This window comes from Kluyvera genomosp. 3, assembly GCF_011765685.1.
GTDB lineage: Bacteria > Pseudomonadota > Gammaproteobacteria > Enterobacterales > Enterobacteriaceae > Kluyvera > Kluyvera georgiana_A.
The window spans coordinates 222,119-279,551 of sequence record NZ_CP050321.1; the positions used below are offsets into that span (position 1 = coordinate 222,119).

56 protein-coding genes (1 of these 56 only partly in view) are annotated in these 57,433 nt (G+C 53.1%); 34 read left to right on the forward strand and 22 right to left on the reverse strand.

Features of this window, described 5'->3' with window-relative positions:
* Nucleotides 1-854 (reverse strand): YicC/YloC family endoribonuclease (locus tag GY169_RS01080; protein WP_167574806.1); only part of this gene is annotated, 854 nt, incomplete at its 3' end.
* A 250-nt stretch (nt 855-1,104) separates the two neighbouring features.
* Here GY169_RS01080 and rph point away from each other — a divergent pair.
* Together rph and pyrE are read left to right on the forward strand one after the other, a co-directional pair.
* Complete coding sequence (rph, locus tag GY169_RS01085; protein WP_163449241.1) at nt 1,105-1,821, forward strand: ribonuclease PH; 717 nt, start codon at nt 1,105-1,107, stop codon at nt 1,819-1,821.
* Nucleotides 1,822-1,884: 63 nt separating this feature from the next.
* On the forward strand, nt 1,885-2,526 hold the full coding sequence (pyrE, locus tag GY169_RS01090) for an orotate phosphoribosyltransferase (RefSeq protein WP_163449242.1): 642 nt from the start codon (nt 1,885-1,887) through the stop codon (nt 2,524-2,526).
* Nucleotides 2,527-2,561: 35 nt separating this feature from the next.
* Here the strand turns inward: pyrE and slmA are convergent, their stop codons facing one another.
* The 3 genes from slmA to coaBC all read right to left on the reverse strand — a co-directional run bounded on the left by slmA (nt 2,562) and on the right by coaBC (nt 4,968).
* Nucleotides 2,562-3,158 (reverse strand): nucleoid occlusion factor SlmA, encoded by a 597-nt coding sequence (gene slmA, locus GY169_RS01095; protein WP_064540962.1) that lies wholly within the window; start codon nt 3,156-3,158, stop codon nt 2,562-2,564.
* Between the two features lie 153 nt (nt 3,159-3,311).
* Entirely contained in the window at nt 3,312-3,770 is a 459-nt protein-coding gene (dut, locus tag GY169_RS01100) for a dUTP diphosphatase (protein ID WP_035895829.1), read from the reverse strand.
* On the reverse strand, nt 3,748-4,968 hold the full coding sequence (gene coaBC, locus GY169_RS01105) for a bifunctional phosphopantothenoylcysteine decarboxylase/phosphopantothenate--cysteine ligase CoaBC (RefSeq protein WP_167577230.1): 1,221 nt from the start codon (nt 4,966-4,968) through the stop codon (nt 3,748-3,750). The genes dut and coaBC overlap by 23 nt, the downstream gene beginning before the upstream one ends.
* 174 nt (nt 4,969-5,142) lie before the next feature.
* Between coaBC and radC the strand changes: the two genes are divergently transcribed.
* The 4 genes from radC to mutM all read left to right on the forward strand — a co-directional run bounded on the left by radC (nt 5,143) and on the right by mutM (nt 7,360).
* Nucleotides 5,143-5,808 carry a RadC family protein gene (gene radC / locus GY169_RS01110; RefSeq protein ID WP_163449243.1) on the forward strand — a complete coding sequence of 222 codons (666 nt, stop codon included), beginning with the start codon at nt 5,143-5,145 and terminating at the stop codon, nt 5,806-5,808.
* A 219-nt stretch (nt 5,809-6,027) separates the two neighbouring features.
* Nucleotides 6,028-6,264 carry a 50S ribosomal protein L28 gene (gene rpmB, locus GY169_RS01115; RefSeq protein ID WP_106924954.1) on the forward strand — a complete coding sequence of 79 codons (237 nt, stop codon included), beginning with the start codon at nt 6,028-6,030 and terminating at the stop codon, nt 6,262-6,264.
* A gap of 20 nt (nt 6,265-6,284) precedes the next feature.
* Nucleotides 6,285-6,452, forward strand: coding sequence for a 50S ribosomal protein L33 (gene rpmG / locus GY169_RS01120; protein WP_003024094.1), 168 nt, complete (start codon nt 6,285-6,287; stop codon nt 6,450-6,452).
* Nucleotides 6,453-6,550: 98 nt separating this feature from the next.
* Nucleotides 6,551-7,360: a bifunctional DNA-formamidopyrimidine glycosylase/DNA-(apurinic or apyrimidinic site) lyase gene (gene mutM / locus GY169_RS01125; protein WP_167574807.1), complete on the forward strand. Its 810-nt coding sequence runs from the start codon at nt 6,551-6,553 to the stop codon at nt 7,358-7,360.
* Nucleotides 7,361-7,402: 42 nt separating this feature from the next.
* Here the strand turns inward: mutM and coaD are convergent, their stop codons facing one another.
* The 3 genes from coaD to GY169_RS01140 all read right to left on the reverse strand — a co-directional run bounded on the left by coaD (nt 7,403) and on the right by GY169_RS01140 (nt 10,322).
* A complete protein-coding gene (coaD, locus tag GY169_RS01130; protein WP_163449245.1) occupies nt 7,403-7,882 on the reverse strand; it encodes a pantetheine-phosphate adenylyltransferase in 480 nt (159 codons plus the stop codon).
* Between the two features lie 8 nt (nt 7,883-7,890).
* Nucleotides 7,891-9,168: a lipid IV(A) 3-deoxy-D-manno-octulosonic acid transferase gene (waaA, locus tag GY169_RS01135; RefSeq protein ID WP_163449246.1), complete on the reverse strand. Its 1,278-nt coding sequence runs from the start codon at nt 9,166-9,168 to the stop codon at nt 7,891-7,893.
* Between the two features lie 167 nt (nt 9,169-9,335).
* Nucleotides 9,336-10,322: a glycosyltransferase gene (locus GY169_RS01140; protein WP_163449247.1), complete on the reverse strand. Its 987-nt coding sequence runs from the start codon at nt 10,320-10,322 to the stop codon at nt 9,336-9,338.
* Nucleotides 10,323-10,458: 136 nt separating this feature from the next.
* Here GY169_RS01140 and GY169_RS01145 point away from each other — a divergent pair, with 136 nt between their 5' ends.
* The 7 genes from GY169_RS01145 to GY169_RS01175 all read left to right on the forward strand — a co-directional run bounded on the left by GY169_RS01145 (nt 10,459) and on the right by GY169_RS01175 (nt 18,038).
* Nucleotides 10,459-11,745, forward strand: coding sequence for an O-antigen ligase family protein (locus GY169_RS01145; RefSeq protein WP_167574808.1), 1,287 nt, complete (start codon nt 10,459-10,461; stop codon nt 11,743-11,745).
* Between the two features lie 182 nt (nt 11,746-11,927).
* The gene (gene rfaQ / locus GY169_RS01150) at nt 11,928-12,998 is read left to right on the forward strand and encodes a lipopolysaccharide core heptosyltransferase RfaQ (RefSeq protein WP_167577231.1); all 1,071 of its coding nucleotides are present in this window, start codon (nt 11,928-11,930) and stop codon (nt 12,996-12,998) included.
* Nucleotides 12,995-14,125, forward strand: coding sequence for a glycosyltransferase family 4 protein (locus GY169_RS01155; protein ID WP_167574809.1), 1,131 nt, complete (start codon nt 12,995-12,997; stop codon nt 14,123-14,125). The genes rfaQ and GY169_RS01155 overlap by 4 nt, the downstream gene beginning before the upstream one ends.
* Entirely contained in the window at nt 14,112-14,909 is a 798-nt protein-coding gene (gene rfaP, locus GY169_RS01160) for a lipopolysaccharide core heptose(I) kinase RfaP (RefSeq protein ID WP_167574810.1), read from the forward strand. The genes GY169_RS01155 and rfaP overlap by 14 nt, the downstream gene beginning before the upstream one ends.
* 17 nt (nt 14,910-14,926) lie before the next feature.
* Nucleotides 14,927-15,943 carry a lipopolysaccharide 3-alpha-galactosyltransferase gene (gene waaO / locus GY169_RS01165; protein WP_167574811.1) on the forward strand — a complete coding sequence of 339 codons (1,017 nt, stop codon included), beginning with the start codon at nt 14,927-14,929 and terminating at the stop codon, nt 15,941-15,943.
* Nucleotides 15,944-15,966: 23 nt separating this feature from the next.
* Complete coding sequence (locus tag GY169_RS01170; RefSeq protein ID WP_167574812.1) at nt 15,967-17,007, forward strand: glycosyltransferase family 9 protein; 1,041 nt, start codon at nt 15,967-15,969, stop codon at nt 17,005-17,007.
* Nucleotides 17,008-17,054: 47 nt separating this feature from the next.
* Nucleotides 17,055-18,038 carry a glycosyltransferase family 52 gene (locus tag GY169_RS01175; protein WP_167574813.1) on the forward strand — a complete coding sequence of 328 codons (984 nt, stop codon included), beginning with the start codon at nt 17,055-17,057 and terminating at the stop codon, nt 18,036-18,038.
* 26 nt (nt 18,039-18,064) lie between these two features.
* Here the strand turns inward: GY169_RS01175 and rfaC are convergent, their stop codons facing one another.
* Genes rfaC through rfaD form a run of 3 tightly spaced genes read right to left on the reverse strand, consistent with a single transcriptional unit; the run spans nt 18,065 to nt 21,019 of the window.
* Nucleotides 18,065-19,027, reverse strand: coding sequence for a lipopolysaccharide heptosyltransferase RfaC (gene rfaC, locus GY169_RS01180; RefSeq protein ID WP_167574814.1), 963 nt, complete (start codon nt 19,025-19,027; stop codon nt 18,065-18,067).
* Between the two features lie 3 nt (nt 19,028-19,030).
* The gene (gene rfaF / locus GY169_RS01185; protein WP_167574815.1) at nt 19,031-20,077 is read right to left on the reverse strand and encodes an ADP-heptose--LPS heptosyltransferase RfaF; all 1,047 of its coding nucleotides are present in this window, start codon (nt 20,075-20,077) and stop codon (nt 19,031-19,033) included.
* Nucleotides 20,078-20,086: 9 nt separating this feature from the next.
* On the reverse strand, nt 20,087-21,019 hold the full coding sequence (rfaD, locus tag GY169_RS01190; RefSeq protein ID WP_064541014.1) for an ADP-glyceromanno-heptose 6-epimerase: 933 nt from the start codon (nt 21,017-21,019) through the stop codon (nt 20,087-20,089).
* A 217-nt stretch (nt 21,020-21,236) separates the two neighbouring features.
* Between rfaD and kbl the strand changes: the two genes are divergently transcribed.
* From kbl to GY169_RS01205, 3 genes are all read left to right on the forward strand, one after another.
* Nucleotides 21,237-22,433, forward strand: a complete 1,197-nt coding sequence (kbl, locus tag GY169_RS01195; protein ID WP_163448428.1) for a glycine C-acetyltransferase — start codon at nt 21,237-21,239, stop codon at nt 22,431-22,433.
* 9 nt (nt 22,434-22,442) lie between these two features.
* Entirely contained in the window at nt 22,443-23,468 is a 1,026-nt protein-coding gene (gene tdh, locus GY169_RS01200; RefSeq protein ID WP_163448426.1) for an L-threonine 3-dehydrogenase, read from the forward strand.
* A 93-nt stretch (nt 23,469-23,561) separates the two neighbouring features.
* Nucleotides 23,562-24,512 (forward strand): glycosyltransferase, encoded by a 951-nt coding sequence (locus tag GY169_RS01205; protein WP_167574816.1) that lies wholly within the window; start codon nt 23,562-23,564, stop codon nt 24,510-24,512.
* On the opposite strand, the gene GY169_RS01210 is transcribed toward GY169_RS01205, so the two are convergent.
* From GY169_RS01210 to gpmM, 3 genes are read right to left on the reverse strand one after another with little or no spacing between them, the layout of a single operon-like run.
* Nucleotides 24,513-25,451, reverse strand: coding sequence for a divergent polysaccharide deacetylase family protein (locus GY169_RS01210; RefSeq protein WP_163448424.1), 939 nt, complete (start codon nt 25,449-25,451; stop codon nt 24,513-24,515). It abuts the gene before it with no gap.
* A 3-nt stretch (nt 25,452-25,454) separates the two neighbouring features.
* A complete protein-coding gene (gene envC, locus GY169_RS01215; protein WP_163448422.1) occupies nt 25,455-26,726 on the reverse strand; it encodes a murein hydrolase activator EnvC in 1,272 nt (423 codons plus the stop codon).
* A gap of 9 nt (nt 26,727-26,735) precedes the next feature.
* The gene (gene gpmM / locus GY169_RS01220; RefSeq protein ID WP_167574817.1) at nt 26,736-28,283 is read right to left on the reverse strand and encodes a 2,3-bisphosphoglycerate-independent phosphoglycerate mutase; all 1,548 of its coding nucleotides are present in this window, start codon (nt 28,281-28,283) and stop codon (nt 26,736-26,738) included.
* A 248-nt stretch (nt 28,284-28,531) separates the two neighbouring features.
* On the opposite strand from gpmM, the gene GY169_RS01225 reads away from it, so the two are divergent.
* The 5 genes from GY169_RS01225 (at nt 28,532) to cysE (ending at nt 31,719) form a co-directional block, all read left to right on the forward strand.
* On the forward strand, nt 28,532-28,963 hold the full coding sequence (locus GY169_RS01225) for a rhodanese-like domain-containing protein (RefSeq protein WP_163448418.1): 432 nt from the start codon (nt 28,532-28,534) through the stop codon (nt 28,961-28,963).
* Between the two features lie 39 nt (nt 28,964-29,002).
* Entirely contained in the window at nt 29,003-29,254 is a 252-nt protein-coding gene (gene grxC, locus GY169_RS01230) for a glutaredoxin 3 (RefSeq protein WP_163448417.1), read from the forward strand.
* A gap of 79 nt (nt 29,255-29,333) precedes the next feature.
* Entirely contained in the window at nt 29,334-29,801 is a 468-nt protein-coding gene (gene secB, locus GY169_RS01235; RefSeq protein WP_064541041.1) for a protein-export chaperone SecB, read from the forward strand.
* Entirely contained in the window at nt 29,801-30,820 is a 1,020-nt protein-coding gene (gene gpsA, locus GY169_RS01240; RefSeq protein ID WP_163448415.1) for an NAD(P)H-dependent glycerol-3-phosphate dehydrogenase, read from the forward strand. The genes secB and gpsA overlap by 1 nt, the downstream gene beginning before the upstream one ends.
* 77 nt (nt 30,821-30,897) lie before the next feature.
* Nucleotides 30,898-31,719, forward strand: a complete 822-nt coding sequence (cysE, locus tag GY169_RS01245; protein WP_035894708.1) for a serine O-acetyltransferase — start codon at nt 30,898-30,900, stop codon at nt 31,717-31,719.
* A 63-nt stretch (nt 31,720-31,782) separates the two neighbouring features.
* Here cysE and trmL read toward each other — a convergent pair whose 3' ends face one another.
* The 5 genes from trmL to GY169_RS01270 form a co-directional block, all read right to left on the reverse strand.
* On the reverse strand, nt 31,783-32,256 hold the full coding sequence (trmL, locus tag GY169_RS01250) for a tRNA (uridine(34)/cytosine(34)/5-carboxymethylaminomethyluridine(34)-2'-O)-methyltransferase TrmL (RefSeq protein ID WP_167574818.1): 474 nt from the start codon (nt 32,254-32,256) through the stop codon (nt 31,783-31,785).
* A gap of 174 nt (nt 32,257-32,430) precedes the next feature.
* Nucleotides 32,431-33,615, reverse strand: a complete 1,185-nt coding sequence (gene lldD, locus GY169_RS01255; RefSeq protein WP_167574819.1) for an FMN-dependent L-lactate dehydrogenase LldD — start codon at nt 33,613-33,615, stop codon at nt 32,431-32,433.
* A complete protein-coding gene (gene lldR, locus GY169_RS01260) occupies nt 33,612-34,388 on the reverse strand; it encodes a transcriptional regulator LldR (protein WP_064541052.1) in 777 nt (258 codons plus the stop codon). The genes lldD and lldR overlap by 4 nt, the downstream gene beginning before the upstream one ends.
* The gene (lldP, locus tag GY169_RS01265) at nt 34,385-36,040 is read right to left on the reverse strand and encodes an L-lactate permease (RefSeq protein WP_163448408.1); all 1,656 of its coding nucleotides are present in this window, start codon (nt 36,038-36,040) and stop codon (nt 34,385-34,387) included. Before lldP ends, lldR begins: the two co-directional genes overlap by 4 nt.
* A gap of 271 nt (nt 36,041-36,311) precedes the next feature.
* Nucleotides 36,312-36,674 (reverse strand): YibL family ribosome-associated protein, encoded by a 363-nt coding sequence (locus GY169_RS01270; protein ID WP_167574820.1) that lies wholly within the window; start codon nt 36,672-36,674, stop codon nt 36,312-36,314.
* A 273-nt stretch (nt 36,675-36,947) separates the two neighbouring features.
* Here GY169_RS01270 and GY169_RS01275 point away from each other — a divergent pair, with 273 nt between their 5' ends.
* From GY169_RS01275 to GY169_RS01285, 3 genes are all read left to right on the forward strand, one after another.
* Complete coding sequence (locus tag GY169_RS01275) at nt 36,948-37,157, forward strand: hypothetical protein (RefSeq protein ID WP_065357211.1); 210 nt, start codon at nt 36,948-36,950, stop codon at nt 37,155-37,157.
* Between the two features lie 217 nt (nt 37,158-37,374).
* Complete coding sequence (locus tag GY169_RS01280) at nt 37,375-37,743, forward strand: DUF3302 domain-containing protein (protein ID WP_167574821.1); 369 nt, start codon at nt 37,375-37,377, stop codon at nt 37,741-37,743.
* Nucleotides 37,744-37,745: 2 nt separating this feature from the next.
* On the forward strand, nt 37,746-38,882 hold the full coding sequence (locus tag GY169_RS01285) for an HlyD family secretion protein (protein ID WP_064541068.1): 1,137 nt from the start codon (nt 37,746-37,748) through the stop codon (nt 38,880-38,882).
* On the opposite strand, the gene GY169_RS01290 is transcribed toward GY169_RS01285, so the two are convergent.
* Entirely contained in the window at nt 38,879-40,096 is a 1,218-nt protein-coding gene (locus tag GY169_RS01290) for an anaerobic sulfatase maturase (RefSeq protein WP_167577232.1), read from the reverse strand. The two genes, GY169_RS01285 and GY169_RS01290, sit on opposite strands and share 4 nt — an antisense overlap.
* A 156-nt stretch (nt 40,097-40,252) precedes the next feature.
* Between GY169_RS01290 and GY169_RS01295 the strand changes: the two genes are divergently transcribed.
* From GY169_RS01295 to yiaY, 8 genes are all read left to right on the forward strand, one after another.
* The gene (locus GY169_RS01295) at nt 40,253-41,794 is read left to right on the forward strand and encodes a PTS transporter subunit EIIC (RefSeq protein WP_167574822.1); all 1,542 of its coding nucleotides are present in this window, start codon (nt 40,253-40,255) and stop codon (nt 41,792-41,794) included.
* Between the two features lie 13 nt (nt 41,795-41,807).
* Nucleotides 41,808-43,535, forward strand: a complete 1,728-nt coding sequence (locus tag GY169_RS01300; RefSeq protein WP_167574823.1) for a sulfatase — start codon at nt 41,808-41,810, stop codon at nt 43,533-43,535.
* Nucleotides 43,536-43,547: 12 nt separating this feature from the next.
* Nucleotides 43,548-44,411, forward strand: a complete 864-nt coding sequence (locus GY169_RS01305) for an aldose 1-epimerase family protein (protein WP_167574824.1) — start codon at nt 43,548-43,550, stop codon at nt 44,409-44,411.
* Between the two features lie 45 nt (nt 44,412-44,456).
* A complete protein-coding gene (locus tag GY169_RS01310; RefSeq protein WP_167574825.1) occupies nt 44,457-45,338 on the forward strand; it encodes a MurR/RpiR family transcriptional regulator in 882 nt (293 codons plus the stop codon).
* Nucleotides 45,339-45,431: 93 nt separating this feature from the next.
* A complete protein-coding gene (locus tag GY169_RS01315; RefSeq protein ID WP_167574826.1) occupies nt 45,432-46,040 on the forward strand; it encodes a glutathione S-transferase in 609 nt (202 codons plus the stop codon).
* 98 nt (nt 46,041-46,138) lie between these two features.
* A complete protein-coding gene (gene selA, locus GY169_RS01320; protein WP_167574827.1) occupies nt 46,139-47,530 on the forward strand; it encodes an L-seryl-tRNA(Sec) selenium transferase in 1,392 nt (463 codons plus the stop codon).
* Nucleotides 47,527-49,377, forward strand: a complete 1,851-nt coding sequence (gene selB / locus GY169_RS01325; protein ID WP_167574828.1) for a selenocysteine-specific translation elongation factor — start codon at nt 47,527-47,529, stop codon at nt 49,375-49,377. The genes selA and selB overlap by 4 nt, the downstream gene beginning before the upstream one ends.
* Before the next feature lie 184 nt (nt 49,378-49,561).
* Nucleotides 49,562-50,713, forward strand: coding sequence for an L-threonine dehydrogenase (gene yiaY / locus GY169_RS01330; RefSeq protein ID WP_163448396.1), 1,152 nt, complete (start codon nt 49,562-49,564; stop codon nt 50,711-50,713).
* A 131-nt stretch (nt 50,714-50,844) separates the two neighbouring features.
* On the opposite strand, the gene GY169_RS01335 is transcribed toward yiaY, so the two are convergent.
* Both GY169_RS01335 and GY169_RS01340 read right to left on the reverse strand, forming a co-directional pair.
* A complete protein-coding gene (locus GY169_RS01335) occupies nt 50,845-52,803 on the reverse strand; it encodes a glycoside hydrolase family 127 protein (protein WP_167574829.1) in 1,959 nt (652 codons plus the stop codon).
* 10 nt (nt 52,804-52,813) lie between these two features.
* On the reverse strand, nt 52,814-54,214 hold the full coding sequence (locus tag GY169_RS01340) for an MFS transporter (RefSeq protein ID WP_167574830.1): 1,401 nt from the start codon (nt 54,212-54,214) through the stop codon (nt 52,814-52,816).
* Between the two features lie 238 nt (nt 54,215-54,452).
* Between GY169_RS01340 and GY169_RS01345 the strand changes: the two genes are divergently transcribed.
* Together GY169_RS01345 and GY169_RS01350 are read left to right on the forward strand one after the other, a co-directional pair.
* Entirely contained in the window at nt 54,453-55,271 is an 819-nt protein-coding gene (locus tag GY169_RS01345; RefSeq protein WP_163448389.1) for a helix-turn-helix domain-containing protein, read from the forward strand.
* 121 nt (nt 55,272-55,392) lie between these two features.
* Nucleotides 55,393-55,854, forward strand: coding sequence for a 4Fe-4S binding protein (locus tag GY169_RS01350; RefSeq protein ID WP_163448387.1), 462 nt, complete (start codon nt 55,393-55,395; stop codon nt 55,852-55,854).
* Here the strand turns inward: GY169_RS01350 and GY169_RS01355 are convergent.
* Nucleotides 55,846-57,433, reverse strand: the 3' portion of a protein-coding gene (locus GY169_RS01355; protein WP_167574831.1) for a ShlB/FhaC/HecB family hemolysin secretion/activation protein. The gene runs 128 nt beyond the window's last position; only the last 1,588 of its 1,716 coding nucleotides appear in the window; its start codon lies beyond the right edge, outside the window; it ends in the stop codon at nt 55,846-55,848. The genes GY169_RS01350 and GY169_RS01355 overlap by 9 nt on opposite strands.

Genomic DNA, 57,433 nt, shown 5'->3' on the forward strand with positions numbered 1-57,433 from the left:
TTCTGGATCTGCTCGCGCATTTGCTCGATCAGCACTTTCAGCTCGATAGCTGAATTTGTGACATCGGCATTAATTGACTTCGAGGCCAGCGTATTCGACTCACGGTTGAATTCCTGCATCATGAAGTCCAGGCGACGGCCAACGGCCTCTTTTTTCTTCAGGATGTTATAGGTCTCTTTGACGTGGGCTTCCAGGCGATCCAGCTCTTCGGCCACGTCAATACGCTGGGCCATCAACACCAGTTCCTGCTCCAGGCGGTTGTTTTCCAACTGCACTTCCGCATCTTCCAGCTTCGCCACCAGGCGATCGCGCTGCCACTGCAGAATTTCCGGCATATGAGCACGTACTTTGGCCACTTCGCCGCTAACACCTTCCAGGCGTTGTTCAATCAGCGCTTTCAGCGCTTGGCCTTCGGTTTCGCGAGCGACGATGAAGTCGTCCAGCGTATCGTCCAGCGCATTCAGGATCTCAGCGGCGATAGCGTCCAAATCCTGCTCTTGTGCGGCCATAACGCCCGGCCAGCGCAGAATATCGACCGGGTTAATTTCCCCTTCGTCGCTCTGCATTTTGACCCAGTTGGCCGCGTTAACCAGCTGCTTTGCCAGGTTTTCATTAAGAATAAGTTCGCCTTGCGCACTGGCATCTGGCTCAAAACGCAGAGTGCACTCTACTTTCCCGCGCGTTAAGCGGGTACGCAGACGTTCACGAACAACGGGTTCGAGGCTGCGGAACTGCTCCGGCAGACGGAAATAGGTTTCGAGATAACGCTGGTTAACAGAGCGCAGTTCCCAGGCGGCGCTGCCCCAAGTGCCCTTAATTTCGCGGCGGGCATAGGCGGTCATGCTGCGGATCATAGACGTTCCTGTTTTTAAAGGAGAGATGGGGGGATTATAGCCCTCGGGGGCTTATGAGGATAGGAATAAGCACCGTTAATCCGTATAACACTTCATCCTTCAAGCTGTCTCTGCGTTGGCTGCCGTCGCTTACCCCAGTCACGTACTTATGTACGCTCCTGGGGATGCGCTCCTTTGCCGCCTTGATACAGCTCGAATGATTTTGTGTATAATGCGCAGCCACATTCGTTTCAAGCCGGAGATTTCTATCATGCGTCCAGCAGGTCGTAGTGCCAACCAGGTGCGTCCCGTCACCCTGACCCGTAATTATACAAAACACGCAGAAGGCTCCGTGCTGGTCGAATTTGGCGATACTAAAGTGCTGTGCACCGCCTCTATTGATGAAGGCGTGCCGCGTTTTCTGAAAGGTCAGGGCCAGGGCTGGATCACCGCCGAGTACGGCATGCTGCCGCGCGCTACCCATACCCGTAACGCGCGTGAAGCGGCGAAGGGCAAACAGGGCGGCCGCACCATGGAGATTCAGCGTCTGATTGCCCGCGCGCTGCGCGCTGCGGTCGATCTGAAAGCGCTCGGCGAGTTCACTATCACGCTGGACTGTGACGTTATCCAGGCTGATGGCGGCACGCGTACCGCGTCCATTACCGGTGCCTGCGTGGCGCTGGCTGATGCGCTGGGCAAACTGGTTGCTGCTGGCAAACTGAAAACCAACCCGATGAAAGGGATGGTTGCCGCGGTTTCCGTTGGTATTGTGAACGGTGAAGCGCTGTGTGACCTGGAATATGTTGAAGACTCCGCGGCGGAAACCGACATGAACGTGGTGATGACCGAAGATGGCCGCATCATTGAGGTCCAGGGGACGGCGGAAGGCGAACCGTTCACCCACGAAGAGTTACTCACCCTACTGGCGCTAGCCCGAGGGGGAATCGAATCCATTGTAGCGGCGCAGAAGGCGGCGTTAGAAAATTGATTTTTAAGGGCGACGTGGTCGCCTTTTTTTTGTCCGTAATAAAGTGAGATGAGGAGCGAATCCATGAAACCGTATCAGCGCCAGTTTATTGAGTTTGCGCTTAACAAGCAGGTACTTAAGTTTGGCGAGTTTACGCTGAAATCCGGGCGCAAAAGCCCCTATTTCTTCAACGCCGGCCTGTTTAATACCGGGCGCGATCTGGCACTGTTAGGCCGTTTTTATGCCGAAGCGCTGGTGGATTCCGGCATCGAGTTCGATCTGCTGTTTGGCCCTGCGTACAAAGGTATTCCAATTGCGACCACCACCGCGGTGGCGCTGGCGGAACATCACGACAAAGACTACCCGTACTGCTTCAACCGTAAAGAAGCCAAAGATCACGGCGAGGGCGGTAATCTGGTGGGCAGCGCGCTGACCGGGCGCGTGATGCTGGTGGATGACGTTATCACCGCGGGAACGGCGATTCGTGAATCGATGGAGATCATCCAGGCCAACGGCGCGCAGCTGGCTGGCGTGCTGATCTCTTTAGATCGTCAGGAGCGCGGTCGCGGTGAAATCTCGGCCATTCAGGAAGTGGAACGTGATTATGGCTGTGAAGTTATCTCGATCATTACCCTGAAAGAGTTGATCGCTTATCTGGAAGAAAAACCGGAGATGGCTGAGCATCTGGCCTCGGTTCGCGCGTATCGCGAAGCGTACGGCGTCTAAGAAAACAGCCCGGCGCAGGCCGGGCTGTTTGACGATTATTGCAGTTGAGCGACGATCAGCGGCCAGCGAGCGTCGAAATCGTCTGTCGGGCGATACTTGAATTCGCTGCGGACAAAGCGCGAGAGCATCCCTTCACAGAACGCCAGCAGCTGGCTTGCCAGTAACGTCTCATCGGTTTCGTAGCCTTCCCCTTCACGCATTTTGCGCTCGCGCAGCACCTGACGCAGTTGAGCCTCAATGCGCTCAAACAGCTGGTTAATGCGGCCCTGCAGACGGTCTTGCTCAAACATCAGCGCATGACCGGTGAGGATACGGGTCAGGCCCGGATTGCGCTCGCCAAAGCCCAGAATCAGCAGCACAATCAGACGCAAACGTGCGGTCGTATCTTTTTCGTCTTTCAGAATCAGGTTGATACGGGTAATCAGGCTATCTTCGATAAACTCGATAAGGCTATCGAACATGCGGGTCTTGCTTGGGAAATGCCGGTACAGCGCCGCTTCGGACACACCAACGGACGCGGCTAGCTTTGCCGTCGTGATCCGCTGGCTGCCATCGCTGGATTCAAGCATCAACGCCAGGGATTGAAGTATTTCCTCGCGACGATTCCTTTTCGCAGTTTGCTTTTCTGCCATGTTCTAAAATACCCCTGAAAATAAAACACTTGTCAGGCGAGCATCCACACGGTGACCGCAACCATAAATTGCAGTGATCTTTTTGCATTATGACGCCGTGAGATGCGTAAAAAACGGGCACATCACATCCTGCATGATGTGCCTGAGGGCGAGTTATTGACGCCCTGAGTGGCCGAAGCCACCTTCGCCACGATCGGTGGCTTCAAACGATTCGACCAGATTAAACTCGGCCTGTACGACAGGAACAAACACCATCTGCGCGACGCGTTCGCCCGGCTCGATAGTGAAGGTGGTTTGCCCGCGGTTCCAGATGGAGACCATCAGTTGACCCTGATAGTCAGAGTCGATAAGCCCCACCAGGTTACCCAGCACGATACCGTGCTTGTGGCCGAGGCCAGAGCGCGGCAGCATCACCGCCGCCAGAGACGGATCGGCAATGTGAATCGCCAGGCCGGTCGGCAGTAAGGTGGTTTCACCTGGCGCCAGTTCTACGGCGTCATCAAGACAGGCGCGCAGGTCAAGGCCTGCAGAGCCAGCGGTGGCATAGGTCGGCAGCGGGAACTGCTGGCCAATACGCGAGTCCAGAATCTTAACGTCGATTTTTTTCATCATAACGGGTAACGATCTCGTCCAATAATAGTTGGCCCAGGAGTGACTTACTGGCGAGCGGTAAAGTCTTCTCGCCGTCCTGCCAGAAAAGATGCAAGGCATTGTTATCGCTGTTAAAACCTTGATTTGATTGCGATACATCATTGGCACAAATCAGATCAAGGTTCTTGCGGCTACGCTTTTGCCGCGCATATTCTTCCACATTATTCGTTTCGGCGGCAAACCCTACGACGTAGGGACGATGCTCTTTCAGTGCGGCAACGCCAGCGACGATATCCGGGTTTTTCACCATTTTTATTGTGAATTCATCACCCTGGGTGTCCTGCTTCTTAATTTTTTCTTCAGCGATAACCGCGGCGCGATAGTCGGCAACTGCGGCGCAGCCGATAAAAATCTGCTGTTGTGCGATGCCGGCCTGAACCGCGGCGTTCATCTCTTCAGCGGTGGTGACATCAATGCGTTGCACAAAGGCGGGCGTTGGCAGCGACACCGGGCCGCTAACCAGCGTGACGTTTGCCCCACGACGCGCGGCGGCTTCGGCAATCGCAAAGCCCATTTTGCCTGAGCTGTGGTTGGTAATGTAACGCACCGGGTCCAGCGGTTCACGGGTCGGGCCTGCGGTAATCATGATGTGCAGATGTTGCAGATCGTTGACGGCGGAAAAGTGCGCTGCGGCCATGTCGACAATCACCAATGGATCAAGCATCCGACCCGGGCCAACGTCGCCACAGGCCTGGCTGCCGCTGTCCGGGCCCCAGATCAGCATATTGCGTGAGGCCAGTACTTCCAGATTGTGCTGCGTGGCGGCGGCACGATACATCTGTTGGTTCATGGCGGGGACAACGGCGACCGGCGATGGGGTTGCGAGGCAGATGGTCGACACCAGGTCGTTTGCCATCCCGGCGGCCACGCGGGCAATTAAGTCGGCGGTGGCCGGCGCAAGGATAACGAGGTCAGCCCATTTGCCCAGCTCAATGTGGCCCATCGCGGCTTCGGCTGCGGTATCGAGCAGGCTGTCGGAGACCGGATAACCGGATACGGCTTGCAGGCTCAGCGGGGTGATGAAGGCTTTCGCTGCGTCGGTCATCGCGACGCGCACGTCCGCGCCGCGCTCGCGCAGGCGACGCACCAGCTCCGGCGTTTTGTAGGCAGCGATACCGCCGCTGACGCCAAGAACAATTTTCTTACCGGCCAGGCTCATCATGATTTTTCCTGTTAGGGGGACACCAGAATTCGCGCATTTTATCACAATCCTGGCGGGGTCGTGTGCTTACGACAGAGACACTTTGCGAGCCGCTACGCAAGAGCGAAATCCACACCGTGCAGGAGGGCGTGTACTGTGGCATTTTGGCGACAGCCATAAGAGGAGGCCGTCATGGAGAGTACAGAAGCCCTCCTGCCGCGCGAGAAGATGCAGCGGTACGGAATTGAATCGCTCACGGATGTTGAGCTGCTGGCGCTATTTTTGCGCACCGGTACGCGGGAAAAAAACGTTCTACGTTACTCTCAGGACCTGCTGCGCCATTTCGGCTCGCTGTACGGCCTGCTTTCGGCTACCGAGAAAGCGATAACGCAGATCGACGGTATGGGCATTGCTAAATATGCCCAGCTAAAAGGGATTGCCGAACTGGCGCGCCGCTATTTTAGCCTGCGGGTGCTTTCCGAGGATTCTCTGCTAAGCCCAGAGATGACGCGTGAGTTTCTGCAAAGCCAGCTCGCCGACGAAGAGCGGGAAATCTTTGTGGTGATTTTTCTCGATAATCAACACCGGGTGCTCAAACATAGCCGCCTTTTTTCCGGCACCCTGAGTCACGTTGAAGTGCATCCGCGCGAAATTGTACGAGAAGCCATCAAAGTTAACGCCGCTGCGGTGATCCTGGCACATAATCATCCATCGGGTCATGCGGAGCCGAGTAAATCAGACAGACTTATTACTGAAAGGGTGGTAAAGTGTTGCCAATTCATGGATATACGGGTGCTTGATCATCTGGTTATTGGCCGCGGTGAGTACGTTTCTTTTGCCGAACGAGGCTGGATTTAGGGGTTTATTACGCGATCCACCGGGATCTTTGTCTGTTCGGGACTTGAGCATAACGCCGGGTCAGCGTATACTACGCCACCTTTGAGAATCTCGGGTTTGGCATTTGGGCCTGGCAATCGAGAGTTCACTTAGAACTATGCGATGACCGGGCTGTAAAGCCTGACGAGGCGCCGATACCCCATACGAAGCTCGAGCTAATTTGATTTTTGGAGAATAGACATGTCCCGAGTCTGCCAAGTTACTGGCAAGCGTCCGGTGACCGGTAACAACCGTTCCCACGCACTGAACGCGACTAAACGCCGTTTCCTGCCGAACCTGCACTCTCACCGTTTCTGGGTTGAGAGCGAGAAGCGTTTTGTCACCCTGCGCGTATCTGCTAAAGGTATGCGTGTAATCGATAAGAAAGGCATCGATTCAGTTCTGGCTGAACTGCGTGCCCGTGGCGAAAAGTACTAAGTACTTAGAGGAAATAAATCATGGCTAAAGGTATTCGTGAGAAAATCAAGCTGGTTTCTTCTGCTGGTACTGGTCACTTCTATACCACCACGAAGAACAAACGTACTAAGCCGGAAAAACTGGAACTGAAAAAGTTCGATCCAGTTGTCCGTCAGCACGTTCTGTACAAAGAAGCTAAAATCAAATAATTTTAGTTTCGATGTCACAAAAAACCTCGCCTCGGCGGGGTTTTTTGTTTTCTGCGCGTCCCCATAATAGAGACATCTGTATTCGAGCCGGAGACGTTATGCCTGAATTACCCGAAGTTGAGACCAGCCGCCGGGGCATTGAACCCCATCTGGTCGGAGCAACCATCCAGTACGCCGTGATTCGCAACGGACGCCTGCGCTGGCCCGTCTCTGATGAAATTTACCGCCTGAGCGATAAACCGGTTATCAGCGTTCAGCGCCGCGCTAAATACCTGCTGCTTGAACTACCTGACGGCTGGATCATCATCCATCTGGGGATGTCGGGAAGTTTACGCATTCTTGCGGAAGAACTGCCGGCGGAAAAACACGATCACGTCGATCTGGTGATGAGTAACGGTAAAGTGCTGCGCTACACCGACCCACGGCGCTTTGGCGCCTGGCTGTGGACGCCGGTGCTGGAAGGGCACAGCGTGCTCGCCCATCTCGGCCCGGAGCCGCTGAGCGCGGAATTTAGCGCGGAGTATCTGCAGGCAAAATGTGCGAAGAAGAAAACGGCGATTAAACCCTGGCTGATGGATAATAAGCTGGTGGTGGGCGTCGGTAATATCTACGCCAGTGAATCGCTGTTTTCCGCGCGGATCCATCCGGATCGGCTGGCATCATCGTTATCGGCAGAAGAGTGCGAACGACTGGTGGCGGCGATCAAAGCAGTACTGCAACGATCGATTGAGCAGGGTGGTACGACTCTAAAAGACTTCCTGCAAAGCGACGGCAAGCCGGGCTACTTTGCACAAGAGCTACAGGTATACGGGCGAAAAGGGGAGGCCTGTCGGATATGCGGGACGCCGATTATCGCCAGCAAACATGCGCAGCGGGCGACGTTTTACTGCCGGCAGTGCCAAAAGTAAGTTGATTGCCCGGCGACGAACCGCCGGGAAATGCACTGAAGCCTACTTCAGCTTCTCCATCAGCGCCTGATGTACATTCGCCGGCAGGAAATGGGTCACATCGCCATCGTGACGCGCCACCTCTTTCACCAGCGATGATGAAATAAACGACCACTCTTTCGACGGCATCAGAAAGACGCTTTCCAGCTCCGGCATCAGGTGGCGATTCATGTGCGCCAACTGCATTTCATACTCGAAATCCGCCACCGCGCGCAGGCCACGAATCAGAATATTGGCCTGCTGGGTGCGGGCAAAGTTAGCCATCAGATCGCTAAAACCCATCACTTCCACGTTACCAAGGTGTGCCGTTGCCTGCTGGGCCAGCGCTACGCGCTCGCTAAGGTCAAACATCGGTTTTTTGCTTGGGCTGGCCGCAATAGCGAGGATAACCTGATCGAACATGCAGGCCGCGCGGGTCACGATATCAAGGTGACCGTTGGTGATGGGATCGAAAGTGCCCGGATAAATCGCCCGTTTTTGCATAATCATCCTCAATGCGTTTTCGGTGGCAGGTACGGTTCCAGGAGTTGTAACAGGCGTTGTAGCGCGCCCTGGTTCTGGTACAAGACCTCAACGGCGTGACGACCGTAGAAACTACGATAATCGGCATCGCCTAACAGTGAGGATACCTCTTTTTCGAGACTGGCGGCATCGGTCACGGTGATAAGCCCACTCGCCTGTTCCAGACGGGCGCAGATATCCTTGAAGTTAAAGGTATGCGGGCCCATCAACACGGGAATGGCATGCGCTGCGGCTTCCAGCGGGTTATGGCCACCACGTTCAACCAACGAGCCGCCAACAAACGCCAGGTCGGCAATGCCATACAGCAGCATCAGCTCACCCATGGTGTCGCCAATGACCACCTGTGTTGTCGCGGAGGGGACTTCACCGGAGGAACGGGTGATAAAGCTCAAACCAGCCTGACGCGTGAGGTTGATGGCATCCGGGAAACGTTCCGGGTGACGCGGCACCAGTATCAGCAGTAAATCCGGGTAGTGCTGCAGCAGCGCCTTGTGGGCGGCAATAACAATACTCTCTTCGCCCTCATGGGTGCTGGTGGCTATCCATACCGGGCGGCGTGGCGCCCATTGGCGACGAAGCGTGACCGCTTTGGCTGCCAGCTGCGGCGTAACAGAAATATCGAACTTCAGGCTGCCGGTAATGGTCACCTGATTATTTTTAGCCCCTAAGGCGACAAAACGTTGACCGTCTTCTTCATTCTGCGCGGCAATCAACGTAATACGCTGGAGTAGCGTGCGAACAAATGAGCCCAGTTTGGCGTATCCGGCGGCTGAACGCTCAGACAAGCGTGCGTTGGCAATCACCAGCGGAATATGGCGACGATGCAATGCGGCAATCAGGTTTGGCCACAGCTCTGTTTCCATAATCAACACCAGTTTCGGGTCGATTTTATCGAGGAAGCGGTTAAGGGCATCGGGTAAATCATACGGCAGATAGACGTGCTGAACGTCTTTGCCAAACGCCGACTGCACGCGCTCGGACCCGGTTGGGGTCATCGTGGTGACAGTAATCGGCAAATCGGGGTAGCGGTGACGCAGTGCGCGAACTAACGGGATCGCCGCCAGCGTTTCGCCAACGGACACCGAGTGCAGCATAATCCCGCCGGGCTTCAGCGGCTGGCGATAAAAACCGTAACGTTCACCCCAGCGTTTTCGATAGGCTGGAGCCTTACGTCCGCGCACCCAAAGCCGTATCCAGATCAGGGGCTGGATAAGGTATAGCAATGTGGTGTAAAGCAACTCAAGCATGGGCGTTAGCTGGCTAATGGATGTGCTGGGGATTCTATGTATTTATCTATGATATTACCATTACTTTTGCAGTTCTGGTTTCGTTATCTGGCTTAGGGGCGATGCCATTTTTGCGTATCGATTGGTTAAATGCAAACGGCCAGTATTCAGAACGATGAGTTTTATGATCATACGATCCGCGAGAGGAATTTTTTTGAAATATACTTCATGTAATAGACAGCTGCACTGAGGTATTTTCCATTGTTTTTTAAGTGCGCACTTTTTCTCGCCAGCTGTTTATATGTAGATGGGCACAGTAATGGGCGATTTCTCCATGGGGAGTTATCTCTTGCCACTTTGAAGTAGTTAACATCCGTATAATACTGAGTCCAGTCATGCCAGGGTTTTGATACACCAACATAGTGAATGAAAATAGTTTCTGATGTTATTTCAAATTTTCTTTTTTTATTTCGTATTAGGCTATCAATGTTAAAGAAAGAATTAAAGCAATGCTCTATGATTTTAACATCATCATTGAATATGATATTTAATGCATCTTGATCTGGATGTGTGAATTTACCATTTTTAACAATGGATATTACTTTGTCTGTGAGGCTTTCACTCTGGTTTTTGTCTAGATTGAAATATAAAAAACCTGAGTTGAAATAGTGTTCTGGATGAATATTTTTTATATTTGATGTATCGACAAACTTATCGTGAACAGCAATAAGCTTTTTCCCGTCAAATGATTCATCTAGCAATGAGTGAATGCTTTTTTTACATATTATATCTGAATCAAGATAAATTATTGAATCCAGTTTATCCGCAAAGTAATCGATAGCAATAAGGCGGAAATAGATTGAATGGTTCCAGGACTTTGACGCAGTAGGTAAACTTTTTAATAAGTCATCATTTAATAAATAGAATGTAATTTTTGTATTGTACTGGCGAGCAAGTTCTTCGAAAAGACGATGATTCTCTATAGAAACGTTATTTGAGAATATATGAAAATGAAACTTCAAATCCTCATTATTCAATAACACAGAAGTAATAGATACGCCTGTTCCGTATAAAAAATCATTATCAGCGCCGTAGGTAATATTAACACATTGCTCGGTTCCGCTATCACCATCGATATGAGCATTTTTTACGTGCTGAATGATGTTTCTTTTCAATTTGAAACCCTTGTGCAATACAAAAATGTCATTGTTTTTTGCTTAAATAGGTAAGCCATATAAAAAAAGGTTGTTATTTATTATTGTAATGCTCTAAAATCATCTTTTATTATAATTTAAATGAATGTATTTGTCAATGCGTCTCCAAGATAATACAGAAGGCGGGTGTGCGAAAAGTATGATAATCAAGATTAATCCTGGGTGTGTGAATCGACTGTCATTAATGAACATGCTTCTATTCTTAATGGTATTTGGGTTATTTACGATTGACAATCGAGCAATATTGAATATTAGCACTGCATTTGCGTTGTTGCTATCAGTATATTTGTTCTGTAAAGAAAAGGTGAATCCCTTATCTTCTATAGGTGAATTCTTAAAAGAAAGAAAAAGCCTGTTATTTTTTTCACTATGGTGTTTATTTAGTATCGCTTTTTTTACATACGAAAATGAATATCTTGCAGCATTAGAATTATTATTTAAAGATTGGCGATATCCACTCGTTATGTGGTTAATGTTGATTGCCTTTAAAGAGCACTTGCATATGATCAAAAAAACATATGTGTTCAGTGCAATCCTGACATTGTCCTATATAGTTTTAGCAGTACCTATCATTCGCTTTTTAAAAAACAATCCTCAGGAACTCTATCTTCAATTACGTTACGGTTTTGCATTTTATGTCGTGATGTTGTTTCCATTTGTATTGACGAGTGCCGTAATACTAAAACAGCGATATCTGAAGATACCACTACTTGCGGTTGCGTTCCTGTCCTTTGTCTTTTTGTTGTATACCGGTAGTCGAGGAGGGATTGTTTCATTAATTATTGAAACAATTATTGTTATGCTCATCCTCTCTAAAGATATAAAGAAATTTATATTTTCAATGTTCGTGATTGCTGTAATCGCTGGTGTTGGATTAGCTGCTGCCTACAATATATTCCCTCAAGTAAAAGGGAAGATTGAACAAACAACGAAGCTTACTAATGTTACAAGTAGCCGAGATAAAATCTTGACGCAACGCTACCCTTTAGTAATGGATAGTGTGAAAAACAACCTATTTGGTATTGGGTACGGTAATTCAACCTATGATCAATATCTTTGGGATCACAACGCGCCAAGAGAAGATGGGGTTTTTAACAGCGAAACCAATAAATATAATCTTGATGAGCCATTGTTTATTACCGTTTTATATAATGTAGGTTTCGGTGGGTTGATTCTTTTCATTGCATCAATATTTGTCAACATACAAGCGCAGATAAGATCTATTAAGATTAACAAAGATGTATTTAGTGTATCTATTTTTGCGTCTTTTGTTGGGTATTTCCTGGTGTATTGCATGTTCGAGAAAATGTTTATGGAAATATACCTTATCTACACTTTGTTAGCGTTTTATCTTGCTAATAATAAGTCTGAATGTAAACGATAATAACCTTATTTATTGTTTTTTAAGGTAAATTTTGCATATCGAATGATGTGATGGTAAGTGATATACTCCGTGGGAGTAATTATGCAGAGTATGTGGCTCAGCATTCGGGTAGCTGTAAAGCCTGGGGCGGTAGCGTGCTTTTGGTTCACTTCTCACTGAGTTATCTTAACGAAGGGCTGCTTGTGGAAAAGCCATTTAGAAGAATTCTTGTTATCAAAATGCGTTTTCATGGAGACATGTTGCTGACCACCCCGGTGATTAGCACATTAAAGCATCATTATCCGGATGCTTTAATTGATGTTCTACTTTATGAGGATACGATCCCTATCCTCTCCGAGAATCCTGAAATCCACAGACTTTATGGCTTAAAAAACAAGAAAAGCACGTCGTGTGAGAAAATTAAAAATTTCGCATCAGTAATCAAAGCGTTACGAGCTAATCATTATGATCTCGTTATCAACATGGCCGATCAATGGATCGTTGCTCTGTTGGTGAGAATGTTGAAGGTGCCGGTTTGCATCTCCCACGATTTCGGGCATCGTCAGAATCGCTTCTGGCGAAAAAGCTTCACCCATCTGGTGCCGCCAGAGGGCAATAATGTTGTTGAAAGTAACCTTTCAATACTCAAGCCTCTTAGCCTGGACTCCTATGTCTCTAAAACGACCATGAGTTATCCGCAATCCAGTTGGGAAAAAGTGCGGACAATGTTGGATGAGGCTCACGTAGGAGAGCGATTTGTTGTTATCCAGCCTACGGCTCGGCAGCTATTTAAATGCTGGGAGAATGATAAATTCTCACAAGTTATCGATGCGCTACACGAGAGAGGACTCGATGTCGTTTTAACATCTGGTCCGGGTCGGGATGACCTGGCCTGCATTGCCGCTATTGCTCAAAGATGCCAGGTTCCTCCTGTTACCGCATTGGCAGGAAAAATGACATTCCCGGAGCTCGCTGCATTAATAGATCATGCAGTACTCTTTTTAGGGGTTGATTCCGCGCCAGGGCATATTGCTGCTGCGCTAAACACGCCGATGATCTGTCTTTTTGGCGCAACAAACCACATTTTCTGGCGACCATGGTCGAACAATATGATCCAGTTTTGGGCTGGCGACTACCAGGCTATGCCTTCGCGCGATAAGTTGGATCGTGGTAAAATGTACCTCTCAGTCATTCCTGCTGAAGATGTGATTGCTGCGGTTGACACGATGCTCCTTAAGAATAATGGCTTATCGACTACAGGCGTAGAGAAATGATAGTTGCCTTTTGTTTGTATAAATATTTTCCGTTTGGTGGTTTGCAACGTGACTTCATGCGTATCGCGCAGACGGTCGCACAGCGTGGACACCATGTACGGGTTTATACCCAATCCTGGGAAGGCGAATGTCCTGCTGCCTTTGAGCTTATTCTGGTACCTGTAAAAAGTCACACAAACCATGGGCGTAACGCGGAATACTATTCCTGGGTGCAAAATCATCTACGCGATAGTCCAGCCGACCGCATTGTTGGTTTTAATAAGATGCCGGGGTTAGATGTCTACTATGCAGCCGATGTTTGTTATGCCGAAAAGGTTGCACAAGAAAAGGGCTTTTTGTATCGCCTGACATCACGATATCGCCATTATTCTGCTTTTGAGCGCGCTACATTCGAGCAGGGTAAGGCGACACAACTACTCATGTTAACGAATAAGCAGATTGCTGATTTTCAAAAGCATTACCATACCGAGGCTGAACGATTCCATATCCTTCCTCCTGGAATTTATCCGGAGCGTAAGTACAGCGCGCAACCAGCAGGCAGCAGACAACGTTTTCGGCAGAATAATGGCATTACAGATAACCAGTTCTTATTGCTTCAGATTGGTTCTGACTTTACGCGAAAAGGGGTTGATCGAACCATTACTGCGCTTTCTACGTTACCGGATGAGTTACGCAGCCAAACTTTGCTGTTTGTCGTCGGACAGGATAAATCTCGTAAGTTTGAGGCGTTAGCGGAGAAGTTGGGCGTACAAGATAATGTTCGATTTTTCTCGGGGCGTAACGATGTTGCTGAATTGATGGCCTCTGCGGATCTATTGCTACATCCTGCTTATCAGGAAGCCGCGGGGATTGTGTTGTTGGAAGCCATCACGGCAGGCTTACCGGTATTAACCACTGCCATTTGCGGATATGCGCACTATATTGCTGAAGCAAACTGCGGTGAGGTTATCGCGGAACCTTACCGTCAGGCAGACTTGAATGCATGCTTACGTAATGCATTACAGCATCCCTCATTACGTGAAGCATGGTCCGAAAATGCAAGGTATTATGCCGATACTCAAGATTTATACAGCCTGCCTGAGAAAGCAGCCGATATCATTATAGGTGGTTTAGATGGTCGAACTTAGAGAACCGCTAGCTACGGCATGGCGCGGTAAAGATGCATTTGAAGAAGTGAAAACCTTACAAGGCGAAGTATTCAGAGAACTTGAAACTCGCCGAACTCTGCGTTTCGAACTTTCTGGAAAAAGTTTCTTCCTCAAATGGCATCGTGGCACATCTCTAAAAGAGATAGTCAAAAATCTTTTCTCATTCCGTATGCCTGTTTTGGGTGCGGATCGCGAATGGAATGCGATTCACCGGCTCCGGGAACTCGGGGTGGATACGATGCAGGGCATTGGTTTTGGTGAAAAAGGTTTTAATCCGTTAACGCGAGTCTCGTTTATTATCACCGAAGATCTCACTCCTACACTAAGTCTGGAAGACTATTGTGCTGATTGGGCGGTCAATGCACCGGAGCCAAAGGTTAAACGTATGCTTATTGCACGCGTAGCAACGATGGTTAGAACGATGCATCAGGGAGGGATTAATCACCGTGATTGCTATATTTGCCATTTTCTTCTGCATCTCCCATTTGATGGTAAAGAGAACAATTTAAAATTATCTGTTATTGATTTACATCGTGCACAAATCCGCAACCGCGTACCATTACGTTGGAGAGATAAAGATCTCATTGGCCTTTATTTTTCCTCATTAGATATTGGGCTGACTCAACGAGATATTTATAGGTTCTTAAATATTTATTTCAATAAGCCACTAAAGAAAATCCTGAAAGATGAACAAGCATTAATCGCACATGCTCAAGAAAAGGCTGAAAAAATAAAAGAAAGAACAATTCGTAAATCTCTGTAATTTTAAAGGTTATTTATATGGATGCTCAATTTCTGAAAGCTACTGATTTTATTACTAAAACAGTAGCTTTTGATTTCTCTGACGCCCGATATGCTGAAAAACCCTTGCATATTTGTTATGGCATTGATCAGAATTTTCTCTTTGGTTGCGGTATTTCTATCGCCTCAATTTTGCTAAATAACACTGATTCAAACTTTGTTTTCCATATTTATATCGACGTAATAAATGATGAGCAGATAGTAAAAATTCGTGAATTGGCTGAGCGCTATTATTCACGTATTGAGATCCATACTATTAATTGTGATAGATTATTATCATTTCCAACAACAAAAAATTGGTCTATCGCAACTTATTTTCGTTTTATTATTGGCGATTCCTTCATTGGACGTGAAGAACGCATTATCTATATGGATGCGGATATCATGTGCCAGGGGAGTATCCGTGAACTCTTCTCCCTGAATATTGATGATAAGGTTGCCGCTGTTGTTCCTGAGAGAGATACCACGTGGTGGAAAAAACGGGCGGATAGCTTAGGTTGCAGCGCACTTGAAAAAGGTTATTTTAACGCTGGTTTTTTATTGTTAAATATTTCTGCCTGGGCCAAGGAAAACGTATCAGCTAAAGCGTTAGCCATATTGTCAGATGATCTTATGGTTAAGAAATTATCTTACTTAGATCAGGATATCTTGAATATCATTTTAGCAGGTAAAGTTGAGTTTCTTGATATCAAGTACAACACTCAGTTTAGTTTGAATTATGAATTAAAAGATAATGTTGTGAGTTCAATAAATGATAACACTATATTTATTCATTATATTGGACCAACAAAACCCTGGCATGCATGGGCTCAATATCCGCGAGCTCAGGCCTTTATTTTAGCGAAGGAACAGTCACCCTGGAAAAACTCAGAGTTAATACAGGCAACTAATGCTAATTATGCACGTTACTGTGCTAAGCACTATTTTAAACAGGGGCGAGTGATAGGAGGCATTAAGGCCTATCTATCTTATTTTTATCTGAAACTAATGGGTTAGTTTCAACATATAAAAAATAGCATATGCAAATAAATGGCCTTATCTATAAAGTAAAATCATTATTAGCTTCAATGAGATTATCAAAGCCTCGTATTGAAGATGGTTCATTAACGATAAAAAATGTTTGCATCATCCTCATCAATATTGGGTTGGGTGATGCAATTATGGCAACATCATTCATTAGATTCCTGAAAGACTCAGGAATTGAAGTTGATCTTATTGTAGCGAAGAAAACGATACCTTTATTTTCTGATAATCATGATATCAGCAATGTGATTTCACTTGGTGATCCAACCGCCTGTCAGAAAAAGTATTATGATTTAGTGATTGATCCTTATAGCCATTGTAGTTGGTATGCAACCTATAAGTATCTGAAATTACTATCACTTATGAAGTATAAGGTACTTTCTGGTTTTGATGTTAACTTAGGCAGTAAATATAATGATAATTATATTCCGGGTGATAAAGCTATTCATATAACGGACTATTATAAACATGTTGTAAATCAGTTCATTTCTGATTCTTGTGTATTGCCGAGTAATTATATTTTACCCTTTTCTGTCGTTACACAGTCTTCTGCGGAAAGTTTTATAGCCTCGTTGCCTGACCATACAGTTAAAGTGGCAATTTGTCCTTTTGCATCCACTCCGAAGCGAAGTTTCAGTGACAGGCAAATCAATGAAACGTTAGCACTTTTGAGCGCCAGGGAAGATATCTCTATTGTTCTCCTGATGGAGAAAAGTAAATTGTCTTCTATTTCACTTCATGATAATTCGTATTTCTTCGATGCGCCAGATTTTATGAGCGCAGCTGCTGTGCTCTGTCAGTGTGACTTTGTTGTCTCGGTTGATACCTCATTTGTTCATGTCGCGAACAGTGGAAACAAGCCTGCACTGGTGTTTTATAGTTCAGTGTACAATGATGGTTATAATACCGATAACCTTTGCGGGCCAAACTATCCGAAAGCTAAACAAATTATAGAGAAGAAGGGGATTTCATTGATACCTTCGCAATACATTTATGATGAGGTTGTTCATTCATTAAATAACCTGAAAAATGATTGAACATATTTACCTGTATCAATTTGGTAACGTAATGATGGTGGCCCACTGTGAATAATCATCTTTTTATTGTTTGCTCTCCTTTACAGTTAAGGGTCGCACTTGCCATCAAAAAAAATTATGATGGTGACATTTTCCATATCATTTATCTTCAGACCAAATCTGGCTTAAAACAATATGTCAGAAAATCATTAAAATGTGATTTTAACACATATCATATTGCTGATATGGATTATGCTTTTTTTAATATTTATCGGATTGTTTCATACTTAAAGGAAAATGTAGGTGATGAGGGGTATGCCTATATTGCTAATGCCAACGATCTTACAGTTCAATATATCCTGTCGCAGATTCCATCAACTATGAAGTTGAGAACATTTGATGATGGTATCTTAAACATAAATACTATTTCTGATATTAATCAGAAAATAAAGGAAAAGAAAAAGTTAAGATATCTTCTTACTCGTCTTTGTTATAAAAACACAATGAGTATTAGAAAGATTATTGAGAACAGCTCATTGCACTTTACTATTCTTGATAAAAATAGGACGCTTAATGTTAAGACGGATATCGTTAAGCTTAATATATTAGAATGCAATGAAATTCTAATAGATAACGACAAATCCGCTGATGTTGAAATAGTCAATGTCTTTGTCGGTTCGAAATTTAAAGATATACTGGCTAATAAGGGGGGGCAACAATTAGAGGCTCTTATCCATAAAATTCGCCAACTCCATCAGAGTTTTGATAACATTTTATATTTACGGCACCCACGAGAGATGTCGAGTGAAGTGTTCTCAATGAATGAAGTTAATGTGGATTCAATTTCTGAAGATTATATCTATGATCTTGTAAGAAAAGGGGTGGTTGTAAATGTGATTGGTTTCGCGAGTACGTGCCAGTTAAATACAATGAATCTACCAAATGTTAGAATTATCTTACTAAAAACTAATCTTATCAGAAATGATATTCTTGATTCTTTCTCACTGTTTAACAAGAAAGAAGTCGTGTCAATTTACGATCTTGATGCGTAATAAAATGCCCTTTTAGGGCATTTTTATTATTTTAATGAGTTAATTAGCTCTAAAACTTTATCCGCCTGTAAGTTATTCAGGCTTGCCAAATCAGCGTTGCACGCCACCTGATTCTTCCCATATCCCCCAATCAATCCAGGGTCGGTCGGGCCATACAGCGTGATATTTGGGCGATCCAGCGCCGCGGTTAAGTGGCTTAATCCGGTATCTACCGAAACGACAAATTCCGCACCTGCCAGCACGTGCGCCACCTTCTCGAGGCTCAGACGCGGCAGAACTTCCACGTAATCAAACCCTTCAGCCAGGCGCTTCGCGCGGGCTTCTTCATGCGGCGCACCCCATGGCAATTTGATGCGTAGACCGCGCTCGCCCAGCAGGCGAATCAGCTCACGCCAGTTTTCTTCCGGCCAATGCTTATCATCGCGCGTCGTGGCATGCAGAAAGACGCAGTAGGGGGCTTCTGCAGGCGTAAGCGCCCCCACAAAATGTTGCGCTATGGCGTAGTCGCCCTGCGTTTCAGGTTTGGTGTAGCCGAGGCTCTTCGCAAACAGCTCGCGGGTGCGCTCTACGGCATGCTGCTGTTTGGCAATATGATGGCGGCGGTTATAGAACAGGCTGGCCAGCGGCTCGCGGGCGCTACTCCAGTCCATGCCATGCTTGATGCCGTGTGCCAGTCGGGTGACCAGCGCGGCGCTTTTTACCAGCCCTTGAGCATCGATGATCGCATCATATTTTACCGCCTGAATGGCATCGCGAAAGGCTTTGCGTTCGGCTTTGATGGGGGCGGAGAACCACGCTTTACGCCAGCGGCGGATGGCCACCGGAATCACGCGGTCTACCGCTTCATGCCATGAAGGAATTTGCGCGAAACCCTCTTCCACGACCCAGTCAAAGCGAATATCGGGGATGGCATGCATCGCGTCGGTTAATGCCGGCAGCGTATGCAGGACGTCGCCCATTGAAGAGGTTTTGACGATCAACACTCGCATGCGTCAGGCTTCCTCGCTCGACAGCAGCGCGTTGAGCTCTTCCTGGACGCGCGCTGGGGTGATATCGATCAGGCTCTGATGATAGCCCTGCGCAGAGTCGCCTTTGCGGACCTTGTGGTAACCGGTAATCAGCCGAATCACCCGCGCTTTGTTTGACAGCGGCGGCGTGAAGTCCGGGCTGCTTGGCCCGTAGAGTGCAACCAGCGGGCGGTTTAGCGCGGCAGCCACGTGCATCAGGCCGGAATCATTGGTGACGATAGCCTTACAAGCGGCAATCAGCACCACTGCCTGCTCCAGTTGGGTCTCGCCAGCCAGGTTACGGCACCAGCCTTTTTGCTCGTCGCTGAGTGCGGCGATAATTTCATTACCTGCCTCGTTGTCCTTTGCGGAACCGAAAAGAACAATCTGATTACCCTGGTCGATCAGCTGCTTCGCGAGTGCGGCGTAGTGATAGTGCGGCCAACGTTTTGCCGGACCAAACTCCGCGCCGGGGCAAAAGCCGATCATTGGGCGGTCGCTGGAGAGCGAAAACGCGTTACAGGCCAGCGATTTCTCGCCTTCGTTCACCTGCAACTGCGGCCACAGCAGCGGCTGCGGCAGATCTTTCGCGCAGCGCATCACGCCTTTGTCGTAGGCCAGCGCCACGTAGCGCTCGACCATCAGCGGCCAGGCCTCTTTATCCAGCACTCGCGCATCGTTCAGCAGGCCGTAGCGCATCTCGCCGCGCCAGCCGGTGCGCAGTGGGATACCGGCAAAGAAGGGCACCAACGCAGATTTAAAGGAATTAGGCAGGACATAAGCGCGATCATAGCGCCGCTCGCGCAGGCTATGGCCGAGCTTGCGCCGTTCGCCAATTTCCAGCGCGCCGTGCCCTAAAGGCATGGCGATCGCTTCATTGACTTCCGGCATCCGCGATAACAGCGGACGGCACCACGCGGGTGCCATCACGTCGATTATCGCCTGGGGATAGCGCGCCTTGAGCGTGCGATAGAGACTTTGCGACATCATCATGTCGCCCACCCATGACGGGCCGATCACCAGTATTTTCATGCTGACTTCTTACGCGTCGCGGTTCAACCAGGCCATGTATTCCGTTACGCCTTCGGCGACGGTCTTGAACGGCTTATCGTAGCCAGCAGCGCGCAGGTTGGTCAGATCGGCCTGCGTGAACGCCTGATAGCGGCCTTTCAGTTTGTCCGGGAACGGAATGTATTCAATGCTGCCTTTTTTGTGGAACGCCAGGGTGGCGTCAGCCACGGCCTGGAAGGATTCCGCGCGGCCGGTACCGAGGTTGAAGATGCCGGATTTACCATTTTCCCAGAACCACAGGTTTACCGCCGCCACGTCGCCGACGTAAACGAAGTCACGTTTGAAGCCATCGCTGCCTTCGAACAGTTTCGGGCTTTCGCCGTTGTTCAATTGGGTGTTCAGGTGGAACGCGACGCTCGCCATGCTGCCTTTGTGGCCTTCACGCGGCCCGTAGACGTTAAAGTAGCGGAAGCCCACGATCGGCGAATTCGCTTCCGGCATGATGCGGCGTACGTACTCGTCGAACAGGAATTTAGAGTAACCGTACACGTTCAGCGGTTTTTCAAATTCGCGGGACTCGATAAAGTCGCTGGTGCGGCCGCCGTAGGTGGCTGCGGAAGAGGCGTACAGGAACGGAATTTCACGCTCGAGGCAGTAGTGCAGCAGTTCTTTGGAGTACTGATAGTTGTTATCCATCACGTACTTACCGTCCCACTCGGTGGTGGAAGAGCAAGCGCCTTCGTGGAATACGGCTTCGATGTCGCCGAATTCTTCACCGGCCATAATCTGGATCAGAAAATCTTCTTTATCCATGTAGTCGGTGATATCCAGGTCCACCAGGTTTACGAACTTGGTGCCGTCTTTCAGGTTGTCCACTACCAGGATGTCGGTAATGCCTTTGTCATTCAGCGCTTTCACGATGTTGCTGCCAATGAAGCCAGCGCCGCCGGTAACGATAATCATAACTGTAACCTTTGATATTGGTGGGCCAGGGCGTATCCCAGGCACGAATGCTTCTAATCATACCATCACATTAGCCCGCCTTCAGCCTTTCACCGTTCGGCTGGATGTGGGACGCGTGATTTATGCTGCAAATAATTCATTCAGACATGCATCATCTCGTATCAGCGTATAGCTTTGGGTAATATGTGCCAAATTTTACCGAATCTGGAGAGTTGCAATGCGTGGTGATTTTTACAAACAGTTAACTCAGGACCTCGATACCGCCCGTGCGGAAGGGTTGTTTAAAGAAGAACGTATTATCACCTCCGCTCAGCAAGCGGATATCACCGTGGGCGACGGCAGCCACGTCATTAACTTCTGCGCCAACAACTACCTTGGCCTGGCCAACCACCCTGAGCTGATCAATGCCGCCAAAGCCGGTATGGACAGCCATGGTTTCGGTATGGCCTCGGTACGTTTCATTTGCGGCACCCAGGACAGCCACAAAGCGCTGGAGCAGAAGCTGGCAAGCTTCCTCGGTATGGAAGACGCCATTCTGTATTCCTCCTGCTTTGATGCCAACGGCGGCCTGTTTGAAACGCTGCTGGGCGCAGAAGACGCCATTATCTCCGACGCCCTGAACCACGCCTCGATCATCGACGGCGTGCGCCTGTGTAAAGCGAAGCGTTTCCGCTATGCCAACAACGATATGGTTGAGCTGGAAGAGCGCCTGAAGGAAGCGCGTGCAGCCGGTGCACGCCACGTGCTGATTGCCACCGACGGCGTGTTCTCGATGGACGGTGTGATTGCCAACCTGAAAGGCGTCTGCGACCTGGCGGACAAATACGATGCGCTGGTGATGGTCGATGATTCCCACGCGGTTGGCTTCGTCGGTGAAAATGGCCGTGGTTCGCATGAATACTGTGATGTGATGGGCCGTGTCGACATCATCACCGGCACGCTGGGCAAAGCACTTGGCGGCGCGTCCGGCGGCTATACCGCAGCGCGTAAGGAAGTGGTGGAGTGGCTGCGCCAGCGTTCGCGTCCGTATCTGTTCTCCAACTCGCTGGCGCCGGCTATCGTTGCCGCATCGATTAAAGTGCTGGAGATGGTGGAGAATGGCGCTGAGCTGCGCGACCAGCTGTGGGCCAATGCCCGTCTGTTCCGCGAAAAAATGACCGCCGCTGGCTTTACGCTTGCGGGCGCGGACCACGCGATTATCCCGGTAATGCTGGGCGATGCGGTGGTGGCGCAGAATTTCGCGCGTGAGCTGCAAAAAGAAGGAATTTACGTCACCGGATTCTTCTTCCCGGTGGTACCAAAAGGCCAGGCGCGTATCCGCACCCAGATGTCAGCGGCGCATACGACGGCACAAATTGAACGTGCGGTGGAAGCCTTTACCCGCATCGGTAAACAACTGGGCGTGATTGCCTGAGGGTGTCAGATGAAAGCGTTATCTAAACTGAAAGCGGAAGAAGGGATCTGGATGACCGACGTTCCGGAACCGGAACTCGGCCACAATGACCTGCTGATTAAAATTCGCAAAACCGCGATTTGTGGCACCGACGTGCATATCTACAACTGGGATGAATGGTCACAGAAGACGATCCCGGTACCGATGGTTGTGGGTCATGAATACGTGGGCGAAGTGGTCGGTATCGGCCAGGAAGTGCGCGGCTTTAAAATCGGCGACCGCGTCTCCGGTGAAGGCCATATCACCTGTGGTCACTGCCGTAACTGCCGCGCCGGACGTACGCACCTGTGCCGCAACACCATTGGCGTTGGCGTTAACCGTCCGGGCTGTTTTGCGGAATATCTGGTGATCCCGGCGTTTAACGCGTTCAAAATTCCGGACAATATCTCCGACGACCTGGCCTCAATTTTTGACCCGTTCGGCAACGCGGTGCACACCGCGCTCTCTTTCGACCTGGTGGGTGAAGATGTGCTGGTCTCCGGCGCGGGCCCGATTGGCGTGATGGCGGCCGCGGTTGCCAAACACGTTGGTGCGCGTAACGTGGTGATTACTGACGTGAACGAATACCGCCTGGAGCTGGCGCGCAAAATGGGCGTGACCCGCGCGGTCAACGTCGCCAAAGAGAATCTCAACGACGTGATGGCTGAGCTGGGCATGACTGAAGGTTTTGATGTCGGTCTGGAAATGTCCGGCGCGCCGCCAGCGTTCCGCTCCATGCTGGACACCATGAACCACGGCGGACGCATTGCGATGCTGGGTATTCCACCGTCCGATATGTCCATCGACTGGACCAAAGTTATCTTTAAGGGGCTGTTTATTAAAGGTATCTATGGCCGTGAAATGTTCGAAACCTGGTACAAGATGGCGGCGCTTATCCAGTCTGGCCTCGACCTGTCGCCGATCATCACCCACCGCTTCGGCATTGATGACTTCCAGAAAGGCTTTGACGCGATGCGTTCCGGTCAGTCCGGTAAAGTTGTGCTGAGCTGGGATTAATCATAAAAGGCCAGGATCGCTCTCCTGGCCTTTTATTTTCGGCTTCATCTCTAGTACGCTAGCGCCAGTTTCACTTCATAGTAAAGAGCGAGTATGACCAGCCAGACAATCGATGTTAGCGTTATTATTCCGGTATATAACGGTGAAAAGAGTATCCAGCAGATCGTTGAAGACGTTCTGGCTGAACAAAGGGTATCGCTGGAGCTTATCGTTATTGACGATGGTTCAACGGATAATACGCTGAATATTCTTTCGTCGATTTCTGACAGCCGGCTGAAAATCATTTCTCAACCTAACAGCGGCGTCTACGTTGCGCGAAACGCAGGACTGGCAGCCCACCAGGGCAAATGGCTGATTTTACTTGATGCCGATGATGATATTCATCCGGATATGATTTATTCACGGCTGCAACTGGCCGAGAAAAATAATTGCGATGTGCTCATTTCCAACGGTATGTTCACTTCGGCACGTGGCCATCAGCATGGGCATGCTGTTCACTCCCGACAGATTTATAACCAAACGCAGAGTGGTTTTGCATGGATTAACCATGCGGTGAAAGTGCGGGAATGGCCGCATTATATCTGGCTGCAAATTATCCGTTCAGAGTACATCAAAAAAAATAATATCGATTTTCATATTGGCAGCAGCCATAAAGATATTCTGTGGACGACGGAACTGGCGCTGGCCAATGGTGTGTTTTATCTCTCAGAGACGCCGGATTACTACTACGTCAAGAATACTGAGTCGATCACTAATCACACTCGCTACTACGATCCACGAGCCTATAGCTACATTGATATTATCAGCAAACTGATCGCCTACGCGAAACGTCCGGAATATGCAGCCGTTCGCCGTTCGCTGCTGATTCACGCGTTAAAAGAAAGCGGGCATTTTCTGGGGCTCTATCGCCGTAAGATAAAAGACAAAACGGCCGTACGACAAAAATTCAACGAGCAGATCGCACTCTCCGACCTGGCGAAAGGGCTTACCGACATACACAGCGTATGGTTCCTCATTCGCCTGTGGTCAAAGATGCGCGGTTAATTAAGCCCCACTGCTGCTCCACCCCTGCCATTGCAGCTGCATATACTGCACCAGCGTGCTGTGGGTGATGCTTTCGCTCAATACGTTGAAGAAGCGGCTGGCGTAGACCGGCTCCAGTGGTTTCTTCGGCTTGCAAAGCTTCACGCCATGGAATGGGTTGCGTGGCTGTGACGGTTGAACGGACGGCGGCAAACCGCGATTCGGCGTCGAGGTGTCAACCTGCGGCTCGTTGAGCAGGCTGCTCGGGCGCACCAGCGTAATATCTGACGGCAGGTTGTAGACCATTTGCTGCAATACGCGCACGGTCGTCGGATGTGGGTGCCCAATAGCGATCGCCGAACCGTTGCGGCGCGCGAGGTCGACTGCCCGGTTAAACTGGCGACGAATATCCGCTTCGTTCTGGGTGTCGTCGAGGAACACTCTGCGCTTAATCACCTTCACCCCGGTACCGTTAGCGGCGCGCATGGCCTGGCTATTGCCGATGGTCATGCTGTCGAGGAAGTAAAGATTGTAGCGGCTGAGTGCCTGCATCACTTTTTGCATACCAAACAGGCTGGAGGTCATCGCGCTGCCCATATGGTTGTTCAGGCCTACGGCATACGGCACTTTATCAACCGCTTCGCGAATAATCCGTTCGATCTCATCGCTGCTCATGTCCGGGCGCAGGGTGTCTTTTTCCAGCGGCTGCTTACTGAGCGGCGCCATCGGCAGGTGAATCAACACTTCATGCCCGGCGTTATGGGCTTTAGTGGCCATTTCACGCGCATGAGGGGCGTTAGGGAGTACCGCAACGGAAATGGTGGACGGCATCGCCAGCACCTGATTTTCCTGCTGCGGACGATAACCAAAGTCATCGATAACGATAGAGAGCTTACCGGCATAGCTCGGCGCGGCGAATGCCAGCGCACTAAGAAGTACGACTCGACGAAATTGAAGCAAAACTTATCTTCCCAACCACGGCAGTGGATTGACCGCCTGACCCTGGCGGCGAATTTCGAAATAGAGCGACGGTCGACCCTGTCCGCCGCTGTTGCCCACCAGGGCGATCGGCTGCCCGGCGCGGACCTGTGTGCCGACGCTGACCAGCGCGCTCTGGTTATACCCGTAGAGGCTCATATCGCCTTTACCGTGCTCGACCACCACAACAAGGCCATAGCCCTGTAGCCAGTCGGCAAGGATGACGCGCCCATCGGCAATGGCTTTGACTTCGGTGCCTTCCGATGCGCTGATGACCATCCCCTTCCAACGTAGCTCACCTTGTAGCTGTTCGCCATAGCGATGCAGCGTCGTGCCGCGAACCGGCCAGTAAGCCTGACCGCGAGGGGCGCCCAGACCGCCGGTTCGTGCCATAAGTGAGCGTTCACTTTCGGAAGGTTTGTAGGTAGTGCCTTTGCGGGTGGCCTCTTGCTGACGGTTACGTACCGCCTCGGCCTCTTTGGCTTCGCGCTCGGCGCGGGCTTTTGCTGCCGCTTCGGCACGCGCAATGCTATTGCGCAGGCGGGATTCGTTCGCCCGTAGCTCGCCAAGCTGTTGCTGGCCCTGCTGAATGGAGGATTCCAGCCCGGAAATCGTTTTCTGGCGCTCGTTACGCGCCGCTTCCAGTTTGGCCTGCTGGGCCTTCTGTTCGTACAGCAGCGTTTGCTGTTCGCTCTGTTTCTCTTCCAGCTCGGTTTTTTGCGCCGCCACGTCTTCGCGGGTTTGTTTGAGCTCGGCGATGGTTTCCTGCCGCGCCTGGTTCAGGTAGCCGAAATAGGCCTGTAGACGCTGCCCACGCTGGCTCTCTTCACCGCTGAGAATCAGCTGAATACCGGTATGTTCGCCCTGACGGAACGCGGCATCAAGCTGTGCGGCGAGGTTGCGCTCCTGCATCGCGCGCTGTTTTTCCAGCTTCGCAATGTTGGCGTTCATCTCGGCGATTTGCGCATTGAGCTGCGCCAGCGAGTTTTGCGTTTCACGTAGCTGACGCGCGGCGGCGGCGATGGCCTGTTCCTGCGCTTTAAGCTGGGCGAGAAGGGTGGCGCGTTGTTGCTGTTGTTGGCGTACCGCGCGCTCTTTGGCGGCGATATCGGCCTGAATAGACTGGAGCTGTGAGCGGTCGTCCGCGTGGGCGGGCGTGGCGCACAGCAATACGCCAGCGCTGAGCACGCTGGCGTAAAACGTAGACCGAAGCGTCGCTTCGGCCCATTTAATGGAATAGATCGCCTTTCCCCTCATGGGGAAGGATTATTCCACGATGAACAGCGGCTTACCAGTCATCTGTTGCGGGATTTCCATCCCCATCAGCGCCAGCATGGTCGGCGCGATGTCGGAGAGCTTGCCGCCTTCCACCGCTTTGACGGTTTTGTCGCCAACATAAATCAGCGGAACCGGCAGGCTGGTGTGGGCAGTGTGCGCCTGGCCGGTAGCCGGATCACGCATCTGCTCGGCGTTGCCGTGGTCAGCGGTGACCAGCAGTTGGCCGCCCACTTTCTCGACCGCATGAGTGACTTCATCCAGGCAGTGATCCAGCGCTTCAACGGCCTTCACTGCGGCTTCCATGACGCCGGTATGGCCAACCATATCGCCGTTCGGGTAGTTACAGATGATGGTGTCGTACTTGCCGCTTTCGATGGCCGCAACCAGCTTCTCGGTCAGCTCGGCAGAGCTCATTTCCGGCTGCAGGTCGTAGGTGGCCACTTTCGGGGAGTTGATCAGGATGCGATCTTCGCCTTTGAACGGCTCTTCAACGCCGCCGTTGAAGAAGAAAGTCACGTGCGCGTATTTCTCGGTTTCGGAGATGCGCAGCTGGGTTTTGTCATGCTTCGCCATCCACTCGCCAAAGGTATTTTCCAGAGACGCTGGTGGGTAGGCGCACGGTGCTTTGATGTCTGCCGCATATTCAGTCAGCATGATGAAATCGCCCAGCTTCACTTCTTTGTGGCGCTTGAAGCCGTCGAAGTCAGCGTTAACAAAAGCACGGGTGATTTCACGCGCGCGGTCAGCACGGAAGTTCATGAAGACCAGCGCATCGCCATCTTCCATTGCGGCATCGGCTTGGCCGGCTGCACGGATGACGGTTGCTTTCACGAATTCGTCGTTTTCGTCGCGAGCGTAAGCGGCTTCCAGCGCGGCAACCGCGGTGTCAGCCTGGAATTCGCCCTTGGCTTCAACCAGCAGGTTGTAAGCTTGTTCAACGCGATCCCAACGGTTGTCACGGTCCATCGCGTAGTAACGACCGATGATGGAGGCGACGCGGCCTTTGCCCAGTGCGGCAAATTTCTCTTCAAACTTCTGCAGGGAGCCGTTAGCGCTGCGTGGCGGGGTATCACGACCGTCGAGGAAGGCGTGCAGGTAGATTTTTTCTGCGCCACGTTCAGCGGCCAGCTCTACCATCGCCATAATGTGGTCTTCATGGCTGTGTACGCCACCGGCGGACAGCAGGCCCATGATGTGTACCGCTTTACCGGCGGCAACCGCTTTGTCTACCGCGCCGCACAGCACCGGGTTAGCGAAGAACTGGCGATCTTTGATTTCAACGTCAAGACGGGTCAGATCCTGATAGACGATACGGCCTGCGCCCAGGTTCACGTGACCGACTTCAGAGTTACCCATCTGACCGTCTGGCAGACCCACTTCCAGGCCGGAAGCGTGGATCAGGGTATGCGGACGTTTGGCCCACAGCGCGTCCATTACTGGCGTTTTTGCGCTGTAAATAGCGTTATCCTGATGCTCTTCGCGGTAGCCGTAGCCATCCAGAATCACCAGTACCATAGGTTTTTTAGAAACCGACATTGCGACAACCTCATGCTCTAAAGACAGAAAATTTGCGTAATTTTACTACAGCTGAATCGATAAAATAACAATGAGAGATCAAAGAAAGCGGGGAGATGCACGAGGAAAAACGCACATTTTCCCCCTTTTTTCCGTAGCACTCCGCAGAAAACGCATTACATCGCGCGCGCTGGCTGTATTTGCGCCACGCCGCAGGTATACTCCTTCCCTGGTTTTTAAACATTACACGTCGGGAGCTGTTACCCCCCATGCAAGAAATTATGCAATTTGTAGGTCGTCACCCTGTCCTGAGCATCGCGTGGATCGCGCTGCTGGCGGCCGTGCTGTTCACCACTTTTAAAGGGCTGATGTCTAAAGTTAAGGTCATCAACCGCGGCGAAGCGACGCGCCTGATCAACAAAGAAGACGCGATTGTCGTTGACCTGCGCCAGCGTGATGATTTCCGTAAGGGCCACATTGCCGGTTCCCTGAACCTGCTGCCGAACGAAATCAAAGCCAACAACGTCGGCGAGCTGGAAAAACACAAAGACAAACCGGTGATCGTGACCGACGGTACGGGTATGCAGGCAACTGAGTCCGCTACCGCACTGCTGAAAGCCGGTTTTGAAAAAGTATTCGTACTGAAAGAAGGTATTGCTGGCTGGAGCGGTGAAAACCTGCCTCTGGTTCGCGGCAAATAATTCCCTGCTCGTTCATCGGGTGAAGTCAGGAGAGCTGTCATGGCGAAGATTGAAATCTATACCAAAGCAACATGCCCTTATTGCCACCGTGCAAAAGCGCTGCTGTCTGAAAAAGGCGTCACCTTTGAGGAACTGCCTATCGACGGTAACGCTGAAAAGCGCGAAGAGATGATTCAGCGCAGCGGCCGCACGACGGTTCCGCAGATTTTTATTGATGCACAGCACATTGGCGGCTGCGACGACTTGTATGCGCTTGATGCGCGTGGTGGACTTGATCCCCTGCTGCGCTAATGCTTCGCGTTCGCGCCTGCAGAAGCAGGCGTGAGGCGTACCGCTTTTTTTAAGGACAACACGAAAGGGTTTTTTACACATGTCAGAACAAAACAACGCAGAAATGGCTTTCCAGATTCAGCGCATCTACACCAAAGACGTTTCCTTTGAAGCGCCGAATGCACCGCATGTTTTCCAGAAAGATTGGCAGCCAGAGGTTAAACTTGATCTGGATACCGCTTCCAACCAGCTGGCTGAAGGCGTGTATGAAGTGGTGCTGCGTGTCACCGTAACGGCGACGCTGGGCGAAGAAACCGCATTCCTGTGTGAAACTCAGCAGGCGGGTATCTTCTCCATCGAAGGTATCGAAGGGACTCAAATGGCTCATTGCCTGGGTGCATACTGCCCGAACATCCTGTTCCCGTATGCGCGTGAATGCATCACCAGCCTGGTTTCCCGTGGGACTTTCCCACAGCTGAACCTTGCGCCGGTTAACTTTGATGCGCTGTTCATGAACTATCTGCAGCAGCAGGCTGGCGAAGGTGCAGAACAACATCAGGATGCCTGATGAACGCACTTAATGCTTCAATGACTGTGATCGGTGCCGGCTCTTACGGCACCGCTCTTGCCATCACCGTGGCAAGAAACGGCCACCAGGTCGTACTCTGGGGCCACGATCCCAAACATGTCGCGACGCTACAGCACGATCGCTGCAACGCGGCATTTCTTCCCGACGTTCCGTTTCCCGAGACGCTCCACCTGGAAAGCGACTTAGCGACCGCTCTGGCCGCCAGCCGCGATATTCTGGTGGTGGTGCCAAGCCACGTATTCGGCGACGTACTGCGTCAGATGAAACCGCTGCTGCGTCCTGATGCGCGCCTTTTATGGGCGACGAAAGGCCTGGAAGCGGAAACCGGTCGTCTGTTGCAGGATGTGGCGCGTGAAGCGCTGGGTGACGAGATCCCGCTGGCGGTGATTTCTGGCCCAACCTTTGCCAAAGAGCTGGCGGCGGGTTTGCCGACGGCGATTTCGCTGGCGGCGACGGACCCGGTCTTTGCCGACGATTTGCAGCAGTTGTTGCACTGCGGCAAAAGCTTCCGCGTCTACAGCAACCCGGACTTCATCGGCGTCCAGCTGGGCGGAGCGGTGAAAAACGTGATTGCGATTGGTGCGGGCATCTCCGACGGCATTGGCTTTGGCGCCAACGCGCGTACGGCGCTGATCACTCGTGGCCTGACCGAAATGTCGCGCCTGGGCGTGGCGCTGGGCGCAGACCCGGTGACCTTTATGGGCATGGCGGGGCTCGGCGATTTAGTGCTGACCTGTACCGACAACCAGTCGCGAAACCGTCGTTTCGGCATGGCGCTGGGCAAAGGGGCGCAGGTTCAGGAAGCGCAGGACAGTATTGGCCAGGTGGTCGAAGGTTACCGTAATACCAAAGAAGTCCGCGAGTTGGCGCACCGTGTAGGTGTCGAAATGCCAATAACCGAGGAAATTTATCAGGTATTATATTGCGGAAAAAACGCGCGCGAGGCAGCATTGACCTTATTAGGTCGTGCACGCAAGGATGAGCATAGCGGCAATTAATCGCAGGAAACCTTTGTCATCCCGACGATCCGGCAAGCGCAGACTTGCCGATCGTTCCAATATGTCTGGAGTAAGCAATGTCGTGTGAAGAACTGGAAATTGTCTGGAACAATATTAAAGCGGAAGCCAGGGCTCTGGCGGACTGTGAGCCTATGCTCGCCAGTTTTTATCATGCGACCTTACTCAAACACGAAAACCTCGGCAGTGCCTTAAGCTACATGCTTGCCAACAAGCTGGCTTCTCCGATTATGCCTGCTATCGCGATTCGCGAAGTGGTGGAAGAGGCCTACGCCGCCGACCCGGAGATGATCGCCTCCGCTGCCTGCGATATTCAGGCCGTGCGCACGCGTGACCCGGCGGTCGACAAATATTCTACCCCGCTGCTGTATCTGAAGGGTTTCCACGCTCTGCAGGCTTATCGCATTGGTCACTGGCTGTGGGGCCAGGGGCGTCGCGCATTGGCGATTTTCCTGCAAAATCAGGTCTCCGTATCTTTCCAGGTGGATATTCACCCGGCGGCCAAAATTGGCCGCGGTATCATGCTCGACCACGCGACCGGCATAGTGGTTGGGGAAACGGCGGTGATTGAAAACGACGTCTCGATCCTCCAGTCCGTCACCCTTGGCGGTACCGGTAAAACCAGCGGCGACCGTCACCCGAAAATCCGCGAAGGCGTGATGATTGGTGCCGGGGCGAAGATCCTCGGCAATATTGAAGTGGGTCGCGGCGCGAAAATCGGCGCGGGCTCAGTGGTCTTGCAGCCGGTTCCACCACACACCACCGCCGCAGGCGTACCGGCGCGTATCGTCGGCAAACCGGAGTCGGATAAACCGGCGATGGATATGGATCAGCACTTCAACGGCATTAATCACGGGTTTGAGTACGGCGACGGGATTTAAGGCCTTGCCCGGTGGCGCAGCGCTTACCGGGCCTACCAAACCGTAGCCGTCATCCGGCCAATATCAGCTACGCAATACGGCGCCCGGATACCCCAGTTGGCGCCATGCCTCATACACCACCACCGACACCGCGTTCGACAGGTTCATGCTGCGGCTGTCCGGCATCATCGGAATCCGAATTTTTTGCTCAGGCGGCAGCGCGTCCAGAATGGTCGCGGGCAGCCCACGGGTTTCCGGGCCAAACATCAGATAGTCGCCGTCCTGATAGCTCACCGCGCTGTGGGCGGGCGTACCTTTGGTGGTCATGGCAAACAGGCGCTGCGGGTTTTCGCTCTCAACAAAGGCGGCATAATTGGCATGGCGCGTGACGGCGGTGAACTCGTGGTAGTCCAGCCCGGCGCGGCGCAGGCGTTTATCGTCCCAGGCAAAGCCCATCGGTTCGATGATATGCAGACGGAAGCCGGTGTTGGCGCACAGACGGATGATGTTCCCGGTATTGGGCGGGATTTCAGGTTCGAATAAAACGATGTTAAGCATACTGCCCCCTTGGATTGCGGGGCAGGATAGCAGAATTTGCGGAAACCCTCACCCCGGCCCTCTCCCTGAATGGGAGAGGGAGCAGAGCAGATCTGCGGGTGAGCAAACGAAACTGAACAGTCCCCTCGCCCCTCTGGGGAGAAGGCCAGGGTGAGGGGAACAAACGGCACAAAACTACGCCGCATTTCCCTGCTTAATGGCATTAAACACCTGCGCCACTTCCGCACTCTGCACCAGCGAATCGCGGCTAATCTCTTTAATCGATTTCGCCCCGGTCAGCGTCATCGCCACCTTCATCTCTTTCTCAACCAGATTCAGCAGGTTAGCCACCCCCGCCTGCCCGTGTGTTGCCAGCGCGTAGAGGTACGCGCGGCCTAACAGCACGCTGTCCGCGCCCAGCGCAATCATGCGCACCACGTCGAGACCGTTACGGATGCCGCTATCAGCCAGAATCGTGATATCCCCTTTTACCGCATCGGCAATCGCCGGCAGCGCGCGGGCGGAGGAGAGTACACCGTCGAGTTGGCGGCCGCCGTGGTTAGAAACCACGATACCATCCGCGCCGAAGCGCACCGCGTCGCGGGCATCTTCCGGGTCGAGGATCCCTTTGATCACCATCGGGCCGTCCCAGAATTCGCGGATCCACTCGAGGTCTTTCCACGAGATAGACGGATCGAAGTTATTCGCCAGCCAGCCGATGTAATCTTCCAGCCCGGTGGGTTTGCCGAGATAGGTCGAGATATTGCCCAGGTCGTGCGGACGCCCGTTGAGGCCAACGTCCCAGGACCATTGCGGATGAGTCACCGCCTGCCAGTAGCGGCGCAGGGCGGCGTTGGGGCCGCTCATGCCGGAGTGGGCATCGCGGTAGCGCGCGCCAGGGGTTGGCATATCGACGGTAAAGACCAGCGTTGAACAGCCTGCCGCTTTGGCGCGCTCCAGCGCGTTGCGCATAAAGCCGCGATCGCGCAGCACATACAGCTGGAACCACATCGGGCGCTTGATGGTCGGGGCGACCTCTTCAATCGGGCAGACCGACACGGTGGAGAGGGTAAACGGGATGCCTTTGGCATCCGCGGCGGCGGCGGCCTGCACTTCGCCGCGACGGGCGTACATACCGCACAGACCAACCGGCGCCAGCGCGACCGGCATAGAAAGCTGCTCTTTAAACAGCGTGGTTTCCAGGCTCAGGTCGGACATATTTTTCAGCACACGCTGGCGCAGCGCGACGTCGGAGAGATCTTCCACATTGCGGCGCAGGGTGTGTTCCGCATACGCGCCACCGTCAATATAGTGGAACAGGAACGGCGGCAGAATGCGCTGGGCGGCAGCGCGATAGTCACTCGCAGCGGAAATAATCATGCTTTTTTCTCCCTGGAAATATCAGTGTGGTCGTCGGGCAGGCGGGTGATCCGCGCCTGGCGAGCCAGGTCTTCATCAAAACGTTTAATGGTGGTGTGGACGAAACCGAGGTGCGCCATCATCGCCTGACGCGCGCCTTCGGCATCACCGGCGGTAATGGCATTGAGAATGGCCAGATGCTGCTCGGTCAGCTTCGCAAACACCGGCGGCACCAGATACATGCGTTCGCGGCTTTGGATCACCGACGATTGCAACAGGTCAAAAAAACCGCGCATGGTTTGCAGCAACACCACGTTGTGGGATGCCTCGGCAATGGCGAGATGGAAGCGAACGTCGGCCTGAGAGGCGAGGTCCGGGTCGTCGCTCTGGGTGGCTTCAAAGCAGAGGCGGATTTTTTCTTTATCGGCATCGGTCGCGCGCATCGCGGCATACCAGGCGGTGCTGGCTTCAATGGCGTGGCGCGCTTCGAGGATATCAAAGCTGTAGTCCGGATCGTCGGCCAGCAGCGTTTTCAGCGGCTGCACAATATTTTGCTCAGACCAGCCTTCATGCTGCCAGCGCACGAAGGTGCCGCCGCCGCGACGGCTGAGCAGCAATCCTTCGCTCACCAGCTTCGCCAGCGCTTCGCGCAGCGAGTTGCGCGAGACGCCCAGCTGGGCTGCCAGCTTTCTTTCGGCGGGCAAACGCATGCCCGCCTCCAGCTGTTGTTCTTCAATCAGTGCCCGCACGCGGCAGGCGACATCGTCTGACAGACGTTTGGGCAGTGTTATCACGGAATCATCCAGGTTAAGACGTAAGCCTGCAGCGTGGTGATTACGCCCACCATGCAGGTGAAAATCAGGCTGTGTTTCACGGTAAAGCGGAACAGGTCGGACTCTTTACCTACCAGGCCAACCGCCGCGCAGGCAATGGCGATGGACTGCGGCGAAATCATCTTGCCGGTGACGCCGCCGGTGGTGTTAGCCGCAACCAGCAGCACGTCCGACACGCCAATTTGTTGCGCGGCGGTAGCCTGAAGCGCGGCGAACAGCGCGTTGGAAGAGGTGTCCGAACCGGTCAGGAACACGCCGAGCCAACCGAGGAACGGTGAGAAGAAGGTAAAGGCGTGGCCAGTATGCGCCAGCGCCAGTGCCAGCGTTGATGACAGACCTGAATAGTTCGAGATAAAGGCGAACGCCAGCACCATGCCGATAGAGTAAATCGGTAACGCCAGTTCTTTCAGCGTGGAGCCGAAGGTATTGATGGCATCTTTCGGTTTCATGCGCAGCCAGACGATAGAGAGCAGGGCGGCAAACAGAATCGCGGTGCCGGTTGCCGACAACCAGTCGAACTTATAGACCGCCGCGTAGGCCGTGGCCTGACTCACTACCGGTGGCATACGGGCAACCAGCTTGTCGAGATACGGAACCGAAACGTTAATCACCAGATCGTACAGCGCGCCGCCTGGAGCGAACAGCGCTTTAAACGGCGGGATGCTCCACAGCGTCACAGTGGCGGTCAGGAACAGGAACGGCGACCAGGCGCGAACGATCTGCCCGGCGGTGTAGCCGGTGCGCGCCAGGTTCATATCGACCTGGGAGGCGCCCATATCGGCAAAGCGGAAAATACGTACCGGCTGCCAGCGCTTGAGGAACAGCGTCAGACACACCAGAGAAACCAGCGAAGAGATGATGTCCGGCAGTTCCGGCCCCAGGAAGTTAGAGCTGAGGTACTGGGCGATAGCAAACGAACCACCTGCTACCATCACCGCGGGCCAGGTCTCCTTGATACCGCGCCAGCCGTCCATAATCGCCATGATCCAGAACAGCACGATGATGGTCAGGAAGGGCAACTGACGGCCTACCATCTGGCCGATTTCAAAGCTGTCCAGCCCGGTCACCTGCCCGGCGACCAGAATCGGAATTCCCATCGCGCCAAACGCCACCGGTGCGGTATTGACGATCAGACACAGACCCGCTGCATACAGAGGGTTAAAGCCCAGACCAACCAGCAGCGCGGCGGTAATCGCCACCGGCGCGCCGAAACCCGCCGCCCCTTCGAGGAAGGCGCCGAAGGAGAAGCCGACGATCAGCATCTGCAAACGTTGGTCCGGCGTAATGGAAAGAATCGACGAACGAATAATGTCGAATTGCCCGGTCTTCACCGAAATTTTGTAGACAAAAACGGCGGCGATAATAATCCAGGCGATGGGCCACAGACCGTAGAAGAAGCCGTACACCACCGACGCCAGCGCGCGGTCGACCGGCATTTTGTAGAACAGCAACGCGACGGCAAGGGCGATGAATACCGTCCAACTGGCTGCGACGTAGCCCTTCAACTTGAGCTTAATCAGCGCGAAGAAGAAGAACAGGATAGGGAGTGAGGCAATCAGGCTTGAAAGCCAGATATTCCCGGCCGGATCGTAGTTTTGTTGCCAGAGGCTCATGCAGGTCTCCAGGGGGCCACACGTACCGGTCGGCGGTGAGTCTGTGCTCATCTCTGCGTCACAGTTTGTGTAAAATTGGCCCTTCCAATAGGGTGGTGTAGGGATAATGACAATGAATGGTTAATCAAATGTTGCTATGTAGCAATGTGTTTGTGACGCTAAATAGTGGAATTGTGAATTACCAGAGATTTGGTTGTGAAATTGGTTGGGCCAATTTGGGAGGGAGAGAATAAAAAACCTTCCCCCGGGCGGGAGAAGGTTCAAGGAGGAATCAGAACTCGCTCTTCGCGAACCCGGTCATCACCTGCAGGCCCATTTCACGGCCAAGCGCTGTCATCGGGTGAACCACCACCAGGCCACGGACGCTTTTCTTCAGCTTGCCCATGTCGGCCTGTTCTTTTTTGGTGATTGGACGGCTGAAGCCCATTTTGGCCAGTTTCTGGGCCTCTTTGCTCAGCTTCTGCGTATGCACTTCACGCAGGCGAGCAATTTCGGTTTCGAGCTTGGTTTTTTCTTCTTCCTGCTCGGCATATTTTTCTGCGCTCTCAACCAGAGACAGGCCTGCCTGCTGGTGGCGGATGGCGTCGAGCAGATCGCTCAGACGTTTGATTTCATTTTTCTCGATTTCTTTCATCTTGCTGATATCTGATAACAAAATAGACGTAATAGCGCTTAGTATGCGCGTTGCTGCTCATTTCTGGTAGTTAATTATACAAAATAAGGTAGTTTCTTCGGGCGATTATAAGCAGATAATTAATGTAACTTTATGAATAGTATTGTTATTTCATAAAATAGTTAAGTTGATCGCTTTTTTGGAAATGAGTGGCGAAGAACCGCACATTTTCCTCAACCCTTCGCGCCAGGATTATCCATGCTTAGGGAAAGGTCTTAAAGAGGGAGTGCGACGATGAGCAAAATGGGAGAGAACGTACCGCAAATCATTGATAAGGCGGTAGACTTTATGGCCTCCAGCCAGGCGTTTATGGAGTATCTGCAAAAACGACCCTATTCAGACCGGGTTCCCGCCGATATTCCCGAGGACAAAGCCGAGATGTTTCTGGTGCGATTAGCCCATTATCGTAACCTTTATCGCCCTGTGGAAACGCCGAAAAAGTAGCATAAAAATCGGCGTATTGACGCCGATTTAACGACTTCTCCTGCTGGTGACGCATTGTGTACAACCAGCGTTTTTTGCTGTCCGTCTCTTCTGGTAAAAATTCCCCGCCGCGGAATGGCGAAAACGGTCATTGCGCATTATTTTCATATTATCAGCCATCAGCATCTCGGCTGCCTGCAATTTAAAAAAACCAAATAAGCGTGAATCTGGGGCAGATATGTTTCTAAACTATTTTGCGTTGGGCGTGCTGATCTTCGTTTTCCTGGTCCTGTTTTACGGGATCATCATGATTCATGATATTCCTTATACCATTGCGAAAAAGCGTAATCATCCCCACGCCGATGCTATTCATACTGCCGGCTGGGTCAGTCTGTTTACGCTGCATGTTATCTGGCCGTTTTTATGGATCTGGGCCACCCTCTACCAGCCTGAACGCGGCTGGGGCATGCAGTCACATATAAAACCTTCAGAATCCGCACCAGCAGCGGATGACGCGCTTGCGCAGCTTTCCCGCCGCGTGGCTGAGCTGGAGCAAAAGTTGGCGGAAATATCCCCCTCAACCGACGCGACAACGCCGGAGCAATAATTATGGATCTGCTAATCGTATTAACTTATGTGGCGCTTGCGTGGGCGGTATTTAAAATATTCCGTATTCCTGTTAACCAATGGACGTTAGCCACCGCCGCGTTGGGCGGTATATTTTTGGTTAGCGGGCTTATTTTATTAATGAACTATAACCACCCGTATACCTATACCGCGCAAAAAGCGGTGATCTCTATTCCGATTACGCCACAGGTCACCGGCGTAGTCAGCGAGGTGACGGATAAAAATAACCAGCTGATTAAAAAAGGTGAGGTGCTGTTTAAGATTGACCCGACGCGTTATCAGGCGCGAGTCGACCGATTACAGGCCGACCTGGTGACTGCCACACATAGCGTCCAGACGCTGAAAGCTCAGCTGTCCGAAGCGCAGGCGAACACCACCCGCGTTTCCGCCGAGCGCGATCGCTTGTACAAAGATTATCAGCGCTATCTGAAAGGCAGCCAGGCGCGGGTAAACCCATTCTCAGAGAGCGATATCGATAACGCCAGACAGAACTACCTCGCGCAGGACGCGATGGTCAAAGGGTCGATTGCCGAACAGTCGCAGATTCAAAGTCAGTTAGACAGCATGGTTAACGGCGAACAGTCGCAGATTGTCAGCCTGCGCGCACAGCTGTCGGAAGCCAAATATAACCTCGATCAGACCATCGTCCGCGCGCCAAGCGACGGATACGCCACGCAGGTGCTCATTCGCCCTGGCACGTACGCTGCCGCGCTGCCGCTGCGTCCGGTGATGGTGTTTATCCCGGAACAGAAACGGCAGATTGTTGCCCAGTTCCGCCAGAACTCGCTGCTGCGCCTGGAGGCGGGCGATGACGCGGAAGTGGTATTTAACGCACTGCCGGGGCAGGTGTTCCACGGCAAGCTGGCGAGCATTTTACCCGTAGTGCCCGGCGGCTCATATCAGGCGCAGGGCGCACTACAGTCGCTGAGTGTAGTACCGGGAACCGACGGCGTCATGGCGCTGATTGACCTGGACCCGAACGCTGATGTGGATTCCCTGCCCGACGGTATTTATGCCCAGGTGGCGGTCTATTCCGACCATTTCGCTCACGTGTCGGTGATGCGTAAAGTGCTGCTGCGGATGACCAGCTGGATGCATTACCTATATTTGGATCATTAAGTCGGTTTGTTACTTATCGGTAATGTGATATCCATGACCGCCGCGGGTGGCTGCTGTCTCTGTATCTGGCTAGCCATAAACTTCATGTACGGGTCCATATGGCTGAACATCGCTTTATAACCCGCGCACAAATGGTTATGCCAACGCTTGCCTGAAGGGTGAATCCGATGTTTAGGGCAGCCGCCATGGCAGGCAAAACGCCACTCGCAGCGTTCACATTCGGCAGCAACCTGCGCTTTTGCCATGCCAAATTTGCGCTGTTGTTTGCTGTTGACCATTTTTTCCAAATTGTCGCGCCGTATATTACCCAGCCGGTGTTCGGGGTAGACGTAGTGATCGCAACTATAAACATCGCCGTTCTGCTCTACGACCAGGCCAAAACCGCAGGTTGATTGCATAACGCATAGCGACGGTTTCTCACCCAGCCATGCCGCTAGCGCACTGTCAAAAAGTTGTATAAAGACGCGTCCAACGTCTCTACGCACCCATTTATCGAATACCTGAATAATAAATTGCCCCCACTGTTCTCCGGAAACGGACCAGGACGTTACCGTCCGTTGTGACAATGATTGCGGATACAGCAGTTCGCCATAGTGCTGTGAGGCAGGCAGTTGCTCTACTGCCGGAATAAACTGGATAAACGTTGCTCCTAGCTCCTGGCTAAGAAAATGATAGATTTCATCAGGATGTTCGGCAGTCACGTTGTTAACGACGCACAGTACATTGACTTCGACGTCATACTGTTTCAGCACATTCATAGCATTAATCACTTTCTCAAATACGGAATGCTGGCTGCGGGTCTTGCGGTAGTGGTCGTGTAAAAATGCAGGGCCGTCGATAGAGAGTCCAACCAGGAAGTTATTCTGCGCCAGGAAGGTAGCCCACGTATGATCGATAAGCACGCCGTTTGTTTGCATGCTGTTGCGGATGGTTTTCCCACGCGCGTGTTTTTGCTGAAGTTCCAGAGCTTGCTGATAAAACGCGAGTCCCGCCAGCGTCGGTTCACCTCCTTGCCAGGTGAATTCAATCTCGTTGCCTGGATGGGCATCAATGTATTGTTTGATGTACTGCTCAAGCGTCTTTCCATCCATGTGCCGCTGCTGCTGGCGTGGTCTCAACGTGCCGTGTTCTTTTCCCAGATAAAAACAGTAGTCGCAAGAAATATTGCACTGATAACTAACAGGTTTTGCCATCAAATGAAAAGGCCGTCGCATAGGGTTCTCCTGGGTAGCGTCAGAAAATATTTGGTGACAGAAGTCACTATTCCAGCGTCTTGCGTTGACAAATTGAGCGAATGATCGGAACAATAATTTCATTAAATCACGATAATTATGAAATTAAAACTTCATTTGCCAATATCAGGGATTTTTATGAGCAGATTATTTTCTGGAGCACAGAATCTGGGTAAGTCGTTTATGTTGCCAATCGCCATCCTCCCCGCAGCAGGGTTACTGCTGGGATTTGGTGGTGTATTCACTAATCCGGTGACCGTATCAACCTACCCGTTTCTGAACAGTGAAATTATTCAGGCTATTTTTACCATTATGCGTCTGTGTGGCAGTGTGGTCTTTGACAACCTGTCGCTATTGTTTTCCGTTGGGATTGCAGTGGGGCTGGCGCGCAGTGATAAAGGTACCGCTGGTCTGGCCGCGGTGCTTTGCTTCCTGGTGATGAATAAAGCGATTAATGCGTTGCTGTTGCTAACGGGCGCGCTTGCCACGGAAAACCTTGCCGCAGCTGGGCAGGCCAGTGTTCTTGGGATCACCACCTTGCAGACCGGTGTACTGGGTGGGGTGATGTGCGGGCTGCTGACATCCTGGGTACATGGCCGCTATGGAAAAACGCAACTGCCTAATATGCTGGCATTTTTCAGTGGTTCGCGTTTTGTACCCATTATGACCTCGTTCTTCGCCATCTTCCTTGGCGTGATTCTGTTTTGGGTGTGGCCATATGTTCAGGAAGGGATCTCCCACCTTGGTATTCTGGTTGAGAAAACGGGCTACATCGGCACTTTAATCTACGGCATGATCCTTAAATGCCTGATTCCACTTGGCCTTCACCATATTTTCTACATGCCGTTCTGGCTAACGAGCGTTGGCGGTGAGGTGATGGTCAACGGTCACCTCGTGGAAGGCACGCAGAAAATCTTTTTCGCACAGCTTGCCGATCCTTCTGTCACCCAATATTACATCGGCGTTTCTCGCTTCATGGCGGGACGTTTTGCTGACTTTATGTTCGGGCTACCGGGCGCAGCGCTGGCAATTTACCACTGCGCGAAGCCTGAAAATAAACGCAAAGTCGCCAGCCTGATGATTTCCGCAGCTCTGACGGCCTTTGTGACGGGCATTACCGAACCGCTCGAATTCGCCTTTATGTTCTGCGCGCCGTTGCTTTATGTGGTGCACATCATCCTGACCGGATTTGCTTTTATGTTCACCCATATGCTGGAAATCACCGTAGGGCAGACATTTTCCGGTGGACTGGTGGACTTCCTACTCTTTGGCGTACTGCAAGGCAATGCCAAAACGAACTGGATATACATCATCCCGCTGGGCGCCGTGATGTTTAGCGTCTACTACTTTACCTTCCGTTTTCTTATCCAGTGGCGACAGCTGAAAACGCCGGGTCGGGAAGACGATATGGATGATGTGCCAGCGACAAACATAGTGGAAGGCGACGAGCGTACCGCGGGTATTGTTGAAGCGTTGGGCGGGCGTAGCAATGTTGTCGACGTTGACTGCTGCGCAACGCGTCTACGCATTACCGTGAATGACCCGGAAAAAGTGAAGCTGGACGATTTTAAACAGCTTGGCAGTAAAGGTGCATTTATTCGCGGGCAGGGCGTACAGGTGGTTTATGGGCCTCACGTCACGTTGATTAAAAACCAGGTAGAAGAGTTTATCGGTTCATAAAGAGAGACGTCTTATGAAAGCAGTTATGTTGATGTTTGACACCCTGACGCGCAACCACCTCGCCCCCTACGGCGGCGAGGCCATCACGCCCAACTTTACGCGTTTGGCGCAGGAGTCTGCGCAGTTCGATCGCTTTTACGTCGGCAGTATGCCGTGCATGCCGGCTCGGCGCGAGCTGCACACCGGGCGCTACAATTTTCTGCACCGTAGCTGGGGTCCACTGGAGCCGTTTGATTTTTCCGCGATGCAGTCGCTGCGCCAGAATGGCGTGCATACCCATCTGGTCACCGACCATAAACATTACTGGCGCGATGGTGGAGCGACCTACCACACGCGCTACTCGACGTTTGAATTTATTCGCGGTCAGGAAGGGGATTGCTGGAAAGGGCAGGTCGAGAAGCCGATGATTCAGTGGCAGGGTAATGAGGACGAAGAGACACTCCGTCGTCGTGCCGGGCGTATGACTCAGGATCTCATTAACCGTACGGCAATGCCGACGCAGCAAGAACACTTTACGCATCGCACGATTAGCGCGGGCATGGAGTTTCTGGAAACCAATCAGCACCAGGACAATTGGTTCCTGCAAATTGAATGTTTTGACCCGCACGAGCCGTTCTTCGTCCCGGAGAAATACCTGGCGCAGTACGGTTGTAAACCGGGCGATTTTGACGGTTGGGTGCCCTATTACTGCGGCGCGCCGGGCGGCGAAGATGACGAGAAGGTGCGTAAGTTCTACCAGGCTCTGATCACTATGTGCGACGACTACCTTGGCCAACTCATGGATAAACTCAAGGCGTTGGGTTTGTGGGATGACACGTTGTTTATTGTTTGCACCGACCATGGCTTCCTGCTGGGCGAACACCAGTGGTGGGGTAAAAATATCATGCCGGTGTATAACGAAATCGCCAACACGCCGTTTTTCATTCGCGACCCGCGAAGCCAAACGCAGGGCGTCAGACGCCAGGCGCTGGCGCAGACCGTTGATATCCCCGCAACGCTGCTGGAATATTTCGATGTTCCGCGACCCGAGACCATGACCGGGCGGTCACTGCGTCCAGCGATCGAACGTGATGAGCCGATCCGCGATTACGCGCTGTTTGGCTATTTTGGCGGGCATATCAATATTACCGATGGTGATTATGTCTATATGCGCTGCCCTCGTGAACAGCACAAAGACAACCTGTATGAGTACACGCTCATGCCGACGCGTATCGATAGCCCGTTCAAGATTGATGAGCTGAAAGACATTCGTATTCACCCCGGTTTTGATTTTACCCAGGGCGTGCAGGTGATGCAGATCCCTGCCACCTTTGGCTATCTGAACCCGTGGCGGTTTGGCGACAAGCTGTTTGATATCAAGAATGACCCTAAGCAGCTTCAGTCGCTTGATGACGCGGCATTAGCGCACCGCTATGCCGCAGCCATGCTCCCTTTGATGCGACAGCATGACGCGCCGCAGGAGCTGTATGCCCGCTTTGAATTGGATCCGCTGACCCCCGAACGCGATGCGCAATTTGCCCGGCGGCAGTATGAGCAGCGTGCGGGCTATGAATGCGCTCATCCAGGGGTAGCCGAAGCGCTCACGTTCTTAATTCGCAACAACGGCGAGGCGGTGTCGATGTTAGAACCGGGACGACGTCTCGAAGAGTCCGATATCTTTACGCTTATCGATAAGCTGTTCAGCGGTGATAAACATCGCGCGATGGTCTATCAAACGCGCTTATTGCTGCGCACGGCATAGGAGGAACTGGCGGTGGAGTGGAGCTTAGAAAACGCCCGCTTTCGCATCACGGTACGGGAAGTCGGCGCCGAGTTGAGTGAGGTGTGGGATAACGCGCACCAGCGAAACTGGATCTGGCAGCCGACGCCGGGAGTGTGGAACAACTCGGCGACGCAGCTGTTCCCGGTGGTGGGGCAGTTGATTCATCACGGACTCTGGCAAGGCGAACGTTTTTTTCCGCTCACGGCACACGGTTTTCTCCGCCATCAGCCGTTCCAGTGCGTGGCGCAGGACGCCACGCGGCTGGTACTGGAAGCCTGCGATACCGCCAGCACGCGTGAAATATGGCCCTTTGCCTGGCGGATACGCATTACCTGGCAACTGACGCCGGACGGGCTGAAGATGAGCTGGTCGGTACACAATCCGGGTCGGGAAGCGTGGGGATACTCCTGTGGCTGGCATCCTGGCTTTTCTCTGCCCATTGCCAGCGAGGCGGGGTGGTCTGTGCAGTTCCGCTCCCCTTGTACCGGGCCGTTTTTGACCTCACAGCGCACCTTGGCCATCCCACAGGATGCGCCGTCCGCCACGTCATTCGCGCTTCAACCGGAGAGCTTTCAGCACGGTGCGGTCTATTTCGCGCTGGGCGACAAAAATCGCTGGGCGGTGTGTTCGCCCGATGGCGCGGAGCAGATTATTTTCACCGGCAGTCAGCCCTGGCTGGCGCTCTGGGGCGTACCCGGTGCGGATTTACTGTGCGTAGAACCGTTATCTGGCACCACCGATGATCCGCGTTTTGACGGGCAAATTGCCCACAAACGCGGAATTCAGTGGCTGCACGCTGGCGCGGAGCAGCAGCATCAACTCAGGCTCAGCTTCCCGGCAGACAGCAAAGAGTAAGCGGGATAAACTACGGGCTTGTTTCGCGGTCAGGAGAGCCCGGTAATGAGTGTGAATAAACAAAACGTGCGCGTATATCTGGCGAATATCCTCGGTAGCCTTGGTGAAACCGATGGCAAAATCGCCGCTTATATTCTGCAACAGCCGGGCTGGGTTGTGCAGTTGCCGGTAAAAAAACTGGCGCAGGAAATTGGCGTCAGTGAAGCAACCATCGTGCGTTTTTGTAAAAAAGTCGGCTATGACGGTCTGCTGAATCTGAAGGCGGATCTCAAGCGGGAGCTGCTGGCGGAAAGCGACCTTTCCTTACCGTCGTCGCCGGATATTTACCTCGATGATTCGCGCAACGACGTGGCGCAGAAAATCGCGCTGATGATTGAAACTTCCAGTCGCGAGACCATTGGCCTGCTGGATATGAAAGTGGTGAAGCCGGTTGTTGAACGTTTTTTAACGGCGCAGCGCGTGATGTTCGTCGGCTTTGGTGCGTCCGGGTTAGCGGCGCTGGAGGCGCGCGACAAGATGAACCGTCTGGGGATCGATTCCGAAGCCTATACCGATCGTTTCACCATGACGCTCAAGCTCGCCAACCTGAAACCTGACGATCTGGTGGTGGCGTTTTCGCACTCGGGGGAGACGCCGGAAGTGGTCAACGCGTTTCGCCTCGCCAAAAAGAAAGGCGTCTACACGCTGGCCATCACCCACAGCCCTCACTCACCGCTCAACGAGCTGGCGAGTACCTTTTGGTTGACCAGCGGCGAAGCCGGGCCGTTGCAGGGGGACTCTATCTCCACGCGTATTTCTCAGCTGTTTATCATCGAATTTCTCTGTACCGAAATTACGCGTCACAATTTGCGCGACCGCGGCGAAACCGGTCTGTCGATCAAAGAACTGCTGATCAAAGAGCGAATTAAGCGCGAGTCTGCCGAGTAACGTATAGATTTTCCTGCTGAATCCTGCCGCGCTCTCAGCGTCCTGTCGATAACTGAGCCATACTGAGAGTTTTGTTGGCGCATGGAGATGAGAATGAAATTAGTCGGCAGCTACACGAGCCCATTTGTCCGCAAGATATCGGTCCTGTTACTGGAAAAGGGGATCGCCTTCGACTTTATCAACGAGCAGCCTTATAGCGCCGACACCGGCGTGGCGCAGTACACGCCGTTGGGGAAAGTACCGGCGCTGGTCACCGATGACGGCGAATGCTGGTACGACTCGCCGATTATCGCGCAGTACATTGAGCTGCTGGGCGTTGCGCCGCAGATGGTGCCGTCCGACCCGCAGCAGGCGTTGAGAATCCGTCAGCTGGAAGCGCTGGCCGACGGCATTATGGACGCCGGGCTGGCTTCGGTGCGTGAACAGGCGCGTCCGGCGGCGCAGCAGTCGGAAGAGGAAGTGCTGCGTCAGCGTGAAAAAATCAGCCGTAGTCTCGACGCGCTGGAAGGCTACCTCAACGACGGTACGCTGAAGGCTGATGAACTCAACCTGGCGACTATCGCCATCGCCTGCGCTATCGGCTACCTGAACTTCCGCCGTATTGCGCCGGGTTGGTGCGTTGATCGTCCGCAGCTGGTGAAACTGGCCGAAACGTTGTTCCTGCGCGAAAGTTTTGCCCGTACCGAACCGCCAAAGGCTTGATTGAACGCTATAACGCTGGGGCGCAGTCCATTGTACAATCCCTCCTTATGACTCCCTCTCCCGTCGGGAGGGGTAACATTTAACCGTCAGGCCTATTCATGACTACCGATACCCGTTCGCTCTACAGCCAGCTACCCGCAACCGACCGCCTGCTTCGCGATCCTGCTTTTGCCCGTTTACTTGATGCCCATGGCCACTCGCAGGTGGTGGAACAGCTCCGCCAGATGCAGGATGAGGCGCGGCTGAATATTCGTGATCGGCAGGCGCTACCTGCCTGGAGTGAAGACTGGGCACAAGAGACGGCGCGACGCCTGAGCCATGATGCGCAGAGCGCGCTGCGCCCGGTGATTAACCTGACGGGTACCGTGCTGCATACCAACCTCGGACGCGCGCAGCAGGCGCAGTCGGCGATTGATGCGGTGAGCCAGGCGATGCGCGACCCGGTGACGCTGGAATACGATCTGGATGGTGCCGGGCGAGGTCATCGTGACCGGGCGCTGGCCGACCTGCTGTGTCGCTTAACCGGCGCGGAAGACGCCTGTATCGTGAATAACAATGCCGCGGCGGTGCTGCTGATGCTGGCGGCGACGGCGGCGGGCAAAGAAGTGGTGGTATCGCGGGGCGAGCTGGTGGAGATAGGCGGGGCGTTCCGCATTCCCGACGTGATGCGACAGGCGGGCTGCGTGCTGCATGAAGTCGGCACCACCAACCGTACGCATGCCAAAGACTATCGTCAGGCGGTGAACGACAATACCGCGCTGCTGATGAAGGTGCACACCAGCAATTACAGTATTGAAGGGTTTACTAAATCGGTAGAGGAAGCCGAGCTGGCGGAAATTGGCCGCGAGCTGGGTGTACCGGTGGTGGCTGATCTCGGCAGCGGTTCGTTGGTGGATCTCAGCCGCTACGGCCTGCCGAAAGAGCCGATGCCGCAGGAGATGATCGCCGCGGGCGTTAGCCTGGTGAGCTTCTCCGGCGATAAGCTGCTGGGCGGCCCGCAGGCCGGGATCATTGTCGGTACGAAAGCGCTAATCGCTCAGCTGCAGCAGCATCCGCTGAAGCGCGCGCTGCGCGCCGATAAAATGACGCTGGCGGCGCTGGAAGCAACGCTGCGCCTGTATCTGCACCCGGAAAAACTGGCGGCAGAGCTGCCCACACTGCGCCTGCTGAGCCGCAGCGCGCAGGCGATTAACCAGCAGGCTCTGCGTCTGCGCGAACCGCTGGCCGCGCGCTACGGCGACGAGTTTGCCGTTCAGGTCATGCCATGCGCATCGCAAATCGGCAGCGGATCGCTGCCTTCGGAAAGCCTGCCCAGCGCGGCCATTGCGCTCACGCCGCTCGATGGTCGCGGCAGCCGACTTGATGCGCTGGCTAACCGCTGGCGCAGCCTGCCCATACCGGTCATTGGCCGAATTTATGATGGACGTTTGTGGCTCGATCTGCGCTGCCTTGAAGATGAATCCCGTTTCCTGGAGATGTTGCTGAAATGATTATTGCCACCGCCGGTCACGTTGACCACGGCAAAACCACGCTGCTACAGGCGATTACCGGCATCAATGCCGACCGCTTGCCGGAAGAGAAATCCCGCGGCATGACTATCGATCTTGGCTACGCCTACTGGCCGCAGCCGGATGGTCGCGTACTGGGCTTTATCGACGTGCCGGGGCATGAAAAATTCCTCTCCAATATGCTGGCGGGCGTCGGTGGCATCGACCATGCGCTGTTGGTGGTGGCGTGCGATGATGGCGTGATGGCGCAGACCCGCGAGCATCTGGCGATTCTTCAGTTAACGGGTAACCCAACGCTGACGGTGGCATTAACCAAAACCGATCGCGTCGATGGGGCGCGAATCGACGACGTTCGCCGCGAAATCACGCAGGTTCTGCGTGAGTACGGTTTTGAACAGGCCACATTATTCGAAACGGCCGCGACGGCGAATATCGGCATTGAAGCGCTGCGCGACCATTTACGTCAGCTTGCCGCTCGCGAGCATCCGGAGCATCAGCGCTTTCGTCTGGCTATTGACCGCGCCTTTACCGTCAAGGGCGCGGGCCTGGTGGTGACCGGAACGGCGCTGTCGGGTGACGTGCGGGTGGGCGATACCCTGTGGTTGACGGGGATGGGCACACCCATGCGCGTGCGTGGGTTGCATGCGCAGAATCAGCCGGTTGAGCATGCGCACGGCGGGCAGCGTATTGCGTTAAATATCGTTGGCGCAGCGGAAAAGAGCGATATTAGCCGCGGCGACTGGCTGCTGACGGAAGCGCCGCCGGAGGCCGTTGAACGAGTTATTGTTGAGCTGCATAGCCATATTCCGCTCACCCAGTGGCAGCCGTTGCATATACACCATGCTGCCAGCCATATCACTGGCCGCGTATCGTTGCTGGAAAATAATCTTGCGGAACTGGTGCTCGACACGCCGCTGTGGCTGGCGGATAACGATCGGCTGGTGCTGCGCGATATCTCGGCGAAAATCACTCTGGCCGGCGCGCGCGTGGTGACGCTGAACTCGCCGCGTCGCGGTAAACGTAAGCCGGAGTATCTGGCGTGGATTGCCGCGCTGGCGCTGGCGAAAACGGATGCTCAGGCGCTGGCGGTACACCTCTCCCGCGACGCGGTGAAGCTACGAGACTTTGCTTGGGCGCGTCAACTGAGCACACAGGGGCTGGAGCAGCTGATTGCCCAACCGGGCTTTATCCTCGCTGGCGACTGCCTGCTGGATGCGCCGCTGGCGGCCCGCTGGCAGCGTAAGCTGCTCGACGCGCTGGCGCTTTATCACGAGCAACATAAAGATGAGCCTGGACCGGGACGTGAACGCCTGCGTCGTATTGCGCTGCCAATGGAAGATGAAGCGCTGGTGCTCACCTTAATTGAGCAAATGCGTGAAAGCGGCGTTATCGCCAGCCATCACGGCTGGCTGCATCTGCCAGAGCACAAAGCCGGGTTCACCGATGAACAGCAGGCCATCTGGCAGAAGGTCGCGCCGTTGTTTGGCGATGAACCGTGGTGGGTGCGCGATCTGGCGACGCAAACCGGGACGGATGAGAACATGATGCGCGGCGTTTTACGGCTGGCGGCGCAGCAGGGGATGATCACCGCGATTGTGAAGGACCGCTATTATCGCAATGACCGCATCGTGGCGTTTGCCAGCATGATCCGCGAACTCGATCTGGAAAAAGGTTCCACCTGTGCGGCCGATTTCCGCGATAAATTGAACGTTGGCCGCAAGCTGGCGATTCAAATTCTGGAGTATTTCAATCGCATAGGCTTCACGCGTCGTCGCGGCAATGACCACTTATTGCGCGATGCGTTGCTGTTTCCTGACAACAAAAATTAACAAATGATTGAGAAAACTTATTAAATTCAACATTTGAATATATTTATCACTATAAATCGCGACATTGACAACAAAATGACGCGATTTTTATTTTTCATGCAGAGAAAAGTGCTAGCCAGATCGTGTTTTAAGGGTGGGTAATGCTATAGCCTCGGGAGCCTGCTTATTAAATAAAGGAACTATCATGACTGCATCAACTTTCTTCATCCCTTCAGTGAACGTCATCGGTAACGGCGCCTTAAAAGACGCGATGAATACCATGAAAGACTACGGCTATCGCCGTGCTCTGATTGTCACTGATGCAGTTCTGAACAAGCTGGGCGTGGCGGCGGATATCCAGAAACGCCTGCAGGAATATGACATTCTGAGCGTGGTATTTGACGGTACGCATCCGAACCCGACGACCGTTAACGTGGAAGAAGGCCTGGAAATGCTGCGCGCCAATGATTGCGACTGCGTTATTTCTCTGGGCGGCGGCTCCCCGCACGACTGCGCGAAAGGGATCGCGCTGGTCGCTTCTAACGGCGGCGATATTCGTGATTATGAAGGCGTTGACCGTTCTGCTAAGCCGCAGTTGCCGATGATCGCGATCAACACCACCGCGGGCACGGCGTCTGAAATGACCCGTTTCTGCATCATCACTGACGTTACGCGTCATATTAAAATGGCGATCGTCGACAAGCACGTGACGCCGGTTCTCTCCGTCAACGACTCTTCCCTGATGGAAGGCATGCCGAAAGGGCTGACCGCCGCCACCGGTATGGATGCGCTGACCCACGCGATTGAAGCCTATGTGTCTATTGCGGCCACACCGATTACCGACGCTTGTGCGCTAAAAGCGATCACCATGATTATCGACAACCTGCCGACGGCGGTTGAAAACGGCAGCAACAGCGAAGCGCGTGAAGCAATGGCCTACGCTCAGTTCCTGGCGGGTATGGCGTTCAACAACGCTTCACTGGGATATGTCCACGCGATGGCGCACCAGCTGGGCGGTTTCTACGATCTGCCGCACGGCGTGTGTAACGCGGTGCTGCTGCCGCACGTGCAGGAGTTTAACAGCAAGGTTGCCGCGGCGCGTCTGCGCGACTGTGCACAGGCTATGCATATTGACGTCAGCGCGATGAGCGATGAGCAGGGCGCGAAGGCGTGTATCGACGCGATTCGTAAACTGGCGCGTCAGGTCAATATTCCGGCGGGTCTGCGCGACCTGAATGTGAAAGAAGAGGATATCCCGGTTCTGGCGACTAATGCGCTGAAAGATGCGTGCGGTTTCACCAACCCTATCCAGGCAACGCACGAAGAGATTATGGCGATCTTCCGCGCAGCCATGTAATTGCGCTTTGGCGGTGAAAAAAAGCAGAACGCTTGCGTTCTGCTTTTTTTGCGTCTGATGTCATGGTCGCCCGGCCAGGTGCAGCGCCCCGTAGTCGGCGCGTTCACGCCTCGTCCGGGCTACCTCTCCGCTTACTTTTCTTCATTAATCCAGATACGCATTTCCCCTTCGCCACGGTTGGCCCAGCTAAACCACGGAATAAAGGTCAGCGTCTGCGCCTGACGTTCAGCGGGGGCCGCGTCGTAATGCCACAACAACTGTTTTTCTGGATGGCGTGTGGTGTATTTCACCCCCTGGGCCTGTAGCAATACCTTGTGGGCGAAAATACCTTTGCCCTCCAGTTCGGTAAACGACGCATTATCCGGTAACCACAGATTATGCAGCTCTTCACCGTTGTCGGCCTGCTCCAGGCAGTAGACCAGCGGACCGCGCTGCACGGCGACTTTACCAGCGACGTGGCGGACCAGCGGATTTCCGTAGATTCGACGCACCGGCATTGGTAACGTCAGCGTTAAGGTATCGCCTTCCACCCAGGTGCGGGAGATATGCAGATAGCCTTTCTTCACCGTTCCCGTCACATCGTGACCGTTTAGCGTCACCTGAGGATCGCGGCACCAGTCCGGCAAGCGCAGCGCCAGCGTGTGGTTAACCGGATCCGGAGAATCAACGGCGATCTTGACCTGATCCTGCCATGGATAGTTACCGCTGATGCGCAAGCGCAGCGTTTGCTCACCCACCAGCACCTCCACGCTGTTGCCGATATACAGGTTCACATACAGCGCATCTTCTCTCGGCGTGTAGATATAGTGGCCGATTGAAGTGAGTACGCGGGCGATATTCGGCGGGCAGCAGGCGCAGCCGAACCAGCGCTGGCGAACGGGCTTCACGTGGTCGTAGATGTGGTTGAACTGCAGCGTTTTCGGGTGCACTTCCAGCGGGTTAACGTAGAAGAAGTGTTTGCCATCAAGCGCCATGCCGCCCAGCACCGTGTTGTACAGCGCGCGCTCCATGACATCGGCGTACTGGCTGTCTGCCTCCATCTCCAGCATGCGGCGGGCAAACATCATCAGGCCAATAGAGGCGCAGCTTTCGGCGTAGACGGTGTCGTTCGGCAGATCGTAGTCGCTGCTGAAGGCTTCGCCGCTGCTTTGTGAACCAATGCCGCCGGTGATGTACAGCTGGCGCTGCGCCATGTTGTTCCACAAGCGCAGGCAGTCCTGGCGCTTGCTTTCGTCCCGGCTTAGACGAGCGAGATGCGCCACGCCGGTCATCAGGTAGACAAAACGCACCGCGTGGCCGATAGCCGTAGGCTGCTCGGCAATAGGCTGATGCGCCTGGCTGTAAGGCTTGTCTTTCACCATCCACGCCGGGCCATAGGTGTGCCAGTAGGAGGTTTTGCCGCGTTTTTCGTATTCGTCGTCGTAGAAGTGCGGTTGTTTGCCGCGTTCTTCGACGAAGTAATTCACCAGCGCCATATAGCGCGGTTCTCCTGTGACCTCATACAGGCGCATCAGCGCCAGCTCAATTTCCGGGTGGCCGGGGTAGCCATGAATCTGGTCTTCTCCGGTGCCGAAAACCCGATCGATATGGTCGGCGAGGCGGCACACTACCTCCAGCAAGCGCCGTTTGCCGGTGGCCTGGAAGAAGGCAACGCCCGCTTCAATCATATGCCCTGCGCAGTACAGCTCGTGGCATTCGGCGAGATTGGTCCAGCGCTCTTTTGGGGCTTTAACGGTGAAATAGGTGTTCAGATAACCGTCGTCGCACTGGGCGGCGGCGACCAGTTCAATCACCGCATCGGCGGTTTTTTCCAGCTCGGCATCCGGCTTCTGGCACAGCGACCAGGCGACAGCCTCCAGCCATTTTGCGACGTCGCTGTCCTGAAAGACCATGCCGTAAAACTCCCCTTCCTGCTGACCGGCGGCAATGCGGAAGTTTTCTATCGCGTGGCTGGGTTCGGCATCGTCAATGCGATCGTTTAATGCATCCCATTGATAAGGGATTACCACATCGCGAACCAGCTGCTGGTATTGGGCGAAAAACGGGTCATTAACTTTCAAGGTATGCAGATTGACTTCCATAACAGACATGGCGAACTCCTCAGGACTGAATGTGACGGGCGCGAAGATCGGTGGCGATGCGCGACATCATTGGATTATTGAGCTTGCAGGCGCGGATAGAGAACGCCAGCAGCAGGTGGAACAGGGCGGGCAGCAGGGTTTCCATCGATGTGATGCCCGCCAGCGATGATGCCGTTTGGTTTCCGGCCCCTGGCTGATAAGCCACATAGATAAAGACAAGGCTAATAATGCCCGCGCTGGAGGCCCACGCCAGCTTGATGAAAAACAGGTTAAAGGCGAAATTCATACCGGAAGAACGTACGCCAGTTTTCCATTCACCGTAGTCGTCGGAGAACGCCATCAGCGAAAAGTGCAGCGGCAGCGTGAAGCCGAGAATGATGCCGTTGCCGAGAATAACGACCAGCCATAGGGTCTGGTGGGCCGGGCCGGTGGGTAAGAACCACATTCCCAGTGCGATCGCCGCCAGCACCAGGTTGGTGTAATAGTAGAGCTTGACGGTATCGAAGCGGCGCGACAGCAGGTTAATTATCACGGAACCGAAAATAGAGGCGAAAGTCACCATGGTGAAGAACAGCGAGGTGTAGCCGGTGGAGCCGCCCAGTACGTAGGTGATGAAATACATATAGCCGCCGCCGCGTATATTAAAGACGTTGATCAGCAGGAACGACATCACCAGCATCAACAGCAACTGATCGTTTTTACGCAGCCCCGCAATGTGTTCACGCAGGGTGAATTTGCCCATCATGTCCAACGACACGCGCTCGCGTACCCAGAAGAAGCAGCACAGGAACATCACGGCAGCGAGTGCACACAGGGCGCCGACGCCGTATTGATATCCCTGCGCCGTATTGCCCTGCCCAAGCACTTTCACCAGCCATGGCAGGCCTACCGAGACCAGAAAACCCGCCACGCCGCACAGTACGAAACGCCAGGCCTGACAGGAGATGACCTCGCTGTGGCGCGTGGTCATCGTGTTGATCAGCGCACAGTAAGGCACGTTGATCGCGGTGTAGCTGATGGACAGCAGCAGATAGGTGCCAAAGGCCCACGCGATCTTCACGCCCATGCTGGCATCGGGGACGGTAAAGGTGAGTACGCCGATAATGGCGATGGGGAGCGCAATCCACATTTGCCACGGACGGAAACGCCCCCAGCGGCTCTGCGTGCGGTCGGCCAGCACGCCCATAATGGGATCGGAAATCGCGTCAAAAACGCGGAGCGCCAGGAATAGGGTACCGACCAGCGCGGGCGTCAGGCCAAAGACATCGGTATAAAAGAAGGTCAGGAAATTCATGATCAGGCAGGTAATGACGGTGCCGCCTGCATCGCCGAGACCGTAGCCGATTTTCTCGCGGACAGATAATTTATCGTCCTGTGAACCGGGCACAACCTCACTGGTAGAAATAGGTGTAGCGGTCATGGATGCTCCTCGCAATGTGGAGAGGTCTTTTTCAGTAGGGGGATTGTTGTAATGTCATGACCCGTTTAATTTTGCCTGGAAAGCGAGGACCAACAAGCTCACAAAGAAGTATAAAAAGTGAGTAATTCCGACCTGGTGAGAAAAGTGTGAAGGCGATCGGGCATTAATCCATTTAGTTGTTAATAATCAGAGTGAAAGACTATCTTCCTGCGGTTAAAAAGCGGAATTTTTAATATTTATGCTCAATCTATCCATAGCGCTTCCGATTAAAGTCCAGAATGGCGGGTTATTTATCTCACGTGGCGTGGGACGCCATCCGGCGCGCAGACTGCGCTCATGGGAAGTGATCTTCGTGGAGAAAGGGACATTAACGATTCAGGAAGAGGAGCATATTTTCCACGTCCCGGCGGGGGATAGCCTTTTATTATGGCCAGGCCGCCGCCATGTCGGTGTTGAGGATTTTCCTGCCGATCTGAAATTTTACTGGCTGCATTTTGAGGTGAATATGCCCGTGCAGCCGCATCCGCTATTAACCCAGTTGGCCATTCCGCAGCAGACAACTTCGCACGACCCGCAATACCTGATTTCGCTGTTCCGCCAGTTCCTGAACGAGCAGGAAAAAATTCAGCGCAATGCCTCGCTGGAGTTTATTTTGCTACTGATTTTGCAGCATATTTCGCTGTCGGCGCAAAATGAAGAGCCAAAAGATGAAGGCGGTACGGCGCTGGCGTGGAAGGCGCAGCAGGTGATTCATACCCGCTATCACCTGCCGCTCTCCACGTCGGTGCTGGCGAAAGAGTTACACTGCAATGCCGACTATCTGGGGCGCGTATATCGCCGGGTCTTCCACCTGACCATTACCGAAGCGATCCACCGTCAGCGCGTGCGAGCGGCAGAAAAACTATTGAGCAACCATGCGCGTTCATTGAAAGAGGTCGCCGAACAGTGCGGGTTTGCCGATGTCGGGTATTTCAGGCAAATTTTTCGTAAACACACCGGCTTAACTCCAGCGGCCTGGAAGCGGCGGTACTGCAAAGAACACATTAATTCTGCCTGAGGCAAACGGCTAAATTGCCTCGGGCAGATGACAAAAACGGTGCATCTCCCGTGTCTGATCAAAGCGTGACAGTATGCCGCTCTGGCACTCTTAGGGTTTACTAACCGTCACGGAGAGGGGTATGAACCCGTTTATTGTCGCTGATTCCTTAAAGTGTATTGGCTGTCGGACCTGCGAAGTGGCCTGCGTGGTGGCGCATCAGGAACAGCAGGCCTGTGCGACCGTTTCGCGTGAGGCCTTTTTTCCTCGTATCCGCGTGGTGAAGGGCGACGCTTTCTCAACGGCGGTGGCGTGTCATCAGTGCGAGGATGCGCCGTGCGGTAATGTTTGCCCAACGGGAGCGATAACCCGTGAAAAGGATATGATTCGTGTCGATCAGGCGCGCTGTATTGGTTGCAAGAGCTGCATGCTGGCGTGTCCGTTTGGGGCAATGACCGTGGCCGTCCAGCAGGCACGGCCACAGGCGATGAAGTGCGATTTGTGCCGCCATCGCGAAGCGGGGCCAGCCTGTGTGGCCGCCTGCCCGACGGGGGCGCTGGCCTGTATTGATGTTGGCCAGCTTGCCGCATCAAGATTAATGTAGATTATTGAAGTTCCAACTGAAGGTCAGGCTATAGCGCCATTCACGGCTGTTCGTGTCGGTTGGCATATCACCGACTGGGCGCGCTGCCTCGACCGTAACGCTGTAATGCTTGTTGTCGCCAACCATCACCCCGGTTGCCACCGATGCCAGCCGCTGATGCGGTAACCCCGGCGTGTTGAACCACGTTTGCGCGGTATCGGCCAGCACGTAAGGCTGTACCGTGGCAATCCATGTGCTCTCTTTACGCTGATGAAGATAGCGCAACTCAAGCTGCCCTCCATAACCGTAGTCACCGCTGGCTTCGCCATCCTGGTAGCCACGTCCAAAGCGCTGGGCGCCGAAGCTGACACGCTCTGGCTCGGGCAAATCGTTATCTGACCAATCCCCTTCCAGCGAGGTAGAGAGACGCCAGGTATCCGTGATCATCCACGCCGCATCAATATTGCTTTTCCACAGCGTAAACGAGAGATCGTTGCCCTGTACCGGCGCGGCGTCGGCCAGCGAAGAGGCGTTAATCCCCTGACGCAGCGTCAGCTTACCGTTAATGCTGGCACGGTCGAAGGCCTGAAAGCCGTTCATTCCGAGTTCGAGGGCAGGGTAGCGGACATGTGATTTTTGCGTCACGCCCAGGACTTCCTGCTCATTAACGATGGCGCGAATATGGTTGTCGTTACGGCGGTCGGTGTAATCCATCCCGCCGTTGATATTGAACTGCCGCTTACCGGTTAAAATCACCGGATAGCTGAACATCGCGCCGCCGTTGTATTGGGTGGTTTTCTGGCGTGAGTCTAAATACCCGCCGGGGAAGTTCAGCAGACGCGAATAGTCGCGCGGATCCTCACGATAAAAGCTGCCCTTGAGCTGCATCATCAGCCCTTCATCCGTCAGGAACTGCTGGTAGTTCAACCCGAGGTAAGATTTGCGCGTCGAATTATCGAGTGGGATCAATGTGGCGATCCCAAGTTGATCGCCGTAGCTGGTTAAGTTACTGAGTGAACCATTGACGAACGCCATATTCTGGCTGCGACGGGTGTCAATGGTTGAAGAGATATCCCAGATATGCGGCTGCATACCCACGGCCTGCATCGCGGCGGCGCCGTAGATATTCTGCGGCAGTTGCGCGTTGGCATCAACGCGCACGCCGGGCGTGCGTGTCATCAGTTGGGTATAGCGGTCGAAGGTGTTCTGAGTGAGCGGTTTCTCCGCCATGATTTTTGCCGCCAGACGCTTGAGGCGTTCGGCAATATTGGGGTTGTTACTTTTAATATCGCTGTGCGCGACATAGCCCTCCACCAGAACAATCTTCAGCATACCATCCTGAAAGTTGTTATCCGGAAGCCAGGCATAAGAGAGTGGATAACCGTCGGCGCGATAGCGCAACGTAATATCATTAACCAGACCAATCAGCGTTTTTAGCGGCACTTGTTTATGCGCATAGGGAACAAAAGGGCGTAATAACTCTTTTAAGGGATATACAGTTCCACCAATAAATTGAATATGGTCTACTTTAATCAACGTTTCGGGTGTTAGTTTATTTTTGGGCACGCTTACGCTTAAACTTGGGGCCGCCGCCGCAGGG

Bases quoted from the DNA above. Each gene is read 5' to 3' on its own strand.
- rfaF (WP_167574815.1), bottom strand. From the start codon at position 20,077: ATGAAAATACTGGTGATCGGCCCGTCATGGGTGGGCGACATGATGATG.
- rfaC (WP_167574814.1), bottom strand. From the start codon at position 19,027: ATGCGAGTGTTGATCGTCAAAACCTCTTCAATGGGCGACGTCCTGCAT.
- GY169_RS01285 (WP_064541068.1), top strand. From the start codon at position 37,746: ATGGATCTGCTAATCGTATTAACTTATGTGGCGCTTGCGTGGGCGGTA.
- trmL (WP_167574818.1), bottom strand. From the start codon at position 32,256: ATGCTTAACATCGTTTTATTCGAACCTGAAATCCCGCCCAATACCGGG.
- grxC (WP_163448417.1), top strand. From the start codon at position 29,003: ATGGCGAAGATTGAAATCTATACCAAAGCAACATGCCCTTATTGCCAC.
- secB (WP_064541041.1), top strand. From the start codon at position 29,334: ATGTCAGAACAAAACAACGCAGAAATGGCTTTCCAGATTCAGCGCATC.
- rfaD (WP_064541014.1), bottom strand. From the start codon at position 21,019: ATGATTATCGTTACCGGCGGCGCTGGCTTCATTGGCAGCAACATCGTG.
- GY169_RS01350 (WP_163448387.1), top strand. From the start codon at position 55,393: ATGAACCCGTTTATTGTCGCTGATTCCTTAAAGTGTATTGGCTGTCGG.
- GY169_RS01280 (WP_167574821.1), top strand. From the start codon at position 37,375: ATGTTTCTAAACTATTTTGCGTTGGGCGTGCTGATCTTCGTTTTCCTG.
- GY169_RS01205 (WP_167574816.1), top strand. From the start codon at position 23,562: ATGACCAGCCAGACAATCGATGTTAGCGTTATTATTCCGGTATATAAC.
- envC (WP_163448422.1), bottom strand. From the start codon at position 26,726: ATGAGGGGAAAGGCGATCTATTCCATTAAATGGGCCGAAGCGACGCTT.
- GY169_RS01315 (WP_167574826.1), top strand. From the start codon at position 45,432: ATGAAATTAGTCGGCAGCTACACGAGCCCATTTGTCCGCAAGATATCG.
- GY169_RS01300 (WP_167574823.1), top strand. From the start codon at position 41,808: ATGAAAGCAGTTATGTTGATGTTTGACACCCTGACGCGCAACCACCTC.
- GY169_RS01345 (WP_163448389.1), top strand. From the start codon at position 54,453: ATGCTCAATCTATCCATAGCGCTTCCGATTAAAGTCCAGAATGGCGGG.
- lldP (WP_163448408.1), bottom strand. From the start codon at position 36,040: ATGAGCCTCTGGCAACAAAACTACGATCCGGCCGGGAATATCTGGCTT.
- GY169_RS01335 (WP_167574829.1), bottom strand. From the start codon at position 52,803: ATGTCTGTTATGGAAGTCAATCTGCATACCTTGAAAGTTAATGACCCG.
- coaBC (WP_167577230.1), bottom strand. From the start codon at position 4,968: ATGAGCCTGGCCGGTAAGAAAATTGTTCTTGGCGTCAGCGGCGGTATC.
- tdh (WP_163448426.1), top strand. From the start codon at position 22,443: ATGAAAGCGTTATCTAAACTGAAAGCGGAAGAAGGGATCTGGATGACC.
- waaO (WP_167574811.1), top strand. From the start codon at position 14,927: ATGGATGCTCAATTTCTGAAAGCTACTGATTTTATTACTAAAACAGTA.
- kbl (WP_163448428.1), top strand. From the start codon at position 21,237: ATGCGTGGTGATTTTTACAAACAGTTAACTCAGGACCTCGATACCGCC.
- rph (WP_163449241.1), top strand. From the start codon at position 1,105: ATGCGTCCAGCAGGTCGTAGTGCCAACCAGGTGCGTCCCGTCACCCTG.
- selA (WP_167574827.1), top strand. From the start codon at position 46,139: ATGACTACCGATACCCGTTCGCTCTACAGCCAGCTACCCGCAACCGAC.
- mutM (WP_167574807.1), top strand. From the start codon at position 6,551: ATGCCTGAATTACCCGAAGTTGAGACCAGCCGCCGGGGCATTGAACCC.
- cysE (WP_035894708.1), top strand. From the start codon at position 30,898: ATGTCGTGTGAAGAACTGGAAATTGTCTGGAACAATATTAAAGCGGAA.
- rpmG (WP_003024094.1), top strand. From the start codon at position 6,285: ATGGCTAAAGGTATTCGTGAGAAAATCAAGCTGGTTTCTTCTGCTGGT.
- rpmB (WP_106924954.1), top strand. From the start codon at position 6,028: ATGTCCCGAGTCTGCCAAGTTACTGGCAAGCGTCCGGTGACCGGTAAC.
- pyrE (WP_163449242.1), top strand. From the start codon at position 1,885: ATGAAACCGTATCAGCGCCAGTTTATTGAGTTTGCGCTTAACAAGCAG.
- selB (WP_167574828.1), top strand. From the start codon at position 47,527: ATGATTATTGCCACCGCCGGTCACGTTGACCACGGCAAAACCACGCTG.
- gpsA (WP_163448415.1), top strand. From the start codon at position 29,801: ATGAACGCACTTAATGCTTCAATGACTGTGATCGGTGCCGGCTCTTAC.
- gpmM (WP_167574817.1), bottom strand. From the start codon at position 28,283: ATGTCGGTTTCTAAAAAACCTATGGTACTGGTGATTCTGGATGGCTAC.
- slmA (WP_064540962.1), bottom strand. From the start codon at position 3,158: ATGGCAGAAAAGCAAACTGCGAAAAGGAATCGTCGCGAGGAAATACTT.
- rfaP (WP_167574810.1), top strand. From the start codon at position 14,112: ATGGTCGAACTTAGAGAACCGCTAGCTACGGCATGGCGCGGTAAAGAT.
- GY169_RS01290 (WP_167577232.1), bottom strand. From the start codon at position 40,096: ATGCGACGGCCTTTTCATTTGATGGCAAAACCTGTTAGTTATCAGTGC.
- GY169_RS01170 (WP_167574812.1), top strand. From the start codon at position 15,967: ATGCAAATAAATGGCCTTATCTATAAAGTAAAATCATTATTAGCTTCA.
- GY169_RS01295 (WP_167574822.1), top strand. From the start codon at position 40,253: ATGAGCAGATTATTTTCTGGAGCACAGAATCTGGGTAAGTCGTTTATG.
- radC (WP_163449243.1), top strand. From the start codon at position 5,143: ATGGAGAGTACAGAAGCCCTCCTGCCGCGCGAGAAGATGCAGCGGTAC.
- GY169_RS01270 (WP_167574820.1), bottom strand. From the start codon at position 36,674: ATGAAAGAAATCGAGAAAAATGAAATCAAACGTCTGAGCGATCTGCTC.
- GY169_RS01310 (WP_167574825.1), top strand. From the start codon at position 44,457: ATGAGTGTGAATAAACAAAACGTGCGCGTATATCTGGCGAATATCCTC.
- GY169_RS01275 (WP_065357211.1), top strand. From the start codon at position 36,948: ATGAGCAAAATGGGAGAGAACGTACCGCAAATCATTGATAAGGCGGTA.
- coaD (WP_163449245.1), bottom strand. From the start codon at position 7,882: ATGCAAAAACGGGCGATTTATCCGGGCACTTTCGATCCCATCACCAAC.
- GY169_RS01340 (WP_167574830.1), bottom strand. From the start codon at position 54,214: ATGACCGCTACACCTATTTCTACCAGTGAGGTTGTGCCCGGTTCACAG.
- GY169_RS01145 (WP_167574808.1), top strand. From the start codon at position 10,459: ATGCGTCTCCAAGATAATACAGAAGGCGGGTGTGCGAAAAGTATGATA.
- dut (WP_035895829.1), bottom strand. From the start codon at position 3,770: ATGATGAAAAAAATCGACGTTAAGATTCTGGACTCGCGTATTGGCCAG.
- waaA (WP_163449246.1), bottom strand. From the start codon at position 9,168: ATGCTTGAGTTGCTTTACACCACATTGCTATACCTTATCCAGCCCCTG.
- yiaY (WP_163448396.1), top strand. From the start codon at position 49,562: ATGACTGCATCAACTTTCTTCATCCCTTCAGTGAACGTCATCGGTAAC.
- lldD (WP_167574819.1), bottom strand. From the start codon at position 33,615: ATGATTATTTCCGCTGCGAGTGACTATCGCGCTGCCGCCCAGCGCATT.
- GY169_RS01225 (WP_163448418.1), top strand. From the start codon at position 28,532: ATGCAAGAAATTATGCAATTTGTAGGTCGTCACCCTGTCCTGAGCATC.
- GY169_RS01155 (WP_167574809.1), top strand. From the start codon at position 12,995: ATGATAGTTGCCTTTTGTTTGTATAAATATTTTCCGTTTGGTGGTTTG.